Below are 42,591 nucleotides of genomic sequence, written 5' to 3'. Positions count from 1 at the left end.
GGAGCCCTGCTCGCCGCCCGCACAGCCGGGCACACCCACGTGAATCTCGACGGCACCCTGATCGCCACCGACCGGTGCCGCGCGCTCGGCCTCACCCCCGGGGTCGACCTGTGGTGGTCGGGCAAGCACCGCCGCCACGGCGGGAACATCCAGGTCCTCACCGCACCTGATGGATGGCCGCTATGGACCAGCGACGTGCGGCCGGGCCGCGAGCACGACACCCGCTGCGCCCGTACCCACCCCGGGCTGCTCGAGGGCCTGGCCGCGTTCACCGACGACACCCACGCCGCGCTGGGCGACCTCGGCTACGAAGGCGAAGCCGACCGGCTCACCGTGCCCATCAAACTCGCCCCCGGCCGCGGGCAGACGGTCAACCAGCGCACCGTCAACACCCTGCACTCAGCCCTTCGTGCTCTGGCCGAACGCGGAAACGCCCTGCTCAAGACCACCTTCGCCGCGTTGCGGCGAGTCACGCTATGTCCCTGGCGCACCGGCGCGATCACCGCAGCTGCGCTCGTACTACTCCACACCGAGTACGACCGCACGACATGATCAACCCGCTACTGAGAACACCTCAGTGGGTCCTGGGCGATGCCGCCCTGGAGCTGGCCCGCGCCTGGCAGGCCGATCCCTGGGTCGTCCGCGACCGCATGACGGGATGGCTGGCCGAACTCGCCGCGAACGGCTTCGTCCGCCTCCTCGACCGCACCTGACCTGCGGCGATGGTTGCCATGACTCCAGCATGACCACGGTATGACCGTGACATGACCCGCCCCCGGACCTGCCGTGCAGGTGCCCCGGGTGAGCCCCCGACGATGCCGCAGACCGTACTGAGGAAACCCCCAGAATCCGCCCCTCCACACCGTAGTGACACCCATCACACACCGCCCCCTCTCGCCACCCGGCCGAGTGACTGCACAGCCACAGTGTTAAGCGCTTGCGGCCACTCCGCGTTGACGCTCCGGCGTAACGGTTCATAACGTCGGTGGAAGCCGTTCGGCGTAAAGAGTTGATCCTCCCGAACACGCCGGGATCCCGATTCGCAGGGGAGCGACATGAACCAGTCGACGACAGGGACACGCTCGTCACAGTCACGCGGCCCCGGGGCGCACCAGTCCTGCATGGTGTCCCTGGACCGATCGCTGCGGATCGTCGCGGCGAATCAGGAGATGTTCCGGCGGTTCCGTCAGCAGCTGCACGAGGACCTCTGCGGGTCGGCGTTCTGTGACCTGCTCGACCCGAGCGTGCGGACCGCGGTGCACGGTCGGCTGCAGCGGCTGCTCGACGGTCAGCAGTCCCGGTTGAAGGACACCACGGTCACGCTGCAGTCCCCCGAGGGGCAGCTCCAGGGCGAGCTGACCGCGACCCCGTTCGCCCGCGGGGCGGGCCGGATCGAGGGCGTCATCGCCGTCCTCGCGCCGCACGCCGAGCGCGGCGCGCCGGTCCCGCGACCGCGCCGGATCCTGTCCGACATGGACGCCAAGATCCTCGAAGGGGTGGCATCGGGGGCGTCCACCGTCCAGCTCGCCTCGACGTTGTTCCTCAGCCGCGGCGGGGTGGAGTACCACGTCACCTCCCTGCTGCGCCGCATGAAGGTCAAGAACCGTCCGGCGCTGATCTCGAAGGCGTACGCGCTCGGGATGTTCGAGATGGGGTCGTGGCCCCCGCAGGTCGTCGCCGACCACGTGAAGTGAGCGGAGCCGACCGACGGAGGGATGGACATGACCACGACCAGGGACGGCGTCGGCACGACCGGGGACCCCACCGAGCCCGACCTGCGGTCGCGGGTCGGTGAGCTCGCCGAGCTGCGTGAGCAGGCCCGCAGCGGCCCGTCGGCGCAGGCGACCGCGGCCCAGCACGCCCGCGGGAAGCTCACCGTGCACGAACGGCTCGAACTGCTGCTCGACCCCGGTTCGTTCCGGGAGATCGAACGCTTCCGCCGGCACCGCGCCCACGGGTTCGGGCTCGAGGACCGCCGGCCGCACTCCGACGGCGTCGTCACCGGCTGGGGGCGGATCGACGGACGGACGGTCTTCGTCTACGCCCACGACTTCCGCATCTTCGGCGGCTCGCTCGGTGAGGCCCACGCCAGCAAGATCCACAAGGTCATGGACATGGCCGAGGCGGCCGGGGCACCGCTGATCGCGCTCAGCGACGGGGCCGGGGCCCGCATCCAGGAGGGGGTCACGGCGCTCGCGGGCTACGGCGGGATCTTCCGCCGCAACGTCCGCTCGTCCGGGGTGATCCCGCAGATCAGCGTGATGCTCGGGCCGTGCGCCGGTGGCGCCGCCTACTCCCCCGCACTCACCGACTACGTGTTCATGGTCCGCGACGTCGCGCAGATGTACATCACCGGGCCGGACGTCGTGTCCGCGGTCACCGGTGAGGACATCGACCACGAGGGGCTCGGCGGCGCGCACGTGCACGCGACGCGGTCGGGTTCCGCCGGCTTCGTCCACGACGACGAGGCCTCCTGCTTCGCCGACGTCCGGCACCTCGTCTCGCTGCTGCCGTCCAACAACCGGGAGGCGCCACCACGGGTCCAGACCGGTGATCCCGCCGACCGGCCCACCTCGTCCCTGCTGGACCTCGTCCCCGCCGACACGACGCGCGCCTACGACATGCGCGCGGTCGTCGCGGAGATCGTCGACGACGGCGACCTGTTCGAGGTGCACGCGGACTGGGCGCCGAACATCGTCTGCGGGTTGGCCCGGCTCGACGGGCACACCGTCGGGATCGTGGCGAACCAGCCGGCCTCGCTCGCGGGCGTGCTGGACATCGCGGCCTCGGAGAAGGCGGCCCGCTTCGTGTCCACCTGCGACTCGTTCAGCATCCCGCTGGTCACGCTGGTCGACGTGCCGGGCTTCCTCCCGGGCGGCGACCAGGAGCACCGCGGGATCATCCGGCACGGTGCGAAGCTCCTGTACGCCTACTGCAACGCCACGGTGCCCCGGGTGCAGCTGATCCTGCGCAAGGCCTACGGCGGTGCCTACATCGTCATGGACTCCCGCTCCATCGGCGCCGACATCTCGCTCGCGTGGCCGACCAACGAGATCGCGGTGATGGGGGCCGAGGCCGCCGCGAACGTCGTCTTCCGGCGGGAGATCGCCGGCTCGCCGGACCCGGAGGCGACGCGGCTGCAGCGGATCAAACAGTACCGCCAGGAGCTGATGCACCCCTACTACGCCGCCGAGGCCGGCCTGGTCGACGACGTCATCGACCCCGCCGACACCCGGTCCGCCCTGGTCGACGCCCTGGCCGTGCTGCGTGCCAAGCGTGCCGACCTGCCGTTCCGCAAGCACGGGAACCCGCCGACGTGAGCGGCCGCACGACCGCGGGCACCGGCTCCCCCGGGCCGGTGCCGGCGGCGGTCCACGTCCTGCGCGGGCGACCGGACGACGCCGAGCTGGCGGCGCTCGTCGCCGCCGTCCTGGCCGCTCGGCGGCCCGCCCCCGCCACCGCCACGCCGCGGGCCCGGCCGGTGTCGTGGGGCGGCCCGCCCGGCTTCGTCGCTCCGACCAGCTGGATCGGACCGGGCTGACGGCGTCGGTCCGGGATCGCTGTCCCGGACCGGGCCGGCTCTCTCGGTCCGGGCCGGCACCGCCCCGGCCGACGCGGCACTCATCGCCGACGCGGCGCTCACCGCGGGCACCTGCCCGCGATGAGCGCCGCGCCCTCAGCCCTCGTGCGGGAAGGACCGGACCGCGTCGATGATCGCGTCCTGGTCGGCCGTGGACAGCCCGGTGTGGGTGGGCAGGTAGAGCCCGGTCTCGGCGTAGCGGTGTGCGGTGAGCTCCGGCCAGCGCGGGTCGAGGTACATCGGCTGACGGCTCATCGGCTTGAAGAACACCCGGGTCTCCACACCCGCGGAACTCAGGTGCGTGCGCAGGTCGTCACGGCGTTCGTGCAGCAGGTCGTACATCCACAGCACGTCGCGCGGGGGCATGCGGGTCAGGCCCGGCACGTGCTCGAGGCCGGCGTCGTAGCGCTTCTCGATCTCCCGGCGGCGCTCGAGGATCTCGTCGAGGGCCTCGGTCTGGGCGAGCGCCACGGCGGCCTGCAGGTTGGTCATCCGGAAGTTGAAGGCGAGCTTGCGGTGCAGGAACGTGTGGTCGGGGTCGAACGCCATCCCCCGCAGGTGCGCCATCTGGGCGGCGAGGCGCGGGGAGTCGGTCAGGCAGATCCCGCCCTCCCCCGAGGTGATGATCTTGTTGCCGAACAGCGAGAAGCAGGCGATGTCCCCCACCGGGCGGACGCCGTGGGCCTCGGCCGAGTCCTCGACGACGGAGAGGTTGTAGTCGTGCGCCAGGGCCATCACCGCGTCCATGTCGCAGCGGCGGCCGTAGACGTGCACCGGCATGATCGCCCGGGTGCGCGGGGTGATGGCCTCCTCGATCCGGGTGACGTCGATGTCGAGGTCGTCGGCGCAGTCGACGAAGACCGGGGTGGCGCCGTTGTAGGTGACCGCGAACGCCGACGCGATCATCGTGAACTCCGGGACGATCACCTCGTCCCCTGGCCCGATGTCCAGCGCGCGCAGGGCCAGGGTCAGGGCGGTGGTCCCCGACGAGCAGGCCACGCCGTGGGCGGAGCCGTTCCAGTCGGCGAAGGCCCGCTCGAACCGGGCCACGTAGGGGCCCTGCGAGGAGATCCAGCCGGACTCGACGGCGTCGGTGACGTAGTCGCGTTCCCGGTCGGTGAGATACGGCTTGGACACCGGATGGACGATGGTCATGGGCTCCTCGCAGGGGCTGGTGCGGACGCTCTCCCGGCGCGACGCTAGGTCCGCGGCGCCCCGGAATCGCCTAGTACGGGGCGCCGCGCGACCCGGATCGCTCACCCGTCGCCGAGCTCCTGGTCGAGCAGGGCGAACATCTCGTCGTCGGTGGCGTCGGCGAGGTCGACCGAGCCCGCGCTCGCGCCGTCGCGGGCGTGGCGCACATCGGCCCAGCGGTCGCGCAGCGCGTCGAGCCGGCCGGTGACGGTGCGGTGCAGCCGGTCGTCGGCCTCGATCCCGGCCAGGGCCCGTTCGAGCCGGTCGAGCTCGTCGAGCAGGGTCTCGGCCGCCGACGGCGGGTCGAGGTCCAGCTGGTCGAGGACGTGCGCGGCGAGCTCGGCGGGGGTCGGGAAGTCGAACACCAGCGTCGCGGCGAGCCGCAGTCCGGTCTCGGCGGAGAGCCGGTTGCGCAGCTCGACCGCGGTGAGCGAGTCGAACCCGAGGTCGGTGAACGCCCGGTCCGGTCCGATCGCGGACGCGTCGCCGTGGCCGAGCACCTCGGCGGCCCGCTCCCCGATCAGCGTCTCCACGATGCGGGTGCGGGTGCCGGCGTCGGCCGCGGTGAGCCGGGCCAGCAGCTCGGCGGCCCGGGCCGGGTCGGGGGCGCCGCCGGCGTCGCTGCGGGGCCGGACCAGCCCCCGCAGCAGCGGTGGCACCTCGCCGCGGGCGGCGACCGCGGCGGTGTCGAGCTGCAGCGGCAGCACGACGGCGGACCCGGCCGCGGCGCCGGCGTCGAGCAGGGCGAGGCCCTGCTCGACCGGCAGCGGCGGCAGTCCCGCGCGGGCGAGCCGCTCGGCGGCGACGTCGTCGAGCATGCCGGGCCCCCGCCAGGTTCCCCAGGCCAGCGAGACGGCGGGGAGGCCCGCGGCACGACGGCCCGCGGCGAGCGCGTCGAGGAACGCGTTGCCCGCGGCGTAGTTGCCCTGTCCGGGGTTGCCGAAGGTGCCGACGGCCGAGGAGAACAGCACGAAGGTGTCGACGCCGGTCGCCAGCTCGTGCAGGTTCCAGGCGGCGTCGACCTTGGGCCGCAGGACGTCCCGCACCCGCTCGGGGGTGAGCCCGGCGAGCGTCGCGTCGTCCAGGACGCCCGCGGCGTGCACGACGGCGGTGACCGGGTGCTCGTCGAGGACGCGGGCCAGCGCGGCGCGGTCGGCCGCGTCGCAGGCGAGCAGCGTGGCCCCGGTGCCGAGCGCACGGACCTCGTCCAGCAGTTCGGCGGCGCCGGCGGCGTCGGGTCCGCGCCGGCTGAGCAGCACCAGCGTCCGCGCCCCGCGCTCGGCCAGGTGCCGGGCGACGGCACGGCCGAGGCCGCCGGTCGCGCCGGTGAGCAGGACGTCGGCGTCCCGCCACGGGTCGGTGCCCGTGGGCAGCTCGGTGCGGACGAGACGGGGCACGCGGACCTGCCCGTCGCGGACCCGGGTCTCCGGTTCGCCGACCGTGAGTGCGCGGGCCTCCGTGTCTCCGGGTGCCGTGTCCGGGTCGAGGTCGAGCAGGCCGATCCGGCCCGGGTGCTCCGACGCCGCGGAGCGGACCAGGCCGCGCACGGCGGCCACGGCCGGGTCGTCGCCCCGGGTGACGACGACGAGGCGTCCGTCGCCGTCGTGTGCGGCCCACTCCTGGAGCAACGCCAGCGCGCGCCGGGTGAGTGCGTGCGCTCGTGTGGCCTCGGTGCCCTCGGGGCCGGCGTCGAGTGCGACGAGGACGGTGCCGCCGCCGGTGGTGGTGAGCGCGGCCGGGTCGGTGTCGTGGATGTCCACCCAGGACAGTCCGGCGAGCGCGAACGGGTCAGGCCCGACCAGGGTGACGGGGCCCGTGGTGCCGGTCCCGCCGCCGGGGGCCTCGACGTGCTCGACGAGGTAGGCCGTCGGTGCGCCGCCCAGCCGGGAGGGGTCCAGCGGGCGCACGGTGAGCCGGTCGACGGTGACCACGGGCGCGCCGGTGGCGTCGGTGACCAGCACCGACATGGCGTCGCCGGTGGGGCGCAGCCGGGCCAGCGCCGCACCGGTCCCGGAGCGGTGCACGGTGACCCCGCTCCAGGCGAAGGGCAGACCGCCCGCTCCACCGGATCCGTCGCCGGAGAGCATCCAGGCGTGGAGGACGGCGTCGAGCAACGCCGGGTGCACGCCGTAGGCGGCGTCCCGGACGTCCTCGGGGAGCCGGACCTCGGCGTAGACGTCGTCGCCGTCGCGCCAGGCGGAGGTCAGCGCCCGGAAGGCGGGGCCGTAGGCGAAGCCGCGGTCGGCGAGGACGTCGTAGCCGCCGTCGAGCGGGACCGGGACGGCACCGACCGGGGCGTTCGCGGTGTCGCCCGGCGTCCCGCCGGTGCCCGCCGGGGCCAGCAGGCCCTCGGCGTGCAGCGTCCAGGGGTCGTCGCCGCCCGGGCGGGAGTGGACGGCGACGGTGCGCCGGCCGTCCGCGCCGGGCTCGGCGACGGTGACCTGCAGCCGGATCCCGCCGTCGGGGACGACCAGCGGGGCGGCCAGGGTCAGCTCGTCGATGTGCGGGCAGCCGAGCCGGTCCCCGGCGCGGGCCGCGAGCTCGACGAACGCGGTGCCGGGCAGCAGGGTCGCGCCGGCGACGACGTGGTCGGCGATCCAGGGGTGGGTGCCCGCGGAGAGCCGGCTGGTGAACACGACCGCGTCGGACCCGGCCAGGTCGACGGCCGCGCCGAGCAGCGGGTGCCCGGCGGTGCTCAGCCCGAGCCCGTCGGCGTCGCGGGGCAGGGCCGACGGCGACGGCCAGTACCGGCGGTGCTCGAAGGCGTAGGAGGGCAGTGCGGTGCGTCGCCCGCCGGGGGCGGTCGCGGCCCAGTCGACGGTGCCGCCCGCGGTCCAGAGCCGGGCGAGCGCGGTGAGCGCAGTGGCGTCCTCGGCCCGGCCGTCGCGCAGCAGCGGTGCGGCGGCCGCGTCCGGTACGAGGTCGGCGAGCATCGCGGTGAGGACTCCGCCGGGTCCCGCCTCCAGGAAGCGGGTCACCCCGGCCTCGGTCAGCGCGGTGACCCGGTCGGCGAACCGGACCGTGTCCTGGACGTGCGCGACCCAGTACTCCGGGTCGGTGACCTTGGCGGTCGCCTCGCCGCCGACCTCGATCGGCAGCTCCGGCTCGTCGAAGGTCAGCGATCCGACGACGGCGCGGAAGTCCTCCGCCATCGGCTCCATCAACACCGAATGGAACGCGTGCGAGGTGTTCAACCGCTTGTGACGGAACCCCTCCACCACCGCCAGAACCTCGGCCTCCACACCCGACAGCACCACCGACGACGGACCGTTCACCGCCGCCAACGACACCCCACCGGTCAGCAGCGGGACGACCTCCGCTTCGGAGGCCTGCACCGCCACCATCACCCCACCCGACGGCAGCGCCTGCATCAACCGCGCCCGCGCCGCCACCAACACCGCAGCATCAGGCAGGGACAACACACCCGCCACATGCGCAGCGGCGATCTCCCCCACCGAATGCCCCGCGAGCCGATCCGGACGGACCCCCCACGACTCCAACAACCGGAACTGCGCCACCTGCAGGGCGAACAACGCAGGCTGGGCGACACCGGTCGCATCCAGGGCAGCGGGGTCGTCGGAGAACACGACCGCACCCAGATCCGTCAGCGCCGGGTCCGCATCGGCCAGCTCAGCCAGCACCGCATCGAACGCCTCCGCGAACACCGGGAACGCCTCGTACAGACCACGACCCGCACCCGGACGCTGCGAACCCTGACCCGAGAACACCACCGCGGTGCCACCCGGCACGACAGCGCCCCGCGCAACCTCCGACGGCCCCGTCCCGTCGTGCAGCAACACCGCACGGTGATCGAACACCGCACGCGTGGTGGCCAGGGAGAACGCCACATCCACCGGACGCGGGTCGTCCAGCGCCGACATCCGGGCGGCCTGCCCGTCCAGAGCACCGGAGGTACGGGCCGACAGCGGCCACGCGACGACACCCGCCGGCTCGACAGCCGGCTCAGGGGTGTCGGCGGGGGCGGCCTGCTCCAGGATCACGTGGGCGTTGGTGCCGCTGATCCCGAACGAGGACACCGCAGCCCGGCGGGCCCGGCCGGTCTCCGGCCAGGCGGTCGGCTCGGCGACCAGCTCGACCGCGCCCGCGGACCAGTCCACGTGCGACGACGGGGTGCCCGCGTGCAGGGTGGCCGGCACGGTCCCCCGCCGCATCGCCTCCACCATCTTGATCACCCCGGCCACACCCGCGGCGGCCTGGGTGTGCCCGATGTTCGACTTCACCGACCCCAACAGCAACGGGACCTCACGGTCCCGCCCGTAGGTCGCCAGCAACGCCTGCGCCTCGATCGGGTCACCCAGCGCGGTACCGGTGCCGTGGCCCTCGACCACGTCGACGTCGCCGGTGCTCAGCCCCGCTGCGGCGAGCGCGGCGCGGATCACCCGCTGCTGCGACGGGCCGTTCGGAGCGGTCAACCCGTTCGACGCACCGTCCTGGTTCACCGCCGACCCGCGCAGCACCGCCAGGACCTCGTGCCCGTGGCGGCGGGCGTCCGACAGCCGCTCCAACACGACCAGACCGACACCCTCACCCCACCCGACACCGTCGGCGTCGTCGGAGAACGCCTTGCACCGGCCGTCGACGGACAGGCCCCGCTGACGTGAGAACCCGATCAGCGCACCAGGGGCGGACATGACGGTCACCCCGCCGGCGACGGCGAGATCGGACTCCCCCGCACGCAGCGCCTGCGCCGCCAGGTGCAGGGCGACCAGCGACGACGAGCAGGCGGTGTCGACGGTGACCGCGGGCCCCTCGAAACCGAAGGTGTAGGACACCCGGCCGGACGCGACGCTGCCGGAGCTGCCGGTGACCTGGGTCCCGGCGTCGGAGCCGTCGAGCAGGGTGGCGTAGTCGTTGTACATGACGCCGGTGAACACCCCGGTCCGCGAACCGCGCAACGCAGCCGGGTCGATCCCGGCGTTCTCGACGGCCTCCCAGGTGGTCTCCAGCAGCAGGCGGTGCTGCACGTCGGTGCCGACCGCCTCGCGCGGGCTCATCCCGAAGAACGCGGGGTCGAAGTCCCCGGCGTCGTGCAGGAAGCCGCCGTGGCGGGTGTAGGCCGTGCCGGGGTGGTCCGGGTCCGGGTGGTAGAGCGCGGCGAGGTCCCAGCCACGGTCGGTCGGGAACCCGGAGATCGCGTCGGTGCCGCTGTCGACGAGCCGCCACAGGTCCTCGGGCGAGGCGACCCCGCCGGGGAACCGGCAGGCGGTGCCGACCACGACGACCGGGTCGTCGCCGGTCGCCAGGGTGGCCCGGGTACGGGGGCCGGGCACCGCGTCGGTGGTGCCGGACAGCTCGGCGTCGAGGTGGCGGGCCAGCGCGGTGGCGTTCGGGTGGTCGAACACCAGTGTCGCGGGAAGGTCCAGACCGGTGACGGTCTGCAGGTGGTTCCGCAGCTCGATCGCGGCGAGCGAGTCGAACCCGAGGTCGTTGAACGACCGGTCCGGGTCGACGGCCTCGGCATGGGCATGGCCGAGGGCCGACGCGACACGCTCCCGCACCAGGGTCAGCAGCGCGGCGGCGCGGGCGTCGGCGTCGAGGCCGGCGAGGCTCCCGGTCAGCGCCGCGGCGCCGGTGTCGGCGGTGCGGCGGCGGGTCGTGCCCGCGGTGTCGCGCAGCAGGGCGGGCACGGTGTCGGTGCGGGCCCGGACGGCCCGCCGGTCCACGATCATCGGTGCGACGACGGGGACGTCGGCGGCGAGCGCCGCGGAGAACAGCAGCTCGCCGTCCTCCTTCCCGACCGGCGGGACGCCGTGGGCGACCATCCGCGCCCGGTCGGCGTCGGACAGCCAGGCGCCGAGTCCGGCGCCGACGTCCCACAGGGAGAACGCGGTGGCGGTGGCCGGGAGTCCCGCGGCGTGCCGGTGCGCGGCGAGGGCGTCGAGGAACACGTTCGCGGCGGCGTACCCGCCCTGCCCGGCGGCGAGCACCTGCCCACCCGCCGAGGAGACCAGGACGAACGCGGCCAGGTCGGCACCCGCGGTGAGCTCGTGCAGGTACCAGGCGGCGTCGGCCTTCGCCGCGAGGAGCCCGTCGAGGCGCTCCGGGGTCATGGTGGTGACCAGGCCGTTGTCGCCGACACCGGCGGCGTGCACGACCCCGGTGAGCGGGGTGTCCAGACCGTCGAGGAGGGCGGCGAGGGCCGCGCGGTCGGCGACGTCGCAGGCCACGACGTCGGCGGTGGCGCCCAGCGCGGCGAGCTCGGCGACGAGCTCGGCGGCGCCGGGGGCTGCCGGGCCGCGACGACCGGCCAGCACGAGCCGGCGCACGCCGTGCGTGGTGACCAGCCGGCGGGCCATGACGGCGCCGAGCCCGCCGGTGCCGCCGGTGACCAGGACGGTGCCGTCCGGGTCGAACGCCGGGCCGGCCGCGTCCGGGTCGACGGTGACCGGCCGCAGCCGCGGCACCAGCAGGGTCCCGTCGCGCAGCGCCAGCTCGGGCTCGTCGAGCGCGACGGCACCGGCGACGGTGGCGTCGTCGGGGTCAGGGGCGTCGGGGTCGGCGTCGAGCAGCACGAACCGGCCGGGGTTCTCGGCCTGGGCGGCGCGCAGCAGGCCCCAGACCGGGGCGGTCACGACATCGGTGTCGTCCCCGCCCCCGGGACCGGCGGGGACGGCGCCGCGGGTGCGCACGACCAGGGTGGATCCCGAGCAGCGCTCGTCGGTCAGCCAGGCACCAACGGTGTCGAGCACCGCGGCCAGGGTCGCGCGGACCGCGGCCGGGACGTCGACGTCGGCGGGTGCGGCCGGGACGGACAGCACGACCACCGGGGGAACCGGCTCCGTGGGGACGCCGCCCGCCTCCCAGGTCGCGACGGACCCGCCGGCGGCGGGGGCGCCGGCGACCGGCGCGAGGGGCTGCCACACGACGGCGTGCAGGCCACCGCGCGGCGCGGCGAGGGCGGCCGGGTCGACCGGGCGGCCGGTCATCGTCGCGACGTCGAGCACCGGGCGCCCGGCGGCGTCGGTGATCTCCAGCGTGAACGCGGTCGCGGAGGTGCGGACGAGGCGGACCCGCACCCGGGTCGCGCCGACCGCGTGCAGCGCCACTCCCGACCAGGAGAACGGGATGACGGCCTGCTCGCCCTCCCCGGCGAGGATCGCCACGTGCATGGCGGCGTCGAGCAGCGCCGGGTGGATCCCGTACCCGGTGCCCCCGGGCCCGGGGTCCCCGCCGGGCAGCTCGACCTCGGCGAACAGCTCGTCGCCGCGCTGCCAGGCCGCGGTGAGGCCGCGCAGCAGCGGCCCGTAGTCGAACCCGCGGGTGGCGAGTCGGTCGTAGTCGACGGGCAGCGCGACGGCGTCGGCGGGCGGCCACTCGGTGGTGCCTGCCGTCGGCGACGGGGTGCATCCCGGCGTCGCGCCGGTGCCCAGCAGTCCGGTGGCGTGCCGGACCCAGGGCTCGCCCGGCTCGTCGGCGCGGGAGTGGACGGTCACCGGGCGGCGACCGCGCTCGTCGGCGGTGCCGACGGTGACCTGCAGGATCCGGGCGGTGTCGTCGGGCAGGGGCAGCGGGGCGTCGAGGGTCAGCTCGTGCAGCACACCGGAGCCGGTCTCGTCGCCGGCCCGCAGGACGAGCTCGACCAGGGCGCTGCCGGGCACCAGCACCGACCCCAGCACGGTGTGGTCGGCGACCCACGGGTGCGACGCGGTCGAGATCCGGCCGGTCAGGGTGGTGCCGCCGCCGTCGGCGGCGGGGACGACCGCGGCGAGGACCGGGTGGTCGGCGTCGGTCAGTCCGGCGCTGTCCAGGCCCGCCCCGGTGGTGCCGGCGGGCAGCCAGAACCGCTGGTGCCGGAACGCGTAGGTGGGCAGCGTGGTGCGCCGGGCCCCGGTGCCCTCGAAGAGGGCGGCGAGGTCGACGGGGATCCCTCGGGCGTGCAGCCGGAACGCGGCCGCGACGACGGAGTCCTCCTCGTCGCGGCCGGCGCGCAGCGCGGCGACGGCGGGGACGCCCGTCGGCAGGGTGGCGGCCGCGGCACCGGTCAGCGTGGCGTCCGGGCCGACCTCGAGCACGGCCGCGGCGCCGTGCGCGGCGAGCGCGCCGACGGCGTCGGCGAACCGGACGGGGCGGCGGACCTGCTCGACCCAGTAGTCGGGGGTGGTGACCTGCCCGGCGGTCACGAGCCGCCCGGTGACGTCGGAGACCAGCGGCAGCGCCGGCTCGTGGAGGGTGAGCCGGTCGACCACGGCGCGCAGGTCGTCGAGCATCGGTTCCATCGCCGCGGAGTGGAAGGCGTGCGACACGGAGAGCTGCCGGTGCCGCAGGTCGGCCACCGCGGGGAGCACGCTCGCGGCGGGCCCGGACAGCACGACGGCGTCCGGGGCGTTGACCGCGGCGAGCTCCACACCGTCGCCGAGGCGGTCGGCGACGGCGGCCTCACCGGCACGCACCGACACCATCACCCCGCCGGCGGGGAGGGCGGCCATCAGCCGGGCCCGCGCGACGACGAACGCGGCGGCGTCGGGCAGGTCGAACACGCCGGCGAGGTGGGCGGCGGTGATCCCGCCGAGGGAGTGCCCGGCGAGCACACCGGGGGTGACGCCCCACGACTCCAGCAGCCGGTACAGCGCGACCTCGACGGCGAACAGCGCGGGCTGAGCCAGCGCGGTGTCGTCCAGTGCCGCCGCGTCGTCGCCCCACAGCACCTCGGTGAGCGGGCGGTCGAGGTGGCGGTCCAGCGCGGCGGCGACCTCGTCGAACGCGGCCGCGAACGCCGGGAAGCGGCGGTGCAGGGTGCGTCCGGCACCGAGGCGCTGGGCGCCCTGGCCGGAGAACACCATGGCCGGCGGACCGGCGGTGGCGGTCTCGAGGACGGTGCCCGGGGTGGGTGTGCCGTCGGCCAGGCCGCGCAGCGCGGCGACCGGGTCCGCGGGGTCGAGGACCGCGCGGTGGGTCAGCGCCGCGCGAGTGGTGGCCAGCGAGAACGCGATGTCGACCGGCTCGATCCGGGTGTCGGTGCTGTCGGTGCTGTCGGCGGTGGTGGCGCCGTCGACGTGGGCGAGCAGCCGGGCGGCCTGAGCGCGCAGCGCGTCCGGGTCGGCGGCGGACAGGGTCCAGGGCCGGGTGCCGGTGCGCTGCTGCGGAGCGGGCGCGCCGGAGTCCGGGGTCGTGGGTTCGGGCTCGTGTTCGAGGATGACGTGCGCGTTGGTGCCCGACAGCCCGAACGACGACACCGCCGACCGGCGGGCCCGGCCGGTGTCCGGCCACGGCGTCGCCGCGGTGACCAGCTCGACCGCGCCGGAGGACCAGTCCACGTGCGAGGACGGGGTGCCGGCGTGCAGCGTCGCGGGCACGGTGCCCCGACGCATCGCCTCGATCATCTTGATCATCCCGGCGACGCCGGCTGCGGCCTGGGTGTGGCCGATGTTGGACTTGACGGTGCCGAGCAGCACCGGGGTCTCACGGTCCTGGCCGTAGGTGGCGAGCAGGGCCTGGGCCTCGATCGGGTCGCCGAGGGTGGTGCCGGTGCCGTGGGCCTCGACGACGTCGACGTCGCCGCTGGTCAGGCCGGCGGAGGCGAGTGCGGTGCGGATCAGCCGCTGCTGGGAGGGCCCGTTGGGAGCGGTGAACCCGTTGGAGGCGCCGTCGGAGTTGACCGCGGTGGCCCGGACGACGGCGAGCACGGGGTGGCCGTTGCGGCGGGCGTCGGAGAGCCGCTCGACGAGCAGCACCCCGGCTCCCTCGCCCCAGGCGACGCCGTCGGCGTCGTCGGAGAACGCCTTGCACCGCCCGTCGGCGGACAGCCCGCGCTGGCGGGAGAAGTCCACGAACATACCCGGGGTCGCCATCACCGTGGCGCCGCCGGCCACGGCCAGGTCGCACTCACCGGAGCGCAGCGCCGTCACGGCCAGGTGCAGCGCGACCAGCGAGGAGGAGCAGGCGGTGTCGACGGTGACGGCCGGGCCCTCCCACCCGTGGGTGTAGGCGATCCGTCCGGAGACGACCGAGCCACCGGAGGTTCCCGACGCGGACACGCCGAGTGCGTAGTCGTGGTACATGACGCCGGTGAACACGCCGGTGCGCGAGCCGCGCAGCGACGCGGGCGGGATGCCGGCGGCCTCCAGCGCCTCCCACGAGGTCTCCATCAGCAGCCGCTGCTGCGGGTCGGAGTAGAGCGCCTCGCGCGGGGAGATGCCGAAGAAGTCGGCGTCGAAGTCGGCGGCGTCGTGCAGGAAGCTGCCGCGGCGGGTGTAGCTGCGGCCCTCGACGCCCGGCTCGGGGTCGTACAGGCCGGGGTCCCAGCCGCGGTCGGCGGGCCAGTCGCCGACGGTCTCGGCCCCGGCGGCGACGAGGTCCCACAGACCGGCGGGTGAGGTGACCCCGCCCGGGTAGCGGCAGGACATGCCGATGACGGCGATCGGCTCGTCGTCGGTCGTGGTGCGCGCGGGGCGGTCCCGGCGGGTGCCAGCCGCGGCGGTGCCGAGGTCCGCGCCGCCGAGGTCGGCGGCGAGGTCGGTGAGCAGCGCGGTCGCGACGGCGGTGGCGTCCGGGTGGTCGAAGGCGAGCGTGGCGGGCAGGGAGAGCCCGGTCGCGGCCTCGAGCCGGTTGCGCAGCTCGATCGCGGCGAGCGAGTCGAAGCCGAGCTCGGAGAAGGCGCGGGTCGGTTCGACGGCGTCCGGGCCGGGATGCCCGAGGACGCCGGCGACCTCGGTGCGCACGAGCTGCAGGACGGTGTGCTGCCGTTCGGCGGCCCCCGTCCCGGCGAGCCGGGCGGTGAGCTCCCCGCGGGCGTCGGCGGTGCCGCTGCGGGTGGCGGCGGTGCGACGGCCCGGGGCGAGATCGCGCAGCAGCGCCGGGACGCCGTCGGTGCGGGCACGCAGCGCGGCACGGTCGACGGTCATGGCCAGGGCCAGCGACCGGGGTGTGTCGAGTGCGGCGGAGAACAGGGCCAGTCCCTCGTCGGCGCCGACGGCGGGCAGTCCCTGGGTGGCGAGCCGGGTCCGGTCGGCGTCGCCGAGCCGCGCGCCGAGGCCGGCGCCGACGTCCCAGAGCGAGAACGCGACGGCGGTCGCCGGTCTGCCGCAGGCGAGGCGGTGTGCGGCGAGGCCGTCGAGGAAGGTGTTCGCGGCGGCGTAGCCGGCCTGCCCGGCGGCGAGCACCGAGCCGCCCGCCGAGGACAGCAGCACGAACGCGGCCAGGTCGGCGTCGGCGGTGAGCTCGTGCAGGTGCCAGGCCGCGTCGGCCTTCGGGGCGAGGACGGCGTCGAGGCGGTCGGGCCCCAGGTCGGCGAGCAGGCCGGCGTCGCCGGTGCCCGCGGCGTGCACGACGGCGGTCAGCGGCCGGTCGAGCCCGTCCAGCAGGGCCGCGAGCGCGGCCCGGTCACCGGCGTCGCAGGCCACCACCCGGACCTGCGCACCCAGGGCGGTGAGCTCCTCGGCGAGCTCGCGGGCGCCGGGGGCGTCCGGTCCGCGTCGGCCGGTGAGCAGCAGGTGCCGCGCGCCGCGGTCGGTGACCAGATGCCGGGCGACGACCGCGCCCAGGCCGCCGGTGCCGCCGGTGACGAGCACGGTGGCGTCGGGGTCGAGTGCCGGGGCGCTCTCGCCGTCGGGGGCGGGCAGCGCGGTCACCCGGGGCACGAGGACGGCGCCGTCGCGGACGGCGGCCTCGGGCTCGCCGGACGCGGCGACCGCGGCGGCCGCGGCGGCCTCGGCGGCCTCGGCCTCGGTCGGCGTGGACGTCGCGACGGCCGGGTCGAGGTCGAGGAGCACGACGCGGCCGGGGTGCTCGGCCTGCGCTCCGCGCACCAGGCCCCAGACGGCGGCAGCGACGGGGTCGGTGTCGTGGCCGGACGTGGTCGGGGCGGGCACGCCGCCGCGGGTGGCGACGACGAGCCGGGACGCGGCGAGCCGCGCGTCGGTGGTCCACTGCTGCAGGGCGGCGAGCACGGTCGTGAGCCGCTCGCGCAGGGTGGCGGGGACGTCGGCGCCGTCCGGGGTGGCGGGGACGGTCAGCAGCACGACCGGCGGGACCTCATGGTCGGCGGCCCCGCCGGCAGCACTGTCGTGCCCGACCGCCGTCTCCCAGGTGCCGGTGGTGTCGGTGGAGGGAGTGAGCGTCGCGCGGCGCCAGTCGACGCCGTACAGCGGAGCGACCGGGGCGGTGAACCGCTGCGCTGCGGCGGGGCGGGATGTGACGGTGCCGACGGTGAGGACGGGGCGTCCCGCGGTGTCGGCGAGGTCGAGGCGGCGCCCGGCGCCGGAGCGCACGAGCCGCACGCGGGCCGCGGACGCGCCGGTGGCGTGCAGGGTGACGTCGCCCCAGGCGAACGGGATCTCCACCTCGTCCGCGCCGGAGCGGGCGCCGCGCAGGAGCGCGGCGTGCATGGCGGCGTCGAGCAGGGCCGGGTGCACGCCGAACCCCGCGGGCGGGGCCGGGGTGGTGATCTCGGCGAGGAGGTCCTCACCGTCGGACCAGGCCGCGGTGAGTGCCCGGAACGCGGGGCCGTAGCCGAGACCCGCGTCGGCGAGGACGTCGTAGGCGTCGTCGACCGGGATCGGGGTGGCCCCGGCGGGCGGCCAGGCGCTCAGGTCGGCCGGGACGGTGGTGCCTGCGGCGGTGAGGACGCCGTCGGCGTGCCGGGTCCACGGCGCGTCGGTGCCGTCGGGGCGGGAGTGGATCCCCAGGGGGCGGGTGCCGTCGGCGCGGGCCGGGGCGACGGCGAGCTGCAGGACCAGCGCGCCGCGCTCGGGCAGGACCAGCGGGGCGAGCAGGGTGAGCTCGGCCAGCGCCGGGAGGTCGAGCTCGGTCCCGGCGTGCAGTGCGAGGTCGACCAGCGCGGACCCGGGCAGCACGGTGGCGCCGTGCACGGTGTGCTCGGCCAGCCACGGGTGGGTGGCGGTGGAGATGCGTCCGGTGAGGACGGCGGTGCCGTCCTCGGCGACGGGCACGACGGCGCCGAGCAGCGGGTGTCCGGTGGCGCGCAGGCCTGCGGCGGCCACGTCGGCGCCGCCGGTGGCGGCGGGCCAGAACGTCTGCCGGGCGAACGGGTGGGTGGGCAGGCGGACGGGGCGGGCGCCGGCGGGGCGCAGCAGGGCGGCCCAGTCGACGTCGGTGCCGCGGACGTCGAGCCGGGCCAGCGCGGTGAGCAGGGTGTGGGTCTCGTCCCGTCCGGCCCGCAGCACGGGGACCGCGTCGAAGCCCTCGGGCAGCATCCCGGACAGGGTCGCGTCCGGTCCGAGCTCGAGAACCCGGGTGACGCCGCGGGCGGTGAGGGTCTCGGCCATGTCGGCGAACCGGACGGTGTCGCGGACGTGGGCGACCCAGTAGCCGGGGTCGGTGACGTGGCCGGGGTCGGCGATCCGGCCGGTCCGGTTGGACAGCAGCGGCAGCAGCGGCTCCGCCGGGTCCAGGTCGGCGGCGACGGCGGCGAACCGGTCGAGCATCGGCTCCATCAGCGGCGAGTGGAAGGCGTGCGACACGGCGAGCCGCCGGTGCCGGAATCCCGCGGCGACGGCGAGCGCCTCGTCCTCGTCGCCGGACACCACGACCGAGTCGGGGCCGTTGACCGCCGCGATCGCGACGCCGGGGGTGAGCAGCGGGCGGATCTCGTCCTCGCTCGCGCGGACGGCGAGCATGGCCCCGCCGGTGGGCAGGGCCTGCATGAGCCGGGCGCGGGCGCCGACCAGGGCGCAGGCGTCGGCGAGGGACAGCACGCCGGCGACGTGGGCGGCGGCGATCTCACCGACGGAGTGACCGCCGACGACGTCGGGGGTGACGCCGAGGCTCTCGACGAGCCGGTGCAGGGCGATGCCGAGTGCGAACAGCGCCGGCTGTGCGGCGCCGGTGGCGTCGAGAGCGGCGGCGTCGTCGCCGTGCAGGGCCTCGGCGACCGGCCGGTCCAGGTGCGGGTCGAGCTCGGCGTCGACGGCGTCGAACGCCGCGGCGAAGACCGGGTGCCGTGCGTACAGCTCGCGGCCGGCGCCGAGGCGCTGGGCGCCCTGCCCGGGGAACAGCATCGCGAGCGGCCCGGGGCTCGCGATCCCCCGGGCGACCTCGACCGGCTCGCCGCCGGCGGTGTGCAGCAGCACGGCGCGGTGCGGCAGCCGGGCGCGGCGGGTGGCGAGGGTCCAGGCGGTGTCGAGCGGGTCGGTGCCCGCGCTGGTGAGCCGGGCGATCTGCCGGTCCAGGGCGTCGGCGGAGCGGGCCGAGACGGTCCAGGGCAGCACGGCGGGGACCGTGCGCTCCCCCGGCCCGCTGTCGGCGGTGGCCGGGGCCTGTTCGAGGACGACGTGGGCGTTGGTGCCGCTGATCCCGAACGAGGACACCGCGGCACGGCGGGCGCGGCCGGTGTCCGGCCAGGCCCGCGGGGTGGTGGCGAGCTCGACGGCGCCCGCGGTCCAGTCGACGTGCCGCGACGGGGTGCCGGCGTGCAGGGTCGGCGGGACCGTGCCGTGCCGCAGCGCCTCCACCATCTTGATCACTCCGGCGACACCGGCCGCGGCCTGGGTGTGCCCCAGGTTCGACTTCACCGACCCGAGCAGCAGCGGGGTGTCCCGGTCCTGCCCGTAGGTGGCCAGCAGCGCCTGCGCCTCGATCGGGTCGCCCAGTGCGGTGCCGGTGCCGTGGGCCTCGACGACGTCGACGTCGCCGGTGGTCAGCCCGGCGGCGGCGAGCGCGGCGCGGATCACCCGCTGCTGCGACGGGCCGTTCGGAGCGGTCAACCCGTTCGACGCACCGTCCTGGTTGACCGCGGACCCGCGCAGCACCGCCAGGATCTCGTGCCCGTGGCGGCGGGCGTCCGACAACCGCTCCAGGACGACGAGGCCGACGCCCTCGCCCCAGGCGACGCCGTCGGCGTCGTCGGAGAAGGCCTTGCAGCGCCCGTCGGAGGAGAGCCCGCCCTGGACGGCGAACTCGGTGAAGGTCCCCGGCGAGGACATGACGGTGACGCCGCCGGCGAGGGCGACGTCGCACTCGCCGGTCCGCAGGGCCTGCGCCGCGAGGTGCAGGGCGACCAGCGACGACGAGCAGGCGGTGTCGACGGTGACGGCCGGCCCCTCGAACCCGAAGGTGTAGGACACCCGGCCCGAGGCGACGCTGGGTGAGCTGCCGGTGCCGCGCTGGCCCTCGAACCCGTCGGCGGCGAGGAGCTGGGCGTAGTCGGCGTACATGACGCCGGTGAACACGCCGGTGGCGCTGCCGTGCAGCGCGGTCGGGTCCATGCCGGCGCGTTCGAGCGCCTCCCAGGTGGTCTGCAGGAGCAGCCGCTGCTGGGGGTCGGTGGCCAGCGCCTCGCGCGGGCTCATCCCGAAGAAGGCGGGGTCGAACTGGGCGGCGGTGTGCAGGAAGCCGCCCTGGCGGCAGTAGCCGTCGTCGGCCGTGGTGTCGGGCCAGCCGCGGTCGGTGGGGAACCCGGTGACGGCGTCGGTGCCGTCGACGACGAGGCGCCACAGGTCCTCGGGGGTGTCGACGTCGCCGGGGAACCGGCAGGCGGTGCCGACGACGACGATCGGGTCGTCGTCGGTCGCGGCGGCGGCGCGGGTGGCCGGGGCCGCGGTGGCGGCGCCGCCGAGGCGGGAGTGGAGCAGCTCGGCGACGGCGTCGGCGGTGGGGTGGTCGAAGACCAGGGTGCTGGGCAGGGTGAGGCCGGTGGCCTCGGCGAGCCGGTTGCGGAGCTCGACGGCGGTGAGCGAGTCGAAGCCCTGCTCCTGGAAGGGGCGGCGGGGTTCGACGGCGTCCGGGTCGGTGTGCCCGAGGACGTCGGCGACGGCGCCGCGGACGAGGGTGCGCAGGGCGGGCAGGTCGGTGCCGGTCCGCTGCGCGCCACGGCGGCCGGGGCGGCGGGTGCCGGTGCGGGGGCCGGTCAGCGCGGTGAGGAGCGGGTGCACCCGGGTGCGGGCCCGCAGGGCGGGCAGGTCCAGGCGCATCGGGAGCAGCACGGGGGTGGTGTCGGCGGGGGCGGTGTCGAGGGCGGTGTCGAACAGGGCGGTGTCGAGGAGGGCGAGGCCGTCGGCGATCGACAGCGGTGGGGTGCCTGCCCGGGTGACGCGGGCGAGGTCGGTGGCGCCGAGGCTGCCGGCGAGCCCGACGGAGGGTTCCCAGGCGCCCCAGGCCAGCGACAGGGCGGGAGCACCGTGGCGGGTGCGGTGGACGGCGAGTGCGTCGAGGAAGGCGTTGCCCGCGGCGTAGGCGGCCTGGCCGGGGTTGCCCAGCGTCCCGGCGGCACTGGAGAACAGCACGAGCCGGGCGGTGGGGAAGGTCTCGTGCAGGGCCCAGGCGCCGTCGACCTTGGGGGCGAGGACGCGGTGGAGCCGGTCGTCGTCGAGGGCGGCGACGGTGGCGTCGTCGAGGACGGCGGCGGCGTGCACGACGGTGTCGACGGTGTGGGTCGCGGCGATGCGGTCGAGCAAGGCGCGGTCGGTGACGTCGCCGGTCTCGACGGTGACCGTGGCGCCGGCGGCGGCGAGGTCGGCGGCGAGGTCGTCCGTTCCGGCGACGGTGCTGCCGCGGCGCGAGAGCAGGACGATGTCGGTGACGTCGTGGGTGGTGGCCAGGTGGCGGGCGACGAGGGCGCCGAGACCGCCGGTGCCGCCGGTGATCAGCACGGATCCGCCGGGGGCGCCGGGTCCGTCGGTGGTGGTGTCGGGTGTCGTGGTGTCGGATGTCGTGGTGTGCCGGGCCACGCGCGGCAGGAGCAGGGTGCCGTCGCGCAGGGCGAGCTGCGGCTCGCCGGTGATGAGGGCGTGGGTGAGGGCGGCCGCGACGGCCGGGGTGGCGATCGTGGCCGGATCGGTGGGCGCCGGGTGGTCGGTGAGGGCCGGGTCGAGGTCGAGCAGCACGATGCGGCCGGGGTGTTCGCTCTGTGCGGAGCGGACGAGTCCCCACACGGCGGCGGCGGCGAGGTCGTGGCCGGTGGTGGCGCCGCGGGTGACGACGGCGAGCCGGGTGTCGGCGGGGGCGTCGTCGCCGGTCCAGGTGCGCAGTGCGGCGAGGACGGTGCGGGTGGCGGTGTGGGCGCGTTCGGCCGGGTCGGTGCCGGTGGCGGTGTCGGTCTGGGTGTCGGTCTCGGTGTCGGTGTCGGTGTCGGTGTCGACGACGAGCACGGCGAGGTCGGCGTCGGTGTCGGTGCTGGACGGGCTGTCGGGGTCGAGGACGGTGATCCGGGCCGGGGTGGTGTCGGTGCCGGTGGTGGGGGTCCAGTCGAGGACGAACACGGCGTCGTCGGCGGGCCGGTCGGCGCCGGGGAGGGTGGCGGGGCGGGTGACGAGTGCGTCGACGTCGGCGACGGGGCGGCCGTCGGTGCCGGTGAGGGTGACGGCGACGGTGTCGCCGTCGGCGCGCAGCCGCACCCGCAGGGTGCCGGTGGCGCGGGTGTGGAGGGTGGCGCCCTGCCAGGTGAAGGGCAGCCCGCCGCGGTCGCCGTCGCCGAACGCCGCGGCGTGCAGTGCGGCGTCGAGCAGGGCGGGGTGCAGGTGGTGGCGGGTGTCGGTGGTGTCGGGGGGCAGGGCGATCTCGGCGAGGACGTCGTCGCCGCGGTGCCAGGCGGCACGCAGGCCGCGGAAGGTGGGGCCGTAGTCGAACCCGTCGGCGGCGAAGCGGTCGTAGGTGCCGTCGAGGTCGACGGGCCGGGCGTCGGCGGGCGGCCAGGGCGCGGTGTCGTGGTCCGGGGTGGGGCCGCCGGGTGCGATGGTGCCGGTGGCGTGCCGGGTCCAGGGGCGGTCGGCGTCGGGGTCCGCGGGCCGGGAGTGGAGGTCGGCGCTGCGTCGGCCGTCGGTGTCGGGGGCCCCGAGGTGCAGCTGGATCTCGACGGCGCCGTGCTCGGGGAGGACCAGCGGTGCGGTGAGGGTGAGGTCGTCGATGCGGTCGCACCCGGTGTCCTGTCCGGCGTGCCAGAGGGCCTCGACGACGGCGGCGCCCGGTACGAGGACGTGCCCGTGGATGCGGTGGTCGGTGAGCCAGGGGTGGGTGTGCCGGGAGAGTCGTCCGGTGTAGACGGTCTCGTCGCCGGGGAGGTCGACAGCGGCGCCGAGCAGCGGATGCCCGACGGCATGCAACCCCGCAGCAGCCAGGTCACGCGACCCACCACCCACAGCAGGCCAGTAACGACGGTGCTCGAAAGCGTAGGTGGGCAACTCGACGACGCGACCACCGGATGCGGTGGCAGTCCAGTCGACCGCGCCACCGGACACCCACACCCGGGCCAGCGCCGTCAGTGCGGCCGTGTCCTCGGGCCGACCGTCACGCAGCACCGGTGCCGCCGTCGCGTCCGGCACCAGCTCGCCGAGCATCGCCGACAACACACCACCCGGCCCCACCTCCACGAACCGGGCCACACCCGCAGCCGACAACCCAGCAACCCGATCGGCGAACCGCACCGTGTCCCGCACATGCGACACCCAGAACTCCGGATCGGAGACCTCCCCCGCCACCTCCACCGGCAGCCCAGGCTCCTCGAAGGACAGCGACCGGACGACAGCCCGGAACTCCTCCAACACCGGCTCCATCAACACCGAGTGGAACGCGTGCGAAGTGTTCAACCGCTTGTGCCGGAACCCCTCCGCCACCGCGACAACCTCGGCCTCCACACCCGACAGCACCACCGACGACGGACCATTCACCGCCGCCAACGACACCCCACCGGTCAGCAGCGGGACGACCTCCGCTTCGGAGGCCTGCACCGCCACCATCACCCCACCCGACGGCAACCCCTGCATCAGACGCGCCCGCGCCGCCACCAGCGCCGCAGCATCCCCGAGGGACAACACACCGGCCACATGCGCAGCCGCGATCTCCCCCACCGAATGCCCCGCCAGCCGATCGACCCGCACCCCCCACGACTCCAACAGCCGGAACTGCGCCACCTGCAACGCGAACAACGCCGGCTGCGCAACACCCGTCGCATCCAAAGCGGCCGGATCCTCGGAGAACGCCACCGCACCCAGATCCGCCAGGACCGGGTCCGCATCGGCCAGCGCGGACAGCACCGCGTCGAACGCCTCCGCGAACACCGGGAACGCCTCATACAGACCGCGGCCCGCACCGGGACGCTGCGACCCCTGACCGGAGAACACCACCGCCGTCCCACCCGACACCACGATGCCCCGCGCGACCTCCGACGGTCCGGTCCCGTCGTGCACCAACACCGCACGCTGGTCGAACACCGCACGCGTCGTCGCCAGGGAGAACGCCACGTCCACCGGACGCGGGTCGTCCAGCACCGACATCTGCGCGACCTGCCCGTCGAGCGCGGCCACCGTGCGCGCGGACACCGGCCACGCCGCGGTCGCGGGCAGTGCCGGGGCCGGCTCCGGCTCCGGCTCGGCAGCGGGCTCGGGGAGCTCCAGGACGACGTGCGCGTTCGTCCCGGACACCCCGAACGACGACACCGCGGACCGGCGGGCGTGACCGGTCTGGGGCCAGGCGGTCTCCTCCGACACCAGCGTGACGGCGCCCGCCGACCAGTCGACGTGCGACGACGGGGTGTCGGCGTGCAGGGTCGCGGGCACGATCCCCCGCCGCATCGCCTCGATCATCTTGATCACCCCGGCCACGCCGGCGGCGGCCTGGGTGTGCCCGATGTTCGACTTCACCGACCCCAGCAGCAGCGGGGTCTCGCGGCCGGGGGCGCCGTAGGTGTCCAGCAGCGCCTGGGCCTCGATCGGGTCGCCCAGCGCGGTGCCGGTGCCGTGCGCCTCGACCACGTCGACCTCGCCCGGGCCCAGCCCGGCCGCGGCCAGCGCGGAGCGGATCACCCGCCGCTGCGACGGGCCGTTCGGCGCGGTCAACCCGTTCGACGCACCGTCCTGGTTCACCGCCGAGCCGCGCACCACGGCCAGCACCTCGTGTCCGAGGCGTCGGGCGTCCGACAGCCGCTCCAGCACGATCATGCCGACGCCCTCGGACCAGGCCACGCCGTCGGCGTCGTCGGAGAACGCCTTGCACCGGCCGGCGGAGGACAGGCCGCCCTGCCGGGCGAACTCGGCGAACGCGTGCGGGGTCGACAGGACCGTGACACCGCCGGCGACGGCGAGATCGCACTCCCCCGCACGCAGCGCCTGCGCGGCCAGGTGCAACGCCACCAGCGACGACGAGCACGCCGTGTCGACGGTGACGGCAGGCCCCTCCAGCCCGAAGGTGTAGGACAACCGGCCGGACAGGACGCTGGCCACCAGACCGGTGTCGGCGTGCCCCTCGTCGTCACCGAGCAACGCGGCGTAGTCCTGCCCGTTCGTGCCGACGAACACCCCGGTGGCGGTGCCGCGCAGCCCGACCGGGTCCAGGCCGGCCCGCTCCCACGCCTCCCAGGTGACCTCCAGCAGCAGCCGCTGCTGCGGGTCCATGCCCAGGGCCTCGCGGGGCGAGATGCCGAACAGGGCCGCGTCGAAACCGGCGACGTCGTCCAGGAAGCCGCCGCGGGTGGAGACCCCGTCGAGCTCCGGCGCGCCCAGGTCCCAGCCCCGGTCGGTGGGGAACGCCGAGGTGGCGTCGGTGCCGGAGGCGACCAGCTCCCACAGCTCCTGCGGGGAGGAGACACCACCGGGGAACCGGCAGCCGGACCCGACGATCGCGAGCGGCTCGGTGCGCTGCGCCTCCAGCTCCGCCACCCGCTCGCGGGTGCGGCGCAGATCCACGGCGACCCGCCGGAGCCGGTCGACGACCTTGTCCTGCTGCTCGTCCTGCACTGCTGCTCCTCGATTCCTGCCGGTCGCCGGGATGGGGTCGGGCCCGGGTCAGAGTTGGGCGTCGATGATGTCGAGCAGGTCGTCGACGTCGGCGGTCCTGATGTCGTCGTCGGGGCCACCGGTCACGGGCGCGCCGTCCCGGCCGGGGGCCCGGTCCCCGGCACGCAGCCGGTCCAGCACCGCGGCGAGCCGACGTTCGAGCGGGGCGCGCTCGGCCGGGTCGGGCAGACCCGCCGCGAGCGCTGACTCCAGCCGATCCACCGCCGCCGCGGGCGACGGGTCCGGCTCCGACGCCGGGGCGAGTGCCGCGACCAGGTGCGCGGTGACCGCCTTCGGGGTCGGGTGGTCGAACACCAGGGCCGTGGCCAGCGGCAGCCCGGTGCGGACCCGCAGCCGGTCGCGCAGCTCCACCGCCGCCATCGAGTCGAAGCCCTGGTCCCGGAACGACCGGTCCGGGTCGACGTCGGCCGGGCCGGGGTGGCCGAGGACCGCCGCGACCTCGCGGCGCACGAGGTCCAGCACCGCCGCCGGGCGTTGCACCGCGGGCAGTGCGGCCGGTCCGGGGCCGGTCGGCTCCGGCGGGGCGAGCGCCCGCGCCGCGTCCGGTACCCCGGCCAGCAACGGGCTCGGGCGGACCGCGGTGAACCCGGGGGCGAACCGCTCCCAGTCGACGTCGACGACGGTGCGCACGGCCTGCTCTCCGCTGAGCGCGGCGTCGAGCGCGGCCATCGCGGCCCGCGGGTCCAGCGGCAGCAGACCCTGACGTCGCATGCGGTCGGCGACGCCGTCGCGGCCCGCGAGACCCTGCCCGGCCCAGGGTCCCCAGGCCAGCGACACGACCGGGACGCCGGTGTCACGCCAGGCCTGGGCCATGCCGTCGAGCTGGGCGTTCGCGGCCGCGTACCCGGCCTGCCCGGCGCCGCCCCAGGTGGCGGCGGCGGAGGAGAACAGCACCACCATCTCCAGCGGGGCGTCGGCGGTGACCTCCCGCAACGCGCGGGCACCGCCGACCTTGGGCCCGAACAGCTCGGCGAGCCCCCCGGTGGTCAGGTCCGCGGCGGCGGCGTCACCGGTGTCGACCCCGGCCGCGTGCACGACCGCGCGCAGCGGCAGGTCGGCCGGTACCGCCTCGACGACGGCCCTCAGCGCCGCGGCATCGGCGCAGTCGCAGGCGGCGACGGTGACCCGGGCCCCGGCCTCGCTCAGCTCGGCCACCAGCGCGGCCACGCCGGGGGCGGCCTCGCCGCGGCGGCCGGCCAGGACCACGTGTGCGGCGCCGCGGCGGACGACGTGCCGGGCGACGTGCGCGCCGAGCCCCCCGGTGCCTCCGGTGACCAGCACGGTGTCGCGGAACACCGGAGCAGCCCGGTCCCCGGTCGGGGCGGGGACCAGCCGCCTGCCGAAGGCGGCTCCGTCCCGGATCGCGACCTGGTCCTCGCCGGACGCGCCGGTCAGGACGGAGGCGAGTGCCGCGACCGTCGCCGGACCGGGCTCGGCGGGCAGGTCGACCAGGCCGCCCCAGGACAGTCGGTCCTCCAGCGCGGCCGAACGACCCCACCCCCAGACGGCGCACTGCTCCGGGTTCACGACCGCTGTGTCCGCTGTGTCCTCTCCGGCGGCCTCCCCGGACCCCACCGGTACGGCCCCGGTCGTCGCGCACCACAGCGGGGCGGGCACCCCGGCGTCGACGAGCGCACCGGCCAGGGTCACCCGGCGCAGCAGCGAGGCGGGGACCTCCCCGCCTGCCGTGTCGGCCGTGTCCCCGACGGGCAGCGACAGCACGACGTCCGGCGGGTCGGTCGCGGCGTCCGCCAACGCCGCGGCCAGCGCGGCGCGGTCGAGACCGGTCGCGTCCAGGAACCCGACCGACGCGCCCACCCCGGTCAGGGCGGCGGCCGGACGCCCGCCGTCGACGACCACCAGGACCCGCTCCGGGACCGACGGCGGATTCTGCAGCGGTACCCACTCCTCGCACAGCGCAGGGACCTCGGGGACCCCGCCCGCCCCGCCGGCCGGCGGTTCGGGCCAGAACCGGCGACGGTCGAACGGGTAGGTCGGCAGCTCCGGCACCGGCGCCCCGGACCCCGGCACCAGCGCCGCGGGGCGCACCGCGGCGCCCGCGACGTGCAGCCGGGCCGCCGCGGTCAGCGCGGTGTCCACCTCGGACCGGCCGTCCCGACACAGCGGGGTGACCAGCACGTCGCCGTGCACGGGCAGCGCGTCGGGCACCAGACCGGACAGCGTGGCGTCCGGGCCGAGCTCCACGACGGTGTCCACCCCGGCCCGGGCCGCGGCCGCCACCAGGCCGGCGAACCGCACCGTGCCGCGGGCGTGCCGGACCCAGTAGTCCGGGTCGGCGGGCGCCGCCGGGTCGACGACCGTACCGGTCACGTCGGACAGGACCGGGATCCGCGCAGGCGTCAGGTCGAGCCCGTCGAGCACCTCGCGGAGCGGCACGCTGATCGGTTCCATCAGGTGCGAGTGGAACGCATGGGAGACCGGGAAACGGCCAGTCCTGCGGCCGCGGGCGGAGAACGACGCCGCGACCGCGTCGACGGCGTCGGCGGCCCCGGACAGCACGACGGCCGACGGGCCGTTCACCGCGGCCAGCGCCACCTCCGGTCCCAGGTGGGCGGCGATCTCGTCCTCGCCCGCCTCCACCGCGACCATCGCGCCGCCGCCGGGCAGTGCCTCCATCAGCTCGCCGCGTGCGGTGACCAGCCGGGCGGCCGAGGCCAGGTCCAGCACCCCGGCCAGGTGCGCCGCGGCGAGCGCGCCGATCGAGTGTCCGCCGGCCAGCGCCGGTGTCACCCCCCACGACCGCAGCAGCGCGGCCGCCGCGACGTGGAACGCGAACAGGGCGGGCTGGGCGGTACCGGTGCGGGCGAGCCGCTCGGCGTCGTCGCCCCACACGATCTCGCGCAGCCCCGGGCGGAGGTGGCCCAGCACCTCGTCGAACGCCTCGGCGAAGGCGGGGAAGCGCCCGTACAGGTCACGCCCCATCCCCGGACGCTGGGTGCCCTGGCCGGAGAACAGCACCGCGACCCGCCGCGGCACGGCCCGCCCCCGCGCGACCTCCCGCACCCCGGAGTCGGTGGCGAGCAGCACCGCGCGGTGCTCGAACCGGGACCGGCCGTGCACCAGCGCGTGCGCGACGTCGCCGCGCGGGAGCCCACCCGCCACCGCCGTGATCCGGCCGACGTGGGCGTCGAGCGCCTCGGGGGTGGCGGCCGAGACGAACCACGCCTCGGTGCCCGCCGGCTCCCGCGCTGCGCCGGTCCCGCTGCCGGGGGCCTGCTCCAGCACGACGTGGGCGTTCGTACCGCTGATCCCGAACGCCGACACCGCGGCCCGGCGCGGACGGTCGCGGTCCGGCCACTTCTCGGCGGCGGTCACCAACCGTACCGGCCCGGCCGCCCAGTCCACCGCGGACGACGGCGCGTCCACCCCGGGGGTCGCGGGCACGACCCCGTGCCGCATCGCCTGCACCATCGCGATCACCCCGGCGGCCCCGGCGGCGGCCTGGGTGTGGCCCAGGTTCGCCTTGACCGAGCCCAGCAGCAGCTCCTCCGACCGGTCGCCGTAGGCGACGCGCAGCGCCTCGGCCTCGATCGGGTCCCCCAGCGTGGTGCCGGTGCCGTGGGCCTGCACGACGTCGACGTCGTCCGGGCCGAGCCCGGCGGCGGCCAGCGCCGCGTCGATCACCCGCTGCTGGGACGGCCCGTTCGGGGCGGTCAGCCCGTTGGACGCGCCGTCGGAGTTCACCGCGGACCCCCGCAGCACCGCGAGGACCTCGTGACCGTTGCGGAGGGCGTCGGACTGCCGCTCCAGCAGCAGCAGCCCGACCCCCTCCGACCACGCGGTGCCGTCCGCGGCCTCGGCGAACGGCTTGCACCGCCCGTCCGGGGCGAGCCCGCCCTGGCGGGTGAACTCGACGAAGCTGCCCGGCGTCGCCATCACGGTGACGCCGCCCGCGACGGCCAGGTCGCACTCCCCCGCCCGCAGGCTCTGCGCCGCCAGGTGCAGCGCCACCAGCGACGACGAGCACGCCGTGTCCACCGTGATCGCCGGCCCCTCCAGCCCGAGCTGGTAGGCGATCCGGCCGGAGACGACACTGCCCGCCGTGCCGACGCCCCAGTGCGCCTCGGTGCCCTGCGGCGGACCGGCGTGACCGCTGCCGTAGTCGTGGTACATCACCCCGGCGAACACACCGGTCCGGGTGCCGTGCAGCGAGTCCGGGGCGATCCCGGCACGTTCGAACAGCTCCCAGGCGCTCTCGAGGAGCAGCCGCTGCTGGGGATCGCTGGCCAGGGCCTCCCGCGGCGAGATGCCGAAGAAGGCGGCATCGAAGTCGGCGGCGCCGGACAGGAACCCGCCCTCCCGGGTCGCGCTCGCCCCGCCGGCCAGCGCGGCGAGGTCCCAGCCCCGGTCGTCCGGGAACGGGCCCATCACGTGCCCGCCGGCGTCGAGGACCCGCCACAGGTCCTCCGGCGAGGCGATCCCGCCCGGGTACCGGCAGGCCGTCCCGACCAGCACCACCGGGTCGTCGTCCGACGGCGGCCGCGCCGGGAGCGCACGCCGTGACGGCGCCGTCTCGCCCAGGACCCCGGCCCGCAGGAACGCTGCCAGCGCCGCCGGGGTCGGGTGGTCGAAGGCGACCGCCGCGGACAGCTCCAGCCCGGTGGCCGCGGCCAGCCGGTTGCGCAGCTGCACCGCACCCACCGAGTTCAGGCCGGCCTCGCGGAACGCGCGCCCGTCCCGTGACGCCGGCACGTCGACGCCCAGCGTCTCGGCCAGTGCCGTGCGCACGATCGCGGTGAACGCCGCGGTGCGCCCGGCCTCGTCCAGCGGTTCCACCCGTGCGCGCAGGGCGTCGCGCACCGGGTCCGAGGGGCCCGCGGCCGCGACGGTCTCGAGCAGGCCGCGCAACAGCACCGGGACCGGCCCGGGTGTCCCCGTTTCCGTCGCCTCCAGCCGGACGACGACGGCGTCGGCGCGGGCGGGCAACGCCACGTCGGCCGCGGCGGCGACCTCCTCGACCGCGACGGCGCCCACCCCGGCCGCCGGCGGCACCTCCGGCTCCGGGTCGCCCCAGGCCAGGACGCAGCCGCCGAGACCGTCGCGGACCCGGGCCGCGGCGAGCGCGGACAGGAACGCCGCGGCCGCCGACTCCGCGCCGCACCCGGCCGAACCGAGCGCACCCCGCACGGTCCCGGTGAGGACCAGCGCCGGCGCCCGCGCGGCCGACCGGGAGGCACGGTCGCAGTGCAGCGCGCCCGCCAGCACCGCGTCGAGGTCGGCACCCCGTTCGCCGTCGGCGTGCACCAGCACGGTCACCGGCCGCGGTGCGGACGCCAGGGCGGCGGCGAGCGCGTCGGGGTCGGCCGGGTCGGTGTCGTGCACCGCGCAGGCCGCGCCGAGGTCGTCCAGCTCCCCGGCGAGGCGGGCGATCGCGGGGTCGCCGAGCCCGTCGGGCCCGCACAGCAGGACCTGGCCGAGGCGGTGGCCGCGGACCAGGTGGCGGACCAGCGCCGCGGTGCGCGGGCCGGGTGCCCCGGCGACGGCGACCGCGCCGCGCGGGTCGGGGTCGGGGGCCGCCGTGCCAGCGTCGGGCGGGCCGGCCGGGGCCAGCCGCGGGACCAGGGCGACCCCCTCGCGCAGCGCCAGCCGCGGCTCGTCGGTGCCGACGGCCAGGGCGAGCGCGTCGGCCGAGGCGGGTGTGCCGTCGGTGTCGAGCAGGACGAGCCGGTCGGGGTGCTCGGCCTGCAGCGCGGCCAGCCCGCCCCACACGGCGGCGGCCGCCGGGTCGGGGGCACCCGGGTCACCGCCGGGGTCGACCGCGCCGACGGTCACGGCCACGACCCGGCCGGGACCGGCGAGCAGTGCACGGCAACGCGCGTCGGCGTCGCGGGTCGCCGTCGCCACGGACGCCGCGTCGGGAACGCCACGACCACCCGCCGGGGGCACGACGGCGGCCAGCACGGTGATCTCCGGGTCCTCGGCGTCGCGGTCGACGCCGAGCGCGTCGAGCACCCCGGCGATCCCGTGCAGGTCGGCCGGGGCCCCGCCGGCCGCCGACCAGCGGCGCGGCAGCTCGCGCACCCCGGTGCGGGTGGACGGCAACGGCGTCCACGACGTCCGCAGCACCGTGCGGTGCCGGCCGCCCGCGGTGGCGCGCAGCCGGGCCGGACCGTCGAGCAGCAGGTGCCGGGTGATCTTGCCCGACGAGGTGCGCGGCACCCGGTCGATCTCGAACAGCTCCTCGGGCACCTTGAACGCCGCCAGCCGCTCCCGGCACGCGGCGAGGGCGGCGTCGGGGTCGACACCACCGGGCCCGGCGACGACGAACGCGACGGGGACCTCGCCCTGCACCTCGTGCGGGCGGCCGGTTACGGCGGCGTCGGCCACGCCCGGCACGCCGAGCAGCACGTCCTCGATCTCGGCGGGGTGCACGTTCTCACCACTGCGGATGATCAGCTCGCGGGTGCGGCCGGTGATGGTGAGGTACCCGGCCTCGTCGAACCGGCCCAGGTCACCGGTCCGGTACCAGCCGCCGGGCATCGCCTCGGCGGTCGCGTCCGGGCGGCCGTGGTAGCCGACCATGAGGTTCGGTCCGCGGACCCACACCTCACCCTCCGCGCCGGCGTCGACGTCACGGCCGTCGTCGCCGACCAGGCGCAGTGCGATGCCGGGCACCGGCAGCCCGCACGACCCGTCGACGGTGGCCCCGGTCGGCCAGTTGACCGCCATCAGACCGCAGGTCTCCGTGCTGCCGTAGCCGTCGAGCAGCGGGGCCCCGAAGGTCTGCTCGAACGCGGTCCGCAGCGGGCCGGGGCAGATGGAGCCCGCGGTGAGGGCCCGGGTGAGGCCGTTCGGCACCCCGCCCGCGGCGCGGGCCTCGGCGACGAGCCGGTGGTACATCGCGGGGACCCCGGCCAGGAAGGTGTAGGAGCCCGCGCGCAGCTCGGCGAGGACGTCGTGCGGGTCGAAGGCCGCCATCAGCCGGGCCGTCGCGCCGACCGCGGTCACCCCGACCACGCACAGCACGTGGGCGAGGCTGTGGTGCAGCGGGAGCGGCCAGAGCACCCGGTCCCCCGCGGCCAGCCCGACGATCGGCGCGTAGCAGGCCGCCACCGACCACAGGCAGCTGCGCTGGGTGGACAGCACGCCCTTGGGGCTGCCGGTGGTGCCCGAGGTGTAGAGCATGAACGCGACGTCGTCGAGGTCCTGGTCGTCGCGGGCGGGCTGCGGGGGCTCGGTCCGGGCGAGGCGCTCGTAGCCGTGGACCCCCCGCGGCAACGGCCCGTCCCCGGTCACGAGCACCGTCACCGAGGACCGACCGGGCAGCAGGCCGAGCACCTGCTCCAGGTGGGCCGGGTCGGTGAGCACGACCCGGGCCCCGCTGTCGTCGAGGACGTGCGCGAGCTCGTCGGCGGACCCGGCCGGGTTGCAGGGCACCGCGACGCCGGACGCGCGCAGCACCGCCAGATAGCTCTCGACCACCTCGACCGCGTTGCCCTGCAGGATCACCGCCCGGTCGCCGGGATGCAGCCGCAGGGCCGCCAGGTGCCCGGCGAGCCGACCCGTGCGCACGTGCAGCTCGGCGTAGGTCACCGACCGGACCCGGTCGGCGAAGGCGACCGTGTCGCCCCGCTCCGAGGCGTGCCCGGCGACCAGCTCGTGCAGCGGCCGGATCAGCTCTGTGCGCAACATGCCGTCTCCCTGGGTCGAGATCCGGCGTGACGGTAGGTGCGACGGGACCGGCGAATCCTCAGTCCTGAACGGATTCCCCACCCCCTGCCCACCCCCTGGAACCCCCTGTGACGTGTCCGGCCGGATCGACGCCACGGGATCGGACCTACCGTCGGGACGAGCGACGACCGCACGATTCCGCCGCGATTCCTCCACGACGTCCCTGAGATGTCTCCGGGATTCGACGGCGATTCCACGGTGATTCCACGGCGATTCCGCCGAGGCTCCGCTGCCGTTCCTCCGCGACGCCGCCGCACTGTCCGACCCATTGAGGTGTTCTCAGTAGCGGGTTGATCATGTCGTGCGGTCGTACTCGGTGTGGAGTAGTACGAGCGCAGCTGCGGTGATCGCGCCGGTGCGCCAGGGACATAGCGTGACTCGCCGCAACGCGGCGAAGGTGGTCTTGAGCAGGGCGTTTCCGCGTTCGGCCAGAGCACGAAGGGCTGAGTGCAGGGTGTTGACGGTGCGCTGGTTGACCGTCTGCCCGCGGCCGGGGGCGGGTTTGATGGGCACGGTGAGCCGGTCGGCTTCGCCTTCGTAGCCGAGGTCGCCCAGCGCGGCGTGGGTGTCGTCGGTGAACGCGGCCAGGCCCTCGAGCAGCCCGGGGTGGGTACGGGCGCAGCGGGTGTCGTGCTCGCGGCCCGGCCGCACGTCGCTGGTCCATAGCGGCCATCCATCAGGTGCGGTGAGGACCTGGATGTTCCCGCCGTGGCGGCGGTGCTTGCCCGACCACCACAGGTCGACCCCGGGGGTGAGGCCGAGCGCGCGGCACCGGTCGGTGGCGATCAGGGTGCCGTCGAGATTCACGTGGGTGTGCCCGGCTGTGCGGGCGGCGAGCAGGGCTCCGTGCAGGCCGGGTGCGGCCGCGGCGAGGACGTCGATGCCTTCGTGCAGGTAACGGTAGGCCGTTGCAGTGCTGATCGCGTTGTCACCGGCCAAACATCGGACCCGGGTAGCATCACAGAACCAGCGGATCACCAGCACTGCCTGGGCGAACGGGGTCAACGCCCGCCGCCGGGTGCCACGTCGACGGCGTTGAAGGACCAGGAGCCGCGCCAGATAGGCCACGGTGCGCTCCCCGATCGGGAGGACAGCGGTGTAGGTGACAGGATCAGACATGCAGGACCTCGGTGACGGTGTCGATCTGTGCTGGACCGAACCGATCTACCGGGGTCCTGCCCCGTTCCCGCTCATCTCACCACCCTCGGCGTGTCGCCACGACCTGCCACCCCGCTACTGAGAACACCTCATTCACCGACGCGAACGGGAAGCCGACGTGACGCAGATCCAGTTCCAGCCCCGCACCGATCTCCCCCGACACCCCGCCCCCGGCCGCGCCCCGGCCGCCGCGTTCGTCGACATCACCGACGCCGACGCCTACTGCGCGACCCGCCCCGTGCTCGGCCGGATCGACTACGGCGACACCGCCACCGGCGCGTCGCTGACCGGGGGGCATCCCCGGCTCGGGCTCGGGATGGGCACCGGCACCGCGGACCTGCCCGCGTTCTCCGAGGTGTGGACGACCGAGGGCCCGGTCGAGACGGGCAGCACCGACGGGATCGTGTGGTCGCGCGACGACGAGTTCCTGCTCTGTGCCGGGCACATCCCCGAGGCCGACAGCTACGCGGAGGCGACCCGCTCGGCGTACACCACCGCGATCGACCTGATGCACGAGCTGGGCCACACCCGCTGCTTCCGGATGTGGAACTTCGTCAACCGGATCAACGAGGACAACGCCGACGGGCTGGAGGTCTACCGCGACTTCTGCCTCGGCCGTGCGCACGCCTTCCGCCGCAACGGGTTCGCCGACACCGAGGTCCCGGCCGCGACCGGCATCGGCGCACGCGGCGACGGGATCATGTTCTACCTGCTGGCCAGCCGCAACGGGCACGGCACGCCGGCCGAGAACCCGCAGCAGGTCGCGGCCTACCGCTACCCGAAGCGGTACGGGCCGGAGGCGCCGAGGTTCGCCCGCGCGACCCGGCTGGTGCTGGACGGGCCCGGACCGGTGTACGTGTCGGGCACCGCGAGCATCACCGGGCACCTCACCCGGTTCCACGGCGACGTCGAGCGCCAGACCGGGCTCGCCCTGGAGAACATCGCCCGCGTTCTCGCCGCCTCCGGCCCGGCCGCCGGGGCCGTCCCCGACCTGTACGACCTCGACCTGGTCAAGGTGTACGTGCGGCACGCGGACGACGTCCCGACGGTGCGCGCGATCGTCGAGGCCACCCTGTCCCCGCACGCCGAGGTGCGCTACCTCGTCGTGGACGTCTGCCGGGCCGACCTGCTGGTCGAGATCGAGGGCATCGCCCGCACCGTCGCCGGACCGCGGCCGTGACCCGGTCCGCCATCCCGGCCGCGCCGGCCGTGGCGGACCCCGCCGGGCCGCCCGCCGCGCAGCAGCCCGACTGGGCGGGCCACCCGGGCCTCGGCCGCGCCGTGCGCAGGCTCGCCTCGGCCCCGCCGCTGGTCGGCCCGGACGAGATCGCCCGGGCCCGACACGCGCTGGGCGAGGCCGCCGAGGGGCGGGCGGTGGTGCTGCAGGCGGGCGACTGCGCCGAGCGGCTCGACGAGTGCGGCGCCGGGCACACCGCCCGCCGGCTCGCCGAGCTCGACGCGCTCGCCGCGCTGCTCTCCGACCGCACCGGGCACCCGGTGCTGCGGATCGGGCGGATGGCCGGCCAGTACGCCAAGCCGCGGTCGTCGCCGGTGGAGGAGCACGACGGTGTCGTCCTGCCGGTCTACCGCGGGGACCTGGTGAACGCACCCGAGCCGGACGAGCTGGCCCGCAGGCCCGACCCGGACCGCCTGGTGCGTGCCCACCGGGCGGCGGCCACGGTGCTGGCCGGGGTCCGCGCGCACCCGTCGCGGTCCGGGACCGGGCCCTTCACCAGCCACGAGGCGCTGGTGCTCGACTACGAGCGACCCCAGGTGCGCCACGACCCGGTCAGCGGCGACGACCACCTCACCTCCACCCACCTGCCGTGGATCGGCGACCGCACCGCCGACCCCGGGCAGGCACACGTCGCGCTGCTCGCCCGGGTCGCCAACCCGGTCGCCTGCAAGGTCGGTCCCACCGCGACGCCGGACCGGCTGCGGCGGCTGTGCGCGCTCCTGGACCCGGACCGCTCCCCCGGCCGGCTGACCCTCGTCTCCCGGATGGGCCGGGACCGGGTCCGGACGCTGCTCGCGCCGCTGGTCGCCGCGGTCCGCGACGCCGGCCACCCGGTGGTGTGGCTGTGCGACCCGATGCACGGCAACACCGTGCGGACGCCCGACGGGACGAAGACCCGGATGCTGGCCGACGTCGTCGCCGAGGTGCGCGCGTTCGGTGAGGTCCTCGCCGCGGCGGGGCTGCACGCCGGCGGGCTCCACCTGGAGACCGCCGCGACCCCGGTGACCGAGTGCGTCGGTGCCGACGTCCCCGGTCCCGGTGCGCTGGCGGCCCGCTACGAGTCACCGTGCGATCCCCGCCTGAACCCGGCCCAGGCGCGCGCGGTGATCGCCGCCTGCTGAAACGCGGGCGGTCTACGCCGACGCCGCTTCCGGTTCCGCGGCCGGGCCGGGTCCGAGGGACGCCGGCAGCGAGGTGCGGTCCCGCACGCCGAGCTTGCGGAACACCCGGGTCAGGTGCTGCTCGGCGGTGCTGGCGGTGATGTGCAGCCGCTGCGCGATCTCGCGGTTCGTCAGGCCCGCCGCGGCCAGCTCCGCCACCCGACGCTCGCCCGCGGTCAGCACCGCGGCCGTCCGGCCCCGCTCCGGATCGGGATCCGCGGTGCAGTGGGCGCGCAGCGTCGTGGCCAGCGCGTCGGCCCCGCAGTCGACGGCGAGGGTCAGCGCCTGCCGGGCGGTGGCCAGCGCGCGTCGGTGCCGGCGCGCTCCGGCGTGCACCCGGGCCAGGTCGGCGAGTGCCCGGGCGGTCCCGTAGCGGTCCCCGGCCGCCTCCAGCACGGCGACCGCCTCCTCGAGCACCTGCTCCCGGCCTGCGCTGCGACCCGCGGCGGCGAGCAGCCGCAGCGCCGTGCCGCGCTCCCCCGACGGGCCCGCGCCGGTCGCGGCGAGCTGTTCCTGGAGCAGCCGCCGGGCCTCGGAGCGGCCCTCGTCCCGCGGGGTGGTCCCACCCAGCCGGGCGGCGGCCGCTCCGGCCCGCCACGGCACGAGACCCGGCCGGTCCAGGCCCCAGCCGACCGCGAGCTCACCGCAGGACAGGAAGTCCGCGAGCGCGGCGTGCGCGTGGCCGGCGGCCAGGTGGTACTCGCCGCGGGCGAACAGGTAGTGCAGTCCGTAGCGGGTGCCGAACAGCGCGGGAGGCACCGGGCGGGCGAGCAGCGCGGCCGCGTCGCCGAGCCGGCCTGCGCGGGTGGCCGCGACGACCGCGGTGGCCAGCGGCACCCCGCAGGCCACGCCCCAGTCCCCCGGTCCGATCTCCAGCGCCGCCGACGCCGCCGCGCCCGCCGCCCCGAGCCGACCCAGCCGCAGCGCGGCCTCCGCGCCCGCCGCACGGACCAGGGCCCGCCCGGGGCCCGGCGGTTCCTCGGCCGCGATCGCCGCGGCCAGCTCGCACGCGACGGCAGGCCGTCCCGCGTAGACCAGCACCAGCAGCAGCTCGAACGCCACCTCCGGCCACCAGCACGCGTGGTCCCGGGGCCGGACACGGACCAGCGCCTGCTCGGCGGTCGCCGCGGCCTCGGCCCGCCGGTCGCGGGTGCACACCGCGGCCAGCGCGTCGGCGACGGCCGTCCAGGCCGGGACGGCCGGGTCGCCCGGGACCGGTCCCGGCCGCGGGGACAGCGGAGCCGGGCCCGGGCCGACGGACCCCGGGTGGGTGCGGACCAGCCAGCCCTCGACGGCCCCCGCCTCCGGGCCCCCGACGGCACTCAGCCGCGCCGCCACCGCACCGGCCTCGTCCGTGCGGCCGTGCCAGAGCAGCCGGCGCAGCAGCGGCGCCAGTTCGGGGCCGGGCAGCTGCGCCACGGCAGCGGCCGGGCGGGTCAGCAGGCGGTCCGCGAGGCCCGGTCCGGCCCGCCACTCGGCGCGGGTGGCGCAGGCGTCCGCGGCCAGGACCTGGGCGGGGTCGGCACCGGCGGCCGCGGTCACCGCGGCCCGGGCCAGCGTGCGGGCCGTGGCGGTGCGCCCGTCGCACAGCGCCTCGTCCGCGGCGCGGACCAGCACCCCGACCGCCCACGACGGCAGGGCCCCACCGGCCTCGGCCAACCGCCCGGCGACGTCGGCGACCGGAGCGCCGCGGTCGTGCAGGCGTTCGGCGGCCCGCAGCCGCAGGGCCCGCAGCTCCGTGGGGGGCACACCGGCCAGGACCGCGTCGCGGACCCCGCCGGGCAGCTCGTCGCCGGTCAGCAGCCCGGCGGCGGCGAGCGCACAGGTCGCGGCCGACCGCCGCGGCTCGGCAGGGCCCGGTACCGCGCCGGTCGCCGGCGGCGCGGTCCGGCGGCCGGTGACCGCGAGGGCGAGCGCGAGCCGCGGCGCCCCCTCGGGCAGCCGTGCGACCAGCACCTCGACCGCCCGGACCAGCGCCGGTCCCGGCACCGTCGTCCGCCCGGCCGCGTGGTCGGTGAGCAGCGCCGCGACCAGCCCCGGGTGCCCGCCGGTGGCCGCCAGCACGGCCTCCGGCCCCGGCCCCGGCCGGGCCCGGCAGACCTCGGCGACCGCGTCGGCGTCCAGCGGGCCGACGACGTGCTCCCGGGCCGCCGGGCAGCGCCGCAGGTCGTGGGCGAGCGCGGCACCGGGTGCGGCGACCAGCAGCAGGACCGGTCGCCCCGGACCGGTCCGGCGCGCGATCCAGCACAGCAGGCCCAGCGAGGCGTCGTCGGTCTCGCCCGCGTCGTCGACCGCCACCAGCACCGGCCCGGGTGGCAGCGCCGCGCCGAGCTCCTCCACCCGCAGCGCGCGGGCCGCCTGGTCCGGGCCCGGGTCGGGCAGCGGACGGCCGCACAGCTGGGCGGCGACACCGAAGGGCACCGGCCGCTCGGCCGCGGACGCCGTGGCCCGCAGCACCGTCGTCCCGGTCGCCGCGGCCCGCGCGGTGACGGCGTCGAGCAGTGCGGTACGCCCGCAGCCGGGTGGCCCGTCGAGCAGCGCGACCCCGCCGGTCCCGCGGCGCAGCAGGTCGAGCTGCTCGCCGAGGGCGGCCCACTGCGCGGTGCGGCCGGGCAGGACGGTGCTCACGACCACCGAGGCTAGGTCGTCGAAGACTGGCAATATCCCGGTTCCCGATCCGGTGCCATGGACGGCATGAACGCGACCCGCCCCGCGGTGCTGATGGTCGGGCTGCCGGAGAGCGGCCTGATCAACCCGATGCTCGTGCTCGCCGGGGAGCTGTCCCGACGCGACGTCGCCGACCTCTGGTTCGCCACCGACGACCACCGACGCGACGACGTCGAGGCGGCCGGCGCGGACGGTGGCGCTCCGGTGCGGTTCTGCGGCCTCGGGGAGGTCGTCGGCGAGCTGTCGTCGGTGACCTGGGACGACCGCACCTACCGGCGGGTGACCGGGCGGTCCCGGTTCCGGGCCCGCGCGGCGGTCATCCGGAAGACCTACGTGCCCGGAGCGCAGGCCGAGAAGTACCGCAGGCTGCTCGCGGTGGTGGACCGGGTGCGGCCGTCGCTGATGGTCGTCGAGAGCATGTGCCAGTACGGCGTCCAGGTCGCGATCACCCGCGGCATCCCGTTCGTGCTGAGCAACCCGTTCGTCCCCAGCAACCTGCTGACCTCGCTGGTGCCGTTCGGGCCGTCCTACACGCCGAAGGACTTCCCGGTGCCGCACTCGGGGCGCTCCGCGCACGCGGGGCCGCTGGGCCGGCTGGCCAACCGCTGGTTCCGGTGGCGGATGCTCGGGCTGTTCCTGTCCCCCGCCATGCGCCGTCGCAACGCCGAGGACGCCCGGATCGCCGCCGAGCTCGGCGTCGACCCCGCCTCGGCGGGCCAGTTCACCCGGACCGAGTCCGCGGCGATGGTCCTCAACTACTCGATCCCGGAGCTGGACTACCCGTTCGAGCTGCCCGCGGTGTTCCGGACCGTCGGCGCGATGATCCCGCCGCTGCCGCAGGAGCCCCCCGGTGAGCTGACCGACTGGCTGGACGCACAGACCTCGGTGCTCTACGCGGGCTTCGGCACCATCACCCGGCTCACCCGCCCCGAGGTCGCCACGATGGTGGAGCTCGCCCGCCGGCTGGAGGGCCGTCACCAGGTGCTGTGGAAGCTCCCCGCCGAGCAGCAGCACCTCCTCCCGGACACACTGCCGGACTCCCTGCGGGTGGTGAGCTGGGTGCCGTCCCAGTTGGACGTGCTCGCGCACCCCTCGGTGCGGGCCTTCCTCTCGCACGGCGGCGGGAACGCCTACCACGAGAGCCTCTGGTTCGGGAAGCCGATGGTGGTCCGTCCGCTGTGGGTGGACTGCCACGACCAGGCCGTACGGGCCGAGGACCTGGGCGTGGGGCTGTCGCTGCGCCGACCGCGCCGGTTCCGCATTGACGACCTCCAGAACGCGGTGACCCGAGTGCTGGAGGAGCCCGCGTTCGCCGAGAACGCCCGGCGGTTCGCCGCGCTGCAACGGGCGGCGGGCGGACGCGAGCGGGCCGCCGACCTGGTCACCGGGCTCCTCGGCGCCGGTCGAGCGGCCCCGTCCGTCCCCCAGCCCTGACCCTCCCCGGAGGAATCATGTCGACCACCGAGACCGATCCCGAGCTCGTCCCGTTCCTGATGCGCGGGCCGGGCAAACCCTTCCCGCCCCCGGAGTACGACGCGCTGCGCGGGCAGGGACCCGTCCGCGCCGCGCTGCCGGACGGGACGCCGGTCTGGCTGGTGACCCGGCACGCCGACGTCCGCGCCGTGCTCACCGACCGGCGGATCAGCTCGAACCCCGACCGGGAGGGCTTCCCCCGGCCCAACGCCAACGGCGGCGCGCCCTCGGCGACCGAGGTGCCCGGCTGGTTCGTGTCGCTGGACCCGCCCGAGCACGACCGGTTCCGGCGCGCCCTGATCCCGGAGTTCAGCGTGCGCCGGGTGCGCGAGATGCGCCCGGCGATCCAGCAGGTGGTCGACCGCGTCGTCGACGACCTGCTGGCCCGCGACGGCGAGGCCGACCTGGTCGCCGACTTCGCCCTGCCGGTCCCCTCCCTGGTGATCTCGGCGCTGCTCGGGGTGCCCGAGGTCGACCGGGACTTCTTCGAGTCGCGCACCCGGACCCTCGTCACGATCGGGTCCGCCGACGCCGACCGCGACACCGCCACCGAGCAGCTGCTCCGCTACCTGAACCGGCTGATCGCGATCCGGACCCGGCGCCCCGGCGAGGACGTGCTGAGCCGGCTGGTGACCGCCGGGGACTTCACCCCCGAGGAGCTGTCCGGGGTGGCGATGCTGTTGCTGATCGCCGGGCACGAGACCACCGCGAACAACATCGCGCTGGGTGCGGTGACGTTGCTGGCGCACCCCGAGTGGATCGGCGCCGACGGTCTGCCCGACGAGCTGCTGCGCCTGCACTCGGTCGCCGACATCGTCGCGCTGCGCGTCGCGGTGTCCGACGTCGAGATCGGGGGTCGGACCATCGCGGCCGGCGAGGGCATCGTCCCGCTGATCGCCGCGGCGAACCACGACCCCGAGGTCTTCGGCGAGTGCCCGGCACGCTTCGCCCCGTCGCGCGAGTCCCGCCAGCACGTCGCGTTCGGGTTCGGTGTGCACCAGTGCCTGGGCCAGAACCTGGTCCGGACCGAGATGGAGCTGGCCTACCGGACGCTGTTCGAGCGGGTCCCGGGCCTGCGGCTCGGGGTGCCCGCCGAGGACCTCCCGATCAAGTACGACGGCGTGCTGTTCGGCCTGCACGCCCTGCCGGTGCGCTGGTGAGCCGCCCACGGGGAGAGGCCCCGCCCCCGGACAGCACCGACCGCACCGACCACACGGACCGCACCGACGGGACGCGGGACACGTCCGCCGCGGGCGGCGCCGGCCGGATCGTCGTCGACGTCGACCGCTGCATCGGGGCCGCCCAGTGCGTGCTCTCCGCGCCCGAGATCTTCGACCAGGACGACGACGGCTTCGTGGTGGTCCTCGACGAGACCCCGCCCGCCGACCGGGCCGACCGGGTCGGTCTGGCGGCGCGCATCTGCCCGTCCGGGGCGATCCGACAGGTCCCCGACGCCGGATCGTCGTGAGCGGGCCGGCCCGCCGGCCGGAACGGACCTGACAGGGGCGCCCCGCCCGCGTTCCGCGGAACGCGGGCGGGGCGCCCCTGTCGCCGGTCCGGGTATGTCGGACGTCGGTATCGGACGTCGCTGTCAGGCGTCGACGCGGCGGGCGGTCAGCAGCAGGTAGCCGAAGCCGTCGACCGCGGCCATCTCCGCGCACGGGTCCGGCCAGTCGGCCGCGCCCCCGGACTCGGCGGCCGCCCGCTGCTGGACCCGCGCCATCTCCA

16 protein-coding genes (1 of these 16 cut by a window edge) are annotated in these 42,591 nt (G+C 76.3%); 10 read left to right on the top strand and 6 right to left on the bottom strand.

The window, feature by feature from the left end; translation table 11 throughout:
- From Ae331Ps2_RS30615 to Ae331Ps2_RS21330, 5 genes are all read left to right on the top strand, one after another.
- Positions 1–552: transposase family protein (locus tag Ae331Ps2_RS30615; RefSeq protein WP_254864911.1), on the top strand; the 552-nt coding region annotated here is incomplete at its 5' end.
- Positions 549–713, top strand: coding sequence for a hypothetical protein (locus tag Ae331Ps2_RS32165; protein ID WP_170917083.1), 165 nt, complete (start codon positions 549–551; stop codon positions 711–713). The genes Ae331Ps2_RS30615 and Ae331Ps2_RS32165, both read left to right, overlap by 4 nt.
- Positions 714–1,121: 408 nt before the next feature.
- Positions 1,122–1,694, top strand: a complete 573-nt coding sequence (locus Ae331Ps2_RS21340) for a LuxR C-terminal-related transcriptional regulator (protein WP_158071499.1) — start codon at positions 1,122–1,124, stop codon at positions 1,692–1,694.
- A gap of 21 nt (positions 1,695–1,715) precedes the next feature.
- Positions 1,716–3,320 carry an acyl-CoA carboxylase subunit beta gene (locus tag Ae331Ps2_RS21335; protein ID WP_369804840.1) on the top strand — a complete coding sequence of 535 codons (1,605 nt, stop codon included), beginning with the start codon at positions 1,716–1,718 and terminating at the stop codon, positions 3,318–3,320.
- Entirely contained in the window at positions 3,317–3,541 is a 225-nt protein-coding gene (locus Ae331Ps2_RS21330) for an acyl-CoA carboxylase epsilon subunit (RefSeq protein ID WP_075306855.1), read from the top strand. Before Ae331Ps2_RS21335 ends, Ae331Ps2_RS21330 begins: the two co-directional genes overlap by 4 nt.
- A 135-nt stretch (positions 3,542–3,676) precedes the next feature.
- Here Ae331Ps2_RS21330 and Ae331Ps2_RS21325 read toward each other — a convergent pair whose 3' ends face one another.
- From Ae331Ps2_RS21325 to Ae331Ps2_RS21310, 4 genes are all read right to left on the bottom strand, one after another.
- The gene (locus Ae331Ps2_RS21325) at positions 3,677–4,735 is read right to left on the bottom strand and encodes a DegT/DnrJ/EryC1/StrS aminotransferase family protein (RefSeq protein WP_075306857.1); all 1,059 of its coding nucleotides are present in this window, start codon (positions 4,733–4,735) and stop codon (positions 3,677–3,679) included.
- 101 nt (positions 4,736–4,836) lie between these two features.
- Positions 4,837–25,416, bottom strand: coding sequence for a type I polyketide synthase (locus Ae331Ps2_RS21320; protein WP_075329781.1), 20,580 nt, complete (start codon positions 25,414–25,416; stop codon positions 4,837–4,839).
- A gap of 48 nt (positions 25,417–25,464) precedes the next feature.
- Entirely contained in the window at positions 25,465–33,129 is a 7,665-nt protein-coding gene (locus Ae331Ps2_RS21315; protein WP_075306861.1) for a type I polyketide synthase, read from the bottom strand.
- Positions 33,130–33,462: 333 nt separating this feature from the next.
- On the bottom strand, positions 33,463–34,287 hold the full coding sequence (locus Ae331Ps2_RS21310; protein WP_075329690.1) for a transposase family protein: 825 nt from the start codon (positions 34,285–34,287) through the stop codon (positions 33,463–33,465).
- 157 nt (positions 34,288–34,444) lie between these two features.
- Here Ae331Ps2_RS21310 and Ae331Ps2_RS21305 point away from each other — a divergent pair, with 157 nt between their 5' ends.
- Both Ae331Ps2_RS21305 and Ae331Ps2_RS21300 read left to right on the top strand, forming a co-directional pair.
- Complete coding sequence (locus tag Ae331Ps2_RS21305; protein WP_158071500.1) at positions 34,445–35,506, top strand: FkbO/Hyg5 family chorismatase; 1,062 nt, start codon at positions 34,445–34,447, stop codon at positions 35,504–35,506.
- The gene (locus tag Ae331Ps2_RS21300; protein WP_233147571.1) at positions 35,503–36,684 is read left to right on the top strand and encodes a 3-deoxy-7-phosphoheptulonate synthase; all 1,182 of its coding nucleotides are present in this window, start codon (positions 35,503–35,505) and stop codon (positions 36,682–36,684) included. The genes Ae331Ps2_RS21305 and Ae331Ps2_RS21300 overlap by 4 nt, the downstream gene beginning before the upstream one ends.
- A 12-nt stretch (positions 36,685–36,696) precedes the next feature.
- Here the strand turns inward: Ae331Ps2_RS21300 and Ae331Ps2_RS34005 are convergent, their stop codons facing one another.
- Positions 36,697–39,351, bottom strand: coding sequence for a LuxR family transcriptional regulator (locus Ae331Ps2_RS34005; RefSeq protein WP_158071501.1), 2,655 nt, complete (start codon positions 39,349–39,351; stop codon positions 36,697–36,699).
- A gap of 66 nt (positions 39,352–39,417) precedes the next feature.
- Between Ae331Ps2_RS34005 and Ae331Ps2_RS21290 the strand changes: the two genes are divergently transcribed.
- Genes Ae331Ps2_RS21290 through Ae331Ps2_RS34340 form a run of 3 tightly spaced genes read left to right on the top strand, consistent with a single transcriptional unit; the run spans position 39,418 to position 42,331 of the window.
- Positions 39,418–40,824, top strand: a complete 1,407-nt coding sequence (locus Ae331Ps2_RS21290) for a glycosyltransferase (protein WP_198932187.1) — start codon at positions 39,418–39,420, stop codon at positions 40,822–40,824.
- Positions 40,825–40,841: 17 nt separating this feature from the next.
- A complete protein-coding gene (locus Ae331Ps2_RS21285) occupies positions 40,842–42,023 on the top strand; it encodes a cytochrome P450 (protein WP_020623665.1) in 1,182 nt (393 codons plus the stop codon).
- Positions 42,020–42,331, top strand: a complete 312-nt coding sequence (locus Ae331Ps2_RS34340; RefSeq protein ID WP_075306865.1) for a ferredoxin — start codon at positions 42,020–42,022, stop codon at positions 42,329–42,331. Before Ae331Ps2_RS21285 ends, Ae331Ps2_RS34340 begins: the two co-directional genes overlap by 4 nt.
- Positions 42,332–42,454: 123 nt before the next feature.
- On the opposite strand, the gene Ae331Ps2_RS21275 is transcribed toward Ae331Ps2_RS34340, so the two are convergent.
- Positions 42,455–42,591 carry the 3' portion of a methyltransferase domain-containing protein gene (locus Ae331Ps2_RS21275; RefSeq protein WP_075306867.1) on the bottom strand. 742 nt of this gene lie beyond the right edge of the window, so only the last 137 of its 879 coding nucleotides appear in the window; its start codon lies beyond the right edge, outside the window — the gene reads right to left on this strand; its stop codon occupies positions 42,455–42,457.

It is taken from the genome of Pseudonocardia sp. Ae331_Ps2, assembly GCF_001932405.1.
Classification (GTDB): Bacteria; Actinomycetota; Actinomycetes; order Mycobacteriales; family Pseudonocardiaceae; genus Pseudonocardia.
This window is presented reverse-complemented; position numbering and strand designations above follow the sequence as displayed.

Bases quoted from the DNA above. Each gene is read 5' to 3' on its own strand.
- Ae331Ps2_RS21325 (WP_075306857.1), bottom strand. From the start codon at position 4,735: ATGACCATCGTCCATCCGGTGTCCAAGCCGTATCTCACCGACCGGGAA.
- Ae331Ps2_RS21340 (WP_158071499.1), top strand. From the start codon at position 1,122: ATGGTGTCCCTGGACCGATCGCTGCGGATCGTCGCGGCGAATCAGGAG.
- Ae331Ps2_RS21310 (WP_075329690.1), bottom strand. From the start codon at position 34,287: ATGTCTGATCCTGTCACCTACACCGCTGTCCTCCCGATCGGGGAGCGC.
- Ae331Ps2_RS32165 (WP_170917083.1), top strand. From the start codon at position 549: ATGATCAACCCGCTACTGAGAACACCTCAGTGGGTCCTGGGCGATGCC.
- Ae331Ps2_RS21285 (WP_020623665.1), top strand. From the start codon at position 40,842: ATGTCGACCACCGAGACCGATCCCGAGCTCGTCCCGTTCCTGATGCGC.
- Ae331Ps2_RS21335 (WP_369804840.1), top strand. From the start codon at position 1,716: ATGGACATGACCACGACCAGGGACGGCGTCGGCACGACCGGGGACCCC.
- Ae331Ps2_RS21315 (WP_075306861.1), bottom strand. From the start codon at position 33,129: ATGTTGCGCACAGAGCTGATCCGGCCGCTGCACGAGCTGGTCGCCGGG.
- Ae331Ps2_RS21290 (WP_198932187.1), top strand. From the start codon at position 39,418: ATGAACGCGACCCGCCCCGCGGTGCTGATGGTCGGGCTGCCGGAGAGC.